Source organism: Ochrobactrum sp. P6BSIII, assembly GCF_014138065.1.
Taxonomy (GTDB): domain Bacteria; phylum Pseudomonadota; class Alphaproteobacteria; order Rhizobiales; family Rhizobiaceae; genus Brucella.
Window position 1 is genome coordinate 284,335 of the sequence record NZ_JACGXB010000004.1, and the last position, 57,671, is coordinate 342,005.

Consider the following 57,671-nt stretch of genomic DNA (forward strand, 5'->3'; position numbering starts at 1 on the left):
TCTCGCGGACAGATCGTCTATGCCAATCAGGCCTATGCCAATATGACCGGCGTTGCGAACGCCGATGGCATCCGCTCGCTCGACAATGTGCTGACGGCTGAACCAGCAGCTTCTGACGCAATCTACCGTCTCACAAATGCGGTGCGCGACGGTCTTTCAGGGCAGGAAGAAGTGCGGCTGTCTGGCGGTCTTTCACGCGAGGCGCATGGTTCTTTGGCGCCGGTCTGGTATCGGATCAAGGCTCGCCCTATCGAGGCAGGACAAGACTACAAAGGCCCGCTCGCCGCCTGGCAGATTGCCGATATTTCCGAGGAACGCGCCGAACAGGAACGTTTCTTTCAGGAGCTTCAGGAAGCGATCAATCATCTTGATCACGCACCGGCGGGCTTCTTCTCTGCCGATCCATCGGGTCGTATCATCTATCTCAACGCCACTTTGGCGGAATGGCTGGGCGTCGATCTGACAGCCTTCACACCGGGTTCGCTGACACTCAACGAAATCGTTGCGGGCAGCGGCATGGCGCTCATCAAGGCCGTCAAGGCAGAACCTGGCACCAGCCGCAACACGGTGATCGATCTCGATCTTATCAAGCGCAATGGTCAGAGCTTGGCCGTGCGCTTTTATCATCGTGTGCAGGCGGCCCGTGACGGCACGCGCGGAACGAGCCGTACTATTGTTCTGGATCGCGCAGAGGGTGATGATTCCTCGGCTGCGCTGCGTTCGGCGGAAGTGCGGTTCACGCGCTTCTTCAATTCTGCGCCGATGGCCATTGCCGCCGTCGATGCACAGGGACACACGCTGCGCACCAATGCGCGCTTCCTCGATATTTTCTCATCCGTTGTGGATCGCGATTCCGTTGATCGCCGCGTGAAGCTCGAAAATGTCGTGCATGAGCGTGACCGTGAAGTGTTCACCAAGGCTCTTGCCGCGGCATTTGCCGGGCAGGCCAGCATTTCGCCGGTCGACACGGTGCTTCCGGGCAATGAGGAACGGCATATCCGTTTCTATATGAGCCCGGTCAGCGATATGGGCGGGGAATCGTCGGAAGAGGCGGCAATCATTTCCGCCGTTGAAACGACGGAGCAGAAAGCGCTCGAAAACCAAATGGCGCAGAGCCAGAAGATGCAGGCTGTTGGCCAGCTCGCCGGTGGCATTGCCCACGACTTCAACAACGTTCTGACGGCGATCATCATGTCGTCGGACCTGTTGTTGACCAATCATCGCGCATCCGATCCGTCTTTCCCCGACATTATGAACATCAAGCAGAACGCAAACCGCGCGGCTTCGCTTGTACGCCAGTTGCTCGCGTTCTCGCGCCGCCAGACACTGCGTCCGGAAGTGCTGGACCTGACCGATGTTCTGGCCGATCTGCGCATGCTGCTTGCACGCCTTGTCGGCAAGGATATCGAACTGAAAATCGATCATGGCCGCGATCTTTGGCCGGTCAAAGCTGATCTGGGCCAGTTCGAGCAGGTTGCCGTCAATCTGGCGGTGAATGCGCGCGATGCAATGCCCGAGGGCGGTGCAATCACGCTGCGGACCCGCAACGTGCCCGTCCATGAAGCGGCAAAGCTCAACTATCGCGATCTTCCGGAAGCCGATTATGTCGTCTTCGAGGTGGAAGATACCGGCACCGGTATTCCAGCCGATGTGCTTGAGAAGATTTTTGAGCCGTTCTTCACCACCAAGGAAGTGGGCAAGGGCACGGGTCTCGGCCTGTCGATGGTCTATGGCATTATCAAGCAGACCGGCGGCTTCATCTATTGCGATTCCGAAGTCGGCAAGGGAACGACCTTCAAGATCTTCCTGCCACGCCTCATCGTGGAAAAGAGCGCCGAGGACGTGCCCGTCGCGGTCAAGGAAAAGAAGGTCGAAAAGGCGACCGACCTTTCCGGTTCCGCTACGGTTCTGCTCGTTGAAGACGAGGATGCCGTGCGTATGGGCGGCGTGCGTGCGCTCCAGTCACGCGGCTATACGGTGCATGAAGCGGCTTCTGGTGTCGAAGCTCTCGAAATCATGGAAGAGCTTGGCGGCGAAGTGGATATCGTTGTGTCCGACGTGGTCATGCCAGAAATGGACGGTCCGACGCTGTTGCGTGAACTGCGCAAGACTTATCCGGATATCAAATTCGTGTTTGTATCCGGTTATGCGGAAGACGCCTTCGCGCGCAACCTGCCTGCCGATGCAAAGTTCGGTTTCCTGCCAAAGCCGTTCTCGCTCAAACAGTTGGCGACCACCGTTAAGGAAATGCTGGAGAAGCAGGACTGATGGATTTGACGTCCACTTCCCGGCAAGACAGTCATGCGTAGTGGTCGCATAGCGGTTTTCGGCGGCGGTCCATCCGGTCTGATCGCAGCCGAAAAACTGTCGGCGCTCGGATATAGCGTGACTGTTTACGAGCAGATGCCGACGGTCGGACGCAAATTTCTGCTGGCTGGAAAATCCGGTCTCAACATCACCCATGCGGAAGATTTCTCCGTCTTTACGACCCGGTTTGGCGCAGCCTATGCCAGGCTTCTGCCGATGCTGCAAAAGTTTGGGCCTCAAGATTTGCGGAATTGGGCTGACGCGCTTGGTGCTGAAACCTTCGTCGGATCGTCGGATCGCGTGTTTCCCAAGGTGATGAAAGCCTCGCCGCTTTTGCGCGCGTGGGGGCGTCGTCTGGAAACGCAGGGCGTGCGCGTGCTGACGCGTCATCGCTGGGTTGGCTTTGATGGCGATATGCCGATTGTGGAAACGGCCAATGGCCGTGAAACAGTCGAATGCGATGCCGCGCTGTTTGCCTTTGGCGGCGCGAGCTGGCCTAAACTCGGTTCGAACGGTGCCTGGGTGCCGCCTTTTACAGAGAAGGGCATCACGATTGCTCCGTTGCGCTCTGCAAATTGCGGCTTCGATGTTAACTGGAGCGAGTATTTGGCCAGCCGTTTTGCAGGTGAGCCGGTGAAATCGGTCACCATCACGAGCAGGGCGGGAACGACACAGGGCGAATTCGTTATCACCAAGACGGGTGTCGAAGGCAGCCTTGTCTACGCCCACGCAGCGGCGTTGCGCGACGCGCTGGCGGCAGACGGGCAGGCCGATCTGGTGCTTGACCTTGCGCCGGGTCGCAGCGTTGAACGTCTTAAAGCTGATCTGGCGCGACAAGACAGCAAGCTCAGCTTTGGCAATCTGTTGCGTAAGGGCGCTGGCCTGACCGGTGTGAAGGCAGCGCTTGTCGCGGAATATCTGCGGGATAAAAACCCTGACAAGCTGGCTCATGCCATCAAGGCGCTTCACATTCCACTGTTGCGTACCCGTCCGATAGAGGAAGTTATCTCTTCGGCAGGTGGTATCATCTGGGACGAGATCGACCAAAATCAGATGCTGCAGAAATTGCCCGGTGTCTTTGTTGCTGGTGAAATGGTCGATTGGGAAGCGCCTACCGGCGGTTATCTCCTGACGGCATGTTTCACAATGGGCATCGCCGCAGCCGAAGGCATTGACAGCTGGCTACAATCATCCTGAGCGGATTTGAAAGCTGATTGAGAAATGGCGCACCCGACAGGATTCGAACCTGTGACCTCTGCCTTCGGAGGGCAGCACTCTATCCAGCTGAGCTACGGGTGCACACTGGACGGCTGAAAGCCTGATCTGCCGCGTTTCTAGCTGAACCACGCAATCGCATCAATGACTTATTTTCATAAACCAGACTAAATCTGATGCGGGCTGCATGAATGAGTAACGCGGCGTGAAACTCCTGGCCGAAAGGTCAGCCAGGAGCCTGTTTGTTGAAGTGGTTATGCAGGGCGCTTTGCGAGTTCGTTACCGCCATTCCATGCACGCAGTCCGACCAGCACCACGATGGCGAGGGCGCAAAGAAGAGCCAGAACATAGAAACCGGCATCATGATTGCCGACGGCAACATCGGCCCAGTTCTTGATCTGAGGCGCGAAGAATGCGCCCAGATTGCCGATGGATACGATGAAGGCGATACCGCTTGCCGCGCCGACACCACCGAGATAGCGCGTCGGGAGGCTCCAGAAAACCGGCTGTGATGCCGTTAGCCCCGGCACCGCAATACATGCTGCAATCAGCATGATCCATGCGTTTCCAGTTAGGCCGATCATGCCCAAAGCGATGGTGCCCGCGGTAACCATCAGGGCGCAGATAAGCCGGTGTTTGCCGGTATTGTCCGCAAGCACGGTGAAATAGCGGGTTGCAATCACCGAACACAGCCACGGCAGGCTCAACAGCGTGCCGATGAAGAGGTTCATCTCGCCACCCGATGCCGCATCAGCGAATCGCGACGGGAAGTAGAATGTCAGCGGCGCGGTGCCGATCTGCAGGAAAAAGTAGATCGCGATAAACGCCCACACTCTGGCGTCTTTCAGAACAGAAAGCGCCGAATGTTTGTGGGTGTTTTCCTTGGCGGCTTCTTCTGCCTTCACGACAGTGGTCAGCGCGTCTCTTTCTTCTGGTGTGAGCCAGCTTGCCTTTTCAGGCCGGTCGGTCAGATAGAAGAGTGCGATGATGCCCATGAGCGAGGCGCCAAGACCCTCGACAAGGAACATCCATTGCCAGTTGGTCAGTCCGAAAACGCCGTGATGTGTGAGCAGCCAGCCGGACAGGGGGCTGCCCAGCACCAGAGCAAGCGGTACGCCCAGATAGAACAGGCCCGTCGCCTTTGCGCGTTCCTTCGCTGGAAACCAGTAGGTTAGATAGAGCAGCACACCGGGATAAAAACCGGCTTCGCAAACGCCCAGCAGAAAACGCAGCGTGTAGAACACGGTTTCCGTATGGGCGAACATCATCGCTGCGGATACGAGGCCCCAGCTGATCATGATGCGGCTAAGCCAGAGCCGTGCTCCGACTTTGTGCAGGATAATATTGCTCGGCACTTCAAACAGAGCGTAACCGATGAAGAATATACCCGCTCCGAAAGCATAGGCGGCGTCGCTCAAACCCGTATCGAGTTGGAATTCCTTCTTGGCAAAGCCGATATTCGCGCGATCCAGAAAGGCCATGATCAGCATCAGCGCCAGAAATGGCAGCAATCGCCGGGTGGCCTTTCGAACAGCAGTATCAATATGTGCAGCACTCATCCCGATGTGTCTCCTCCTCATCACCTCAAGAATGCGCGCAAGCTAATGTAAACCCGTATATGGATAAAGGCTGCAAATATGAATACGTAGAGACGTGGGTGAGGTTATAGCGCCGAAATCTTTGCTGTAGGGCTGCTGCCGAGGGTTCAGAATATGAAATATTTTATATGCAAATCTATGCCACCTCTAATGAATTAAATTGAAATATAAACAAATATTACAGTGCGTATTATTGCGTTGATTTTTCGAGTCGACGATTCGCGAAAATCACCTTGCTGGGCATCAAAATCGCCATTGAAAGTGTCAATCACATTAGATTTTTTTCGGCCGGATTGATCGGTTTTAAAGTTTTCAAAATTCAATTTTCTTGTCCAAAAAAGTACAAAACGCGCCGTTTTATAGAAAAATTGGACGTGGAGACAAGTTTCAGGATTCTACGCTAACGACAGAGCCAACCGGCGCGGTTATCGTCAATCATCCAATAAAGAACATCCAAAACCAATGATTATGGTGTCCACATCTCTGTGGCTGCTGGGGTGTCTCTTTGCGTTTGAAGAATTGACATAAACCGGATGAGTATCGCGGGAGGTTTTTGTGAGCATCATCTTCAAATCTTCGAGTATATCCGCTGAACGCATGTCAACGCGTCGTATTCTCGTTGCTGGCGGAGCAGGGTTCCTGGGCTCGCATCTTTGCGAACGGCTCCTGCGCGAAGGTAATTTCGTTATCTGTGTCGATAATTTTTCCACGGGTCGTATCGAAAACCTGCGCAATCTGCTGCGCTACGACACATTCAGCTTCGTTCGCCATGACATTGTGCATCCGCTCGATCTGCCGGTTGATGAAATCTACAATCTGGCATGCCCGGCTTCGCCGCCGCATTACCAGGCCGATCCGGTTCACACGATGAAGACGAGCGTTATCGGCTCGCTCAATCTGCTCGAACTTGCTGCTCATTATCAGGCCCGGATTTTTCAGGCTTCTACATCAGAAGTCTATGGCGATCCCCAGGTGCATCCGCAGCCGGAATCTTATTGGGGCAATGTCAATTCGTTCGGCCCGCGCTCTTGCTACGACGAAGGCAAGCGGTCGGCTGAAACGCTGTTTTATGATTTCCATAAGCAATACGGCGTCGATATTCGCATCGTGCGCATCTTCAACACCTATGGTCCGCGCATGCGCCCGGATGATGGCCGCGTCGTATCCAACTTCATCGTACAAGCCCTCAAGGGCGACGATATCACCATCTATGGCGATGGTTCCCAGACGCGCTCCTTCTGCTATGTCGATGATCTTATTGAAGGTTTCTGCCGCCTGATGGGCAGCCAACCTGCCATCCACACGCCGGTCAATCTCGGCAATCCCGGTGAGTTCACAGTGCGTGAACTGGCTGAACAGATCATCGCTCTGACCGGTTCGTCATCGCGAATTGTGCAACGCCCGTTGCCAACGGATGACCCGCGCCAGCGTCGCCCGGACATCACGGTTGCCAAGCGCGAGCTTGGCTGGGAACCGGCGATTGCCCTGACAGAAGGTCTGAAGTCGACGATCTCCTACTTTGAGCGCCAGCTGGTCCGACCTTCGGGAGAGCTTGTTGAGGTGGCATGATGACCCAGCAAAACGTACTCGTTGCCGGCGGTGCTGGCTTTATCGGTAGCCATACGGCCAAGCTTTTGGCCGGGCACGGTTTTTCACCGGTCGTCTATGACAATCTGTCGACTGGTCATAAGGCTTCGGTACGTTGGGGTGAATTCGTCGAAGGCGATATTCTCTCGCAGGACAAGCTCATCGCGGCGATTGAGACCTACGATCCTGTTGCAGTCATTCACTTTGCGGCTTCGGCTTATGTCGGAGAATCCGTCACGGACCCGGCTAAGTATTACCGGAACAATGTCTGCGGCACGCAATCGCTTCTGGAAGCGTGCCGTTTGACGGGCGGTCGTCCGGTCATCTTCTCGTCCAGCTGCGCTACCTATGGTGTTCCCGATCGCTTGCCGATCCGGGAAGGCGAGGTGCAGCGTCCAATCAATCCTTATGGGCGGACCAAGCTGATCGCTGAGCATATGCTTGCCGATTATTCGGCAGCCTACGGAATGCGTTATGCGGCGCTGCGTTATTTCAACGCTTGCGGCGCCGATATCGACGGGGAACTGGGCGAAAAGCACGATCCTGAAACCCATCTTATTCCGCGCGCCATGCTGGCTGCAGCTGGAAGCGCCGATGTGCTTGAAGTTTTCGGTGATGATTACGACACGCCGGACGGCACCTGCATTCGCGACTATATCCATGTTGTCGATCTGGCGCGGGCTCACGTGCTGGCGGTCGAACATCTGGTCAATGGCGGCGGTAATCTGGTTCTCAATCTTGGAACTGGACGCGGCACGTCGATCAAGGAAATCGTTGATGCCATCGGGCGCGTTACGGGACGTCAGGTGCCGGTCGAAATGCGCGCGCGTCGTGCAGGCGATCCGCCAGCACTTTACGCCGATCCGGCGGAAGCAGCAGCAAAGCTTGGCTTCACAACGCTCCATTCCGATCTCGACACGATTATTCGTACTGCTGCTCCATTCTTCGGTCTGGAGGCGCGATCATGAAGACGCCCCGGATTCCTCTGGTTGCGGACAACAAGGAACCATTGCTGACGCCCATTTTCACCGGCCGCAAGCGGGTTGAATATATTGTCGGCATCGTTCTCTGGGCCATGGCTATCGCCTATTTCTGGCAGTGGTGGCTGATCAGCGCCGAACACATCCATCCGGTTGGTTCTGTTCTGGTGACAGCGCTTTTGGCCTGGATAACCATCCTGCCGCTCTATTTTATCCTGATTTTCTTCCATGCTGCGCGCCCGTCCGGCCCGCTGCGGCTGCCGGAAGGAAGCCGCGTGGCCATGGTGGTCACCAAGGCACCGTCCGAACCGTTTGAAGTGGTGTCGGAAACACTGCTTGCGATGCTGGCTCAGAAAGTGCCGCATGACACCTGGCTTGCCGATGAAGATCCATCGCCATCAACGTTGGCCTGGTGCCGTGAGCATGGTGTGTTTGTTTCGACGCGCAAGGGACGTGCGGATTATCACCGGCAAACCTGGCCACGCCGTACGCGGTGCAAGGAAGGCAATCTGGCGTTCTTCTATGATCATTACGGCTATGAACGCTATGACTTCGTATCGCAGCTCGATGCGGACCATGTGCCAGAACCGGATTATCTCTACAACATTCTGCGTCCGTTCGCGGACCCGGCAATCGGCTATGTTTCAGCGCCAAGCATCTGTGATCGCAATGCACATGAAAGCTGGTCGGCACGCGGACGTCTCTATGTTGAGGCGAGCATGCATGGCTCGTTGCAGGCGGGTTACAATGGCGGCTTTGCGCCTGTGTGTATCGGTTCACATTATGCAGTGCGTACAGCGGCTCTGAAGGAAATCGGCGGCCTTGGTCCCGAACTTGCCGAAGATCATTCGACGACCCTGTTCATGAATGCGCATGGCTGGCGTGGCGTCCACGCATTGGATGCGATTGCCCATGGCGATGGTCCGCGCACGTTTGGTGACCTTGTAACGCAGGAGTTTCAGTGGTCGCGCAGTCTGGTCATGATCCTTTTGCAGTACACACCGAAGCTGATCAGCCGTTTGCCACTGCGTCTAAAGTTCCAGTTTCTGTTTTCACAGGTCTGGTATCCGCTCTATGCGTTCTTCCTGGCTATGACCTTCTTGCTGCCGATCATTATCCTTGCCTACGGCGATAATTTTGTCAGCGTCACATATCCGGATTTTCTGCTTCACTTTATGCCGCAGTCGCTGATGATTTTGTTCCTCGCGTTCTGGTGGCGGTCGAGCAAGACATTTCGTCCGGTCGACGGCAAGATTTTCAGCTGGGAAGCGATGCTGTTTCTGCTGGCGCGTTGGCCCTGGGTGTTGGCTGGAACCTTCGCAGCATTTCGTGACTGGGCAACGGGTTCATTCGTCGACTTCCGCGTTACGCCGAAGGGCTCATCAGAAGTCGATCCAGTGCCATTCCGAGTGCTGGCACCCTATGCCTTCATCTCCATGCTGTCGCTGGTTCCGGTTCTGTTGGTCGACGACGCTGATCAAACACGCGGCTTCTACGTCTTCGCCATCATCAATGCGTGCTTCTACCTGTTTCTGATCGGTATGATCATTGTGCAGCATGCGCGTGAAAACAAGGTGCGGATGCAAAGCCGGTTCTATCAGCCGGTCCTCGCAAGCAGCTTTATGGCGCTCGTCATGGTCACAGGTTTTACGACCGCTGAACGGGGCCGCGACGGCATTGAAGCTCTGACCTGGGGCACGTTGAGCTTTTCAGTATTCGACGACCAATTCTCGGTAGCTGGAGCAGGCGTCGGCGGACGCGACACTCACAAGACAATATTCAACCCTCGTTGGCGCAAGAACCCGTTCAACGGGTCGAGCAACGATAACAATTAGCGGAGAGGCGGGACTTGTTATGAAGATCGCTGTCATTGGAACGGGTTATGTCGGTTTGGTCAGCGGCACCTGCTTCGCCGCCTGGGGACATGAGGTTGTCTGCGTGGACAAGGATGCGCAGAAGATTTCCGGACTGGAACGCGGCGTTGTGCCCATTTACGAACCGGGGCTTGATGAACTGGTCGAGCGCAACTTCGCCTTTGGCCGTCTCAGCTTCACCTGCAATCTTGCGGAAGCCGTCAAGGGCGCGCAGCTCGTGCTGATCGCTGTCGGCACGCCAGCACGTGCCGGACATGGCGATGCCGACCTGTCGTTTGTCTATATGGCCGCCCGTGAACTCGCACCGTTGATTGATGACAATGTGGTTGTTGTCGTGAAGTCAACCGTTCCGGTGGGCACCGGCGATGTGGTGCAGAAGATCATTGGTTCAGTGCGCAAGCCGGGAACCTTCTCGGTTGCCTCCAATCCCGAATTCCTGCGGGAAGGCGTTGCCATTCGCGACTTTCTGGAACCGGACCGCGTGGTAATCGGCGTCGAGGACGAGCGGGCGCGCAAGCTTCTCGTCGAGCTTTACAGCGCGCCGCTTGAAGCAAACCAGACGCCCATCGTGGTGACGCAGCGCCGTACATCCGAACTGATCAAATATGCGGCCAATGCGTTCCTCGCCACCAAGATCACCTTCATCAACGAACTCGCCGATCTCTGCGAGGAAGTGGGCAGCGACGTTACCGATCTGGCTTTGGGCATGGGGCTGGACAAGCGGATCGGCACCAGTTTTCTGAATGCGGGTCCGGGCTATGGCGGCTCTTGCTTCCCCAAGGACACGATTGCTCTGCTGCGGACCGCACAGGACCACGGCGTGGCCCTGCGTCTGGTCGAGGAAACCGTGACCGCAAATGAAGCGCGCAAGCGCCGCATGGCGCTGAAGGTCATGGATGCACTCGGCGGCGATATCGAAGGCCGAACCATTGCTGTTCTCGGTCTGACCTTCAAGCCGGATACGGACGATATGCGCGATGCGCCGTCCATTCCGCTGATCGAAACCTTGCAGCGTTTCGGTGCGCGCATTCAGGCACACGATCCGGTTGGCATCGAGAATGCGCGCCGCATCCTGACCGATGTGGAGTTTTTCGAGAACGCCTATGACTGCGTTGCCGATGCGGATGCTGCGGTCGTCGTGACCGAATGGGACAGCATTCGCAAGCTTGATCTCGCTCGCATGAAGCGCCTGATGCATCAGGCAGTTCTCGTTGACCTTAGAAACGTCTTTTCCCGAACTGCGGCCGAAAGACTTGGATTTCGTGTTTCGACCATCGGTCGCCCCGTTCATCTGCGGCAGGAAATAAAACCAACAACGTTGCTGCCGCAGGCGCGCGTCCGCCCACCACAAGAACCCCAGGCGGGCGCGCGCAATCTCAAAATTGTGGGAGGATCAAATGAAACTATCGATATTTGATACCGGCCGCTATTTCAGCCGCCGGAGCAAGCTGGCCCTGACACCTCTTGCCCTGATGGCTGGCCTTATGGGGCTTGCCGCTGGTGCTGCCGAGGCTGCGACCATGCCCGGTGACAACACACCTGCCGGTACGCGTGTGATGACGCCGTTTGAAATCTACACGCTTTACCGTGACAAGAACTGGCAATGGGCCGATGGGTCGGGTCAGATGCAGATCACGGATCGTCGCTTCACCGCGCGCGTTGATGGCGAAAAGGGCAAAGCCTGGGCCGAAGGTCGCTGGATGATCACCAAGACCGGGCTGATGTGCCTGAAGGCTGACTGGCATACCGATCAGGGCAAGTTTCCAGTCAAGACATGCTTCTCGCACCGTATCGGTGATGGCGTGGTCTATCAGAAGCGCGAGCCGGATGGCGTTTGGTACGTCTTCCGTCATGCCGACGGACGCGCCGAGGATGAAGCACGCAAACTCGTATCCATCAGCCTTTCAACGGAACAAAAGAATGGCGCGCTGAAAGCGGAAGCAACAACTCCGCAATCGCCAAAACAATAGAAGGGAGGGGGCCATGAAAACCCCTTATAAAATAGCCTCTATTTTACTCTGCGGAGCGCTTGTCTCCACTGCCGTTTACGCCGCGAGCGGCGTTTCCGGTGCGACGGTGGATACGCGTAATCTGTTCCACGACAAGCGCCCGGTCATCACGCCGAACTCGATCAAGCCCGGCGCTTACGATCCACACGGGGATTATACAAACGATCCCAATTCGAAGATCGAACATCTGTTCTTGCCGTGGGAAGATGTGGATCTGACGAGCCTCGCCCAGGCGGATTCCTATGCGCGTGAACGCGGTCGCGAGTTGCTGATCACGATCGAACCCTGGTCATGGGCGCGTGACTGGCGTGTTGCGCCGGATGCGCTGTTGAGCGGCATCGAGAATGGTCGCTACGATTCCAACATGGGTGCTGTCTGTTCGGCAGCGTCGAAACTGAAAAGCCCGGTGACCATTCGTTGGGCACAGGAAATGGACGACAAGTCTGGACAGTTCACCTGGTCCTACTGGTCGCCGCAGGGATACATTTCCGCTTACCAGCATGTGGTCAAGGTTTGTAAAAAGACTTTGCCAAACGCCAAATATATGTGGTCGCCAAAGGGAGAAGAGGGTCTTCAGGCCTATTATCCCGGTGATGCCTTCGTGGATGTGATTGGCCTCTCGGTGTTTGGCTACGAGCCTTACGACAAGCTGGAGGTTGGACGCCCCACGAGTTTCGTCGAACGCGCGAAGCCCGGATACGATCGGGTCGTGGCATTCAACAAGCCGATCGTTATCGCCGAACTTGGTTACGAAGGCAGCGACGATTATGTCCGGGCCTGGGCCGCAGAGGCCAACAAGCCTCAGCCCGAATTCCCGGCACTGACTGCTGTCGTCTATTTCAACGACCGCGAAGTCTATCCTTGGCCAAGGGGTGTCGGACGGCCTGACTGGCGCGTTGCGAACCATCCTTTGGATTAAACTAAACGTCTAACCCCGACCGTTAAACGATTGGACAGGAAAGCAAAATGTTTTCGATCCGTTTCACAGCCGTGAGTGCGGCGCTGTCCGTACTCCTCGTAGCAGGTGCCGCCGAAGCAGCACCGAAGCCAAAAGCAGATGACGCAACGGCCAAGATGGCTGCTGCGGCATCACCAATGTCCGCACAGGCGCTTGAGGCGATCTATGCGGGCAAGACATGGAAATGGAAGGATGGCGGTGGCTTTTTCTCAGCCGACCGGCACAAACTGGCAGCCTGGTCCAAGAAGGGCAAGGCCTGGTCTTATGGCGAGGGACGCTGGTACGCGACCGACGGCGGTAAGCTCTGCATGCAGGCTTACTGGCGCAATAAATCCGGTGGCGGCGGCGGAGATACAAGCTGCTTTCTGCACCGCGAGAAGGCAGGCGTAATCTACCAGAAGCGTTCCATTGGTGGCGACTGGTACATATTCCGGAACAACCCGCCGAAGCCGACGGATGAAGCGCAAAAGCTCGTGCGGGGCGATCTGGTCAGCAAAGGACTGATGCGAATTAAAGCGTCAGCCAAATAAATCCCGGGCGGGGAAACCGGCTCGCCGACTTCGTGCTTTAGGAGTGCATGAGCGGAGTTGGCGGGCTGGTGGTCTTTAGAAGCCGACATTTACATCCTTGAATATCAACGGATGTAAATGTCGGCCCCAGATCACGGACATTATCAGTCCCGCATGAAGCAGCGCGACTTTTGACCAAAGCCGCTCGGCGTGCAGACATAGGGAGTGGCGCCGAAATATTGCGAAGCCGAGACTTTAACGACCTTGCCCATCGGGTTCTTATTGTAACGGACTTCGTTATTGACGCGATACTTGACGAGATAGACCGATCGCGTGTCATTCTTCGGCTTATGGCTGTCCTTTGCCTGCGCGTTTGCTGACAGGCACAAAGAAGCTGCGAGACCGATTGCCGCCGTTGCTACCCATTTTACGCTTTCACGGCGTACAGCATTGAAAAATACATTGTTCATGCGACTGCCTCCTGTTGGTTATTTTGGAGGTGTTGTAGCAAGCGCGATTTAACATTCCTGCCGGAAATTCCGGACAATTTTCACTAAATGGGATGCAGTCGCATATATCCCATGAAAGGCGCGCGGCTGTCTACTGTTAGAATCTTCTAATATAATAAGGGTTTATAACAGGTAGCACCTAAAGATGCTTAGTGATTGGAATTACTCGCAATTTTGAATTCTAGAGTTTTGCTGAACGAACTTTTTAAAAGGGAGCTTTAAGCGAAAGTTTTCGTAGCGTTTATACATGAAACTAATTTAATCTCTCGCCAGCGAATTCGATTTATTTAATTTTTACCAATGATATTATCTAGGCATAAAGTCTAATATCGAAATGCGTCGCTTGGGTGAGGCGATGAAATCAGGGAACTGCCGTGACGTCAGACAATGACAAGACCGGGCTAGATCTTAAATTGGAATTTGTCGAGCGTCGGCAATCAGTGCGCACGCCGGTTTCTCCGTTGGGGGAGGTTACTGGTAGCGCCAACCTATTGGAGCCACTCGTTTTTTCAACGGAAGGCTGCGAGCCGTCTGAGCAGTTTTCCGCTTGGCAACAACATATGGCACCCTTGCTCGACTTGCGTCTACCCGATGGCATTCGTCCCGGCGAAGGCTTTTTAGCCACTCAAGCCGTGTGGAATCTGGGGGGGATGCTTCTCATCCAGCAGACCGCACCGGCATTCAGCTATGAGCGTCCAAAGGAAAAGGTGCGTTTCAGCTCGATTGATCATTGGCAGATCAGTTTTTTGCGCAGCGGTCATAGCTGGACAGGCGTTGACGGTCGTGTTGCAGAAAATGAGCCGGGAATGATTGATGTGCGCTCGTTGGGCTATCCATTTCGGGGGCGGGCCATTGCGTCGGAATCTGTGTCCCTTATCATTCCTGTCGACCAGTTTGCCGGTCGCGGCGGCATGCCGGAAGCCAGCAATAATGTCACTCTGGGCGGTTATCGCGCCAAACTGTTGATCGATTTCGTTACAAGCCTTGAGGATGGCCTCAGTCGAGCGACCAATGAAGACTTACCCGGTTTGCGGGACAGTCTGCGACAGATCATATTCGATACGATTGCGCCACTCGTAAAGAAGATCGATGTCAGCGAGCAGATTTCCCAACTGGGATTGATGACCAAGGCGAGACGTTTCATCCAAAAAAATCTGATGTCGCGCGATCTGACACCGGAAGCTCTGAGTCGCGAACTGGCTGTTTCACGCACACATCTTTATCAGCTCTTTGAAGGATCGGGCGGCGTTCTGAATTACATTCGGCAAAGGCGTCTGTTCGGGGCTCATGCCATGCTGGCAGATGCAAGCGAAAATCGAAGGGTGGCGGATGTTGCTCTGGCTTTCGGCTTTGATTCTGCTGCCAATTTTACACGCGCATTCACGCAGCAATTTGGCTACAGCCCAAGCAGCGTGCGCAAAGCTTCGTCAAGAACTGATACGGTCGCGGATACGCAGCAGGATCAGAGCCAGCCAGCGACGTTCGAAACGTTGTTGCGTACACTTGCCATGTTCGATGTCTGAAGGGGGTATCTGGCAAGTAAGACCGGCTCGTAAGCACAAAGAAGGCGCCATTGGCGCCTTGTTTTATGAGCTGATCATTCGTCCAATCCACAGGAGTATACAGGCGCCGACAAAGCCGGAAATCAGATAGCCAAGCCAGCCGCCGAAAGAGACACCCAGAAAACCGAATATGAAGCTCGCCACTGCGGCACCGATGATGCCCAGAATGATATTCATGAATATGCCGGTATTGCTGTTCATGAAATTGGAAGCAATCCAGCCAGCAAGGCCACCTATGATGATGGCTGCAATCCAGCCCACGCCTGCACCGCTCATTTGATCCACTCCTTTAATCCAGGCTCAGCAAGTACCAATTGGTTATGCCAAGCCTTGAAACATGTCTTCCAAAGTTGGGACCGAGAAGCGGACCCGCAAAAGAAACGAACATGTGTGACAACAGGTTCCCGAAACGTCAGCGCTTTACGCAACACCTCAAGAAATCGGATCGATCGTTCGAACAGTCGACAAACGCTTGGAACAATTGCTTATCCATGGGATAAACTTCTCATTCCAAGCATCTGTTTATAAACGTATTATGCGATCATAAGTTCCCTTATGACCGCAAAATATTAAAGGCCGGCAGGCACAATGCCGCCATTGTCCTTGAGCTTCTGAATGACCTGTTTGTGCAGCCACACATTCATCGTCGCGGAATCGCTCGTGTCACCGGTATAGCCAAGTTCCTTGGCGAGTTCCTTGCGGTGTTCCAGGCTGCTGTCGAGGCCAAGCGCCTTCATCAGATCGACGATAGACGTTTTCCAGTTGAGCTTCTGACCGCTTTTTGCCACCGCTGCATCGAGAACAGCGCTGACATCAACAGCGCCCGTAGCAGCAGGTGCTGACGAAGAAGGAGCTGCCGCTGTCGTCTGGCTCGGTTCGGCGGTTGCGGTCGTTTCCGTTGCAGGTGTCGCTGCTTGTGCCTGACCCCAGATGGCGCCCTTGATCTTGTCGAAAATGCCCATGTCGAACTCCAGTTGTAAAACAGGTGGCCCGACCGGGGAATTGTCTGAAGAGACATGGTCGGACACGTCAATCAGCCAAAGAACCTGTATGACTGTGCCGAACAGAATGCATTATTTTGCAATTGGTTCCAGACAATATTGCATGTCAGCAATCGATTACTGAATTTATGTCTGTATATCTCTTTTTAGATGAATGGTCTTCAGCTGGAAATATAGGGTGTTCGTTCCGTCTGATGAATATAATAATGTTCGATAGCAACATCAGGAAGCTCAGAGAGATAAAACGATTGTCCATCTGTCGCTTTTGATGTGCCTTCACCTGCCAGACTTGCCCCGAGATCGCTCTTTAATGGCACCGCAAGGGACAGGCCATAAAGAATGACGCCCCAGATGACGAAGGGCGAGGCGGCAATAAGTACGAATATGTACTGAGCTGTTTCCATGCAGTGAATTTTGAATTCATCGTCCGGAAACGTCAAAGAATAGACGACCTCTTCTGCGATCGCAGCGCGCTTTGATTTCCCAATCATCGCAGGAAACAGGGGAATAAAAGTTCTGCCTGCCCGGTGTGCCGCGTTTCACGAGCTAACGCTCGTCATGCGTGTGCTGTTGATTTTCAGCAATCTCCGAAAACAAACGTTGCATTTTCGCCACAATGCGTTGCATAGATGCAACGCTATTGGGTATCATGGTTAATATGGACGCAGCGAATCTGACCACGAATCTGGATAAGACGGAACAATCGTCGCGCAAGGGCGAGGGGCGCAGGCTTCTGGCATTGCCCGGCATAATCACCGTCGTTTCGGCGCTGATTACGGCGTCCATTTCTTTTGCGATTCTGATTGGCATTACTCCGATCACACCTGATCGCACTGTTACGCTGGCTTTGGTCATCATCAATGTCGCGTTGATTTTGTTCCTGATTTTGCTGATTTGCCGCGAGGTCTATCGCATCGTCACAGCGCGCCGCTCGGGTAAGGCAGCGTCGCGGCTACATGTCCGTATCGTGGCGTTGTTCTCTTTGATAGCAGCAGTTCCGGCGATTGTGGTGGCCATTGTCGCGTCGGTAACGCTCAATCTCGGTCTGGACCGGTGGTTCGACACCAATACGCGCGATATTGTGAATTCGTCGCAAAGCCTGACCACGGCCTATATTCGCGAGACGGCACTCAATCTGCAAAGCACGTCTTACTCGATGCTGCAGGATCTGGATGCGCAGCGCACACTTTATAGTCTGGACCGGGGCGGCTTTATTGAATTGCTGACGTTGCAGACGCGCGGACGCGGGTTGCTCGGTGCATTCCTGGTGCGCGCAGACGGCTCCGTCGTGGTCAAAAGCAATACGGGTATGGAAAGCAGCTTGCCTAATCCGCCACATGCAGCCTTGCAAACGGCTGCTGATGGAAAGCCCGTTATCATCCCGCCCGGCGATCTCAATTACGTCGGTGCACTTATCAAGATGCGCGAGATACCGGATGTTTATCTTTACACTGTCCGTCGAGTCGATGCTCAGATTCTCGATGCAATGCGTTTGATGGAAGCCAATACGCAGCGTTATCAGGAGATGGATGCAAACCGCATTCCGACCCAGATTGCCTTTGCACTCCTGTATTTCGGTTTGACGCTGATCGTTCTTCTGTCTGCAATCTGGACCGGTATCGCGGTTGCGGATCGTCTGGTGCGCCCAATCCGCCTGCTGATCGGTGCAGCCGATGATGTGACGGCCGGTGATCTCGATGTTTCCGTTCCCGTTCGTTCGTCCGATGGTGACGTCGGTGCACTGTCCGGCACTTTTAACAACATGGTTGCGGAGCTGAAGAGCCAGCGCAACGAACTGATTGCGGCCAAGGATCAGATCGACGAGCGCCGTCGCTTCTCGGAAGCTGTGCTTTCGGGCGTTACGGCGGGTGTTATCGGCATCGAAACTGATGGTTCCATCTCGATTCTCAACCGCTCGGCGGAACACATGTTTGGCGTTATATCGCAGGATGCGGTGGGCAAGAGCCTCAGCAGCATTGCGCCGGAAATCGGTCAGGCCTTTGAAGTTGCGCGTACTGCGGACAAGACGATGCATCGCGAACAGGTGAGCATGACGCGCAACGGCGTGGCGCGCACCTTCAACGTACAGGTCACGGTCGAAGATATTGAATCCGAGGATCATTCTTATGTCGTGACGGTGGATGACATCACTGATCTCGTGCAGGCGCAACGCACCTCGGCATGGGCTGATGTCGCGCGCCGCATCGCGCATGAAATCAAAAATCCGCTGACCCCGATCCAACTTTCGGCTGAACGCATTCGCCGTCGTTATGGCAAGGTCATCACCGAAGATCGGGAAGTCTTCGATCAGTGCACCGACACCATTATCCGCCAGGTTGGCGATATTGGCCGCATGGTCGATGAATTTTCCGCTTTTGCCCGTATGCCGAAGCCGGAAATGCGACAGATGGATATGCGCGAAGCCTTGCGCGAAGCGTCCTTCCTGATCGAAGTCAGCCGCAGCGACATTAAGTTCGAAAACAATTTCGGACCGGAAAAGCTGACTGGTTCTTTTGACAGCCGTCTGATCGGTCAGGCTTTCGGTAATGTCATCAAGAATGCGAGCGAAGCGATTGATGCCGTTGCCAAGGAAGACCGCGGCGAAGGGCATATTCTTATTCATTCATACAAGGCTGACGGGAATTTGATTGTCGATGTGATCGACAACGGCAAGGGCTTGCCGGGTGACGACCGTCAGAAGCTGCTTGAGCCTTATATGACCACGCGTGAAAAGGGTACGGGGCTCGGCCTCGCCATCGTCCGCAAGATCGTTGAGGATCACGGCGGACATCTCGAATTGCATGACGCGCCAGCGGATTTCCACGGAGGTCGTGGCGCAATGATACGGATGGTCTTTCCAGATATGCAGGCCGGTGTAACCGAGGCTGCCAACGGAAATGACGACACAAAGATAGCTGGACAGGTGAATTGATATGGCAGCCGATATTCTTGTAGTTGATGACGAAGCGGATATCCGGGAGCTCGTAGCTGGTATTCTCAGCGATGAGGGTCATGAAACCCGTACCGCATTCGATGCGGATAGCGCACTGGCGGCTATTGGCGATCGCGTGCCGCGACTGGTGTTTCTGGACATTTGGCTCCAGGGCAGCCGTCTTGACGGGCTGGCTCTGCTGGATGAAATCAAGAAGTTGCATCCCGATCTGCCGGTGGTCATGATTTCCGGTCACGGCAACATCGAGACGGCGGTTTCCGCCATCCGGCGCGGTGCTTACGATTTCATCGAAAAGCCGTTCAAGGCGGATCGTCTGATCCTCGTTGCCGAGCGTGCTCTGGAAACCTCCAAGCTGAAGCGCGAAGTGTCCAATCTGCGCAAGCGGTCTGGCGAAAGCATGGAGCTTATTGGTGCATCGCTGGCCATGAGCCAGTTGCGGCAGACCATCGAGCGTGTTGCGCCCACCAACAGCCGCATCATGATCACTGGCCCCTCGGGTGCCGGCAAGGAACTCGCGGCCCGCGCCATTCACGCACAATCGACCCGCGCCAACGGACCGTTTGTGACCGTGAATGCTGCGACCATTACACCGGAGCGCATGGAGATCGAACTTTTCGGCACGGAAATGGATGGTGGCGAACGCAAGGTCGGAGCTTTGGAAGAAGCGCATGGCGGCATTCTCTATCTCGATGAAGTTGCCGACATGCCGCGCGAAACGCAGAACAAGATTCTGCGCGTGCTGGTCGATCAACAGTTCGAGCGTGTCGGCGGCACGAAACGCGTCAAGGTCGATGTGCGTATCATTTCGTCGACAGCGCAGAACCTTGAAGGCATGATTGCCGAAGGCACATTCCGTGAAGATCTGTTCCACCGCCTGTCGGTTGTTCCGGTTCAGGTTCCGCCGCTCGCAGCACGCCGCGAGGATATTCCGTCGCTTGTCGAATATTTCATGACACAGATCGCCGGGCAGGCGGGTATCAAGCCGCGCAAGATCGGCGCGGATGCGATGGCAGTGCTTCAGGCTCATAGCTGGCCGGGCAATATTCGCCAGCTGCGCAACAATGTTGAGCGCCTGATGATTCTGGCGCGTGGCGACGATGCGGATGCGCCGGTAACGGCTGATCTTCTGCCTGCCGAAATTGGTGACACGCTGCCGCGTGCGCCGACGGAATCGGACCAGCACATCATGGCTCTGCCACTGCGCGAAGCGCGCGAGCGTTTTGAGAAGGAATATCTGATCGCGCAGATCAACCGCTTTGGCGGCAATATTTCGCGCACTGCGGAATTTGTCGGCATGGAACGCTCGGCCTTGCATCGTAAATTGAAATCACTCGGCGTATAAGCGTTTAGTAATTCTACAAGCGGAGCAGCCATGCGGGTGATCGTATGCGGAGCGGGGCAGGTCGGCTATGGCATAGCCGAACGACTGGCCGCCGAGGAAAACGACGTTTCTGTCATTGATACGTCGGCGCGCCACATCGAAATCGTGCGTGATACGCTGGATGTGCGTGGATTCGTTGGTCATGGCTCGCAGCCGGATGTGCTGGCTGCGGCTGGTGCCGATGAAGCGGATATGATCATCGCCGTTACGCTGTCCGACGAAGTGAACATGGTCGCCTGTCAGGTCGCGCATTCGGTGTTCAATGTGCCGACGAAGATTGCGCGAATTCGCGCCCAATCCTATCTCAAGGCGGAATATCAGGACCTGTTTCTCCGCGAAAACCTGCCGATTGATGTGATCATTTCGCCTGAACTGGAAGTGGGCGAGGTGGTGCTGCGCCGTATCGCTCTGCAGGGCGCGACGGATGTTTTGCGCTTTGCCGATGATCGCGTCATTGGCCTTGCCATTGAATGCCTTGAAGAATGCCCGGTCATCAACACGCCGCTCAAGCAATTGACCGATCTGTTTCCCGATCTGGCGGCAACGGTTGTCGGGGTCGTGCGCAATGAAAACCTGTTCATTCCACGCTCGTCCGATGAGCTGAATGCGGGCGACCTCGCTTATGTTGTCACCACGCGCGAGCAGGTCCGCCGCACACTTTCGCTGTTCGGGCATGAAAAGCCGGAAGCGCGCCGCATCGTTATCGCGGGCGGCGGCAATATCGGGCTTTATGTTGCCAAGGCCATCGAAGACCGGAAATGGCAGACCCGTGTGAAGATGATCGAAAGCGACCATGAGCGCGCTTTCACGATTGCCGATCAGCTGAAGCGGACCATGGTGCTGCATGGCAGCGCGCTGGATCAGGCCTTGCTGCAAGAAGCCGATATTCAGGACGCCGATCTGATGGTGGCGCTCACCAATCAGGATCAGGTCAATATTCTCTCCAGCATCATGGCGAAACGCCTTGGCTGCAAAAGCAATATGGCCTTGCTGAATACGGTTGCCTATCAGGATTTCACCCACATGGTGGGGATCGACGCCTATATCAATCCGAAGGCGGTCACGGTTTCAAAAATCCTCCAGCATGTGCGCCGAGGCCGTATTCGTGCGGTTTACAGTGTCTATCGCGATATGGCCGAAATCATCGAAGCCGAAGCACTGGAAACGTCGTCGCTCGTCGGCGCGCCGTTGCGGGATCTGGATTTGCCCGTGGGTTTGCGAATCGGCGCGATCTACAGGGACGGGCAGGTTATCCGCCCCAATGGCGATGTTCGCATCAAGCCGAAGGATCGGGTGGTGATTTTTGCCACGGCAGAGGCCGTCAAACATGTGGAACAGATGTTCCGCGTCAGCCTCGAATTCTTTTAATCGAAGAAATCTGATATAGTTAATTAAGTATGAGTGATATAAGCCTCCAAGCTTTATTTCTTGGGGGCTTTTTATGGACATTTGTACCTTTTGGTACGGACCTCGCTTGCGCGAAGTCGATCAGATTTGTCTGGCGTCGATGGTCATGACGGGTCAGCGCGTAAAGCTGTTTGCCTATGCGCCGATAGAAAATGTTCCCGCTGGCGTGGAATTGCACGACGCCAATACGATATTGCCGGAACGCGCGTTCAAGCGGCTTGATCCCGGCTATCCGACTTTCCGTTCGTCGCGAACCATTGTCCAGTTCAGTGATATTTTCCGCATCATGCTGATGAAACATCAGCAGGGTGTGTGGCTTGATACGGATGTGTTTCTTCTGAAGCAGTTCCATCCAGACCCGGAAAAGCCCTATCTCGCACGTGAAAACCAATATCGGGTGGGCGTATCAGCACTCTATTTCCCGCATGATCATCCGATCATTGGCGAGTTCGAAGCCTATATGTCTGCGACCTATCCTTTGCCGCGATGGCTCGGATTTAGGCGCGGAAAGTTGCGGCCGCTCTATTACCGGGCGATCGGCAAGGAAGTCACGCCGGCCTCCATCGGTATTACGGTCTTTGGCAATGATGGTATTTCGCGGCTCGCCCGCAAATACGGGGTTTTCAAGAACGCCGCGCCACGTGAGAACTTCTACTATTGGGTTGGTAAGGATGCGACACGCATCTATGATCCGGCCTATGGTCTGGAGCCGCTCGACCATCCGGATTTTATTGGCTTCCATGTCCATAAAAAACACAAGGCAGTTGTTTCATTACAACCCGGCAGTTTTTACATGTGGATGAGGGATCGGGTGAGGCCATTGCTTGAACGCAATGATAATATTGAGCTTTCCAAGGCGAGCTGATCACGCAACACTAACCTTGCTACCAATAATTGACACGTGTTCAACAAAATTGTCGGTTGCGCAAAGATTCCCATCCTGTTAACCGAAAGCTGAGGGCGAAGCAGTTGTCTTTCCACAGCAATTGCAGTTCTGTACCGGCACCTCGCGTTCCGGTGCTTGATTTATGCAAATGCGCATGCTCGTCTACAGCATTCCCCGCAAACGTCTCAAACGGTTTTGCGTTCGGAAATGCGACAAGGAATAACGGCATTTCCAGCAAAAGTGTTTAACGGTTTTGCTGGTCGAGAAATGCATGAAAACAAAGAGATAGAGCGGGTTCACCGCTTTCACGTATCGCGAACAGGCTGCTGATCGATTAAAGGAATAAAAACAATGGCTGAACGATCGCAAAATCTTCAAGACCTTTTTCTGAACTCCGTACGCAAACAGAAGATCTCCCTGACGATTTTTCTGATCAATGGCGTAAAACTGACCGGTATTGTGACGTCTTTCGACAATTTCTGTGTGCTGCTGCGCCGCGATGGTCATTCGCAGCTTGTCTATAAGCACGCAATTTCGACGATCATGCCGAGCCAGCCGGTTCAGATGTTCGAAGGTGAGGAAGCCTGACGCTTTCCGAATTCCATTCGGGTGCAGCGGTTTCGTCCATCGAGGTCGCGTCGCCCTGATGTTTTGTTAGGCGATTATTCCGGGTTCCAGCCATGGGACTCGGATATACTTGCTTTAACGCCCGGGGCGTCTTCTATTTGAAACACGCATAGCGGCGACCTATTTGTGCTTGATGATGGAGCGCAATGTCTCTGCACTCCCCGGAGAATATTTATTTGTCCAAATTCAAGGATAAAAACACGTCGTCCTTCGACGCGCATAAAGACGATGCAAACAAAGGCTACGGCCTTTCCGAACAAGAACCGACCAGAGCTGCCGTCGTCGTTCCCATTTTGCCGGAGCGCTATAATGCCAACGGTTCGGGCGAAGATGGTGCACGCACGCAGTTTCAGCGTTCCAGTGAGGCGCGTCTTGAAGAAGCTGTCGGTCTGGCGCGCGCCATTGATCTTGAAATCATTCACGCCGAAGTCGCGGTTATTGCCAATCCGCGGCCCGCAACTTTGCTTGGCGCAGGCAAGGTTGAAGCCATTGCCGATACGGTCAAGGAAAACGACATCGGGCTGGTCATTGTCGATCATGCTCTGACGCCGGTACAGCAGCGCAATCTCGAAAAGGAATGGAACGTCAAGGTCATCGACCGCACGGGCCTGATTCTTGAGATTTTTGGTGAGCGCGCGCGTACCAAGGAAGGTGCGTTGCAGGTCGAACTGGCGCATCTGAATTATCAGAAGGGCCGTCTGGTTCGCAGCTGGACCCACTTGGAACGTCAGCGCGGTGGCGGCGGCTTCCTTGGCGGCCCGGGTGAAACCCAGATCGAAGCCGACCGTCGTCTGCTGCAGGACAAGATTCTGAAGATCAAGCGCGAGCTTGAAACAGTTGTTCGCACACGCACGCTGCATCGCCAGAAGCGACGCAAGGTGCCGCATCCGATTGTTGCGCTTGTCGGTTATACCAATGCTGGCAAATCAACGCTGTTCAACCGTATGACGGGTGCCGAGGTGCTGGCTGAGGATATGCTCTTCGCCACGCTTGATCCGACGCTCCGTCGCATTCGGCTGCCCCATGGCGAGACGGTCATCCTGTCCGACACGGTGGGCTTCATTTCCAATCTGCCGCACCATCTGGTGGCCGCCTTCCGCGCCACGCTGGAAGAAGTGGTGGAAGCCGATCTCATTTTGCACGTGCGCGATATTTCCGATCCGGATAACGCCGCGCAGGCTGAAGATGTCGAGAACATTCTTGCCGGTCTTGGTATCGAGCCGCAGGATCGCAAGCGCGTCGTGGAAATCTGGAACAAGATCGACAATCTAGACGAGAGCGGCCGCGAGGCAGCATTGCGTCTGGCCGCTGCCGGTGGCGATGAAGGCCGCCCGATACCCCTGTCAGCCATCACAGGCGAGGGCGTTGACCGCTTGCTTAGTCTGATCGAAACACGGATAGCGGGCGTGCTTGGCGCTATAGATATCGTTCTTTCGCCTTTCGAGCTGCACATACTGAACTGGATCTACGAGCACGGCAGTGAAGTGCAGCGCGAAGACCTGGAAGACGGTTCGGTTCGGGTCAACGCACGTCTCACGGAAGTGGCGCGCCGGACGCTCGACGACAAGCGCGGCATCAAGCCGGAGAAGCCGGAAAACGACTGGGATTAGTCATGATTCCGTGAGGAACCGAGCACCACTTGCGGAACAGGGGCGCAACGCCCTATGTATGGTAGTCCGACGATTCAAATCCACTCAATTCGCATCATTACATCCAGAGGCCCATAATGAGAGATCCGATTGAAACCGTCATGAACCTCGTGCCGATGGTGGTCGAGCAGACCAACCGTGGCGAGCGGGCCTATGATATTTTCTCGCGCCTTCTGAAAGAGCGCATCATCTTCGTCAACGGACCGGTCGAAGACGGCATGTCAATGCTGGTTTGCGCGCAGCTTCTGTTCCTCGAAGCCGAGAATCCGAAAAAAGAGATCAACATGTACATCAACTCGCCGGGTGGCGTGGTGACGTCCGGCATGGCGATCTACGATACGATGCAGTTCATCCGTCCGCCGGTATCCACGCTCTGCATGGGGCAGGCCGCATCGATGGGTTCGCTGCTTCTGACGGCAGGTGCAACCGGCCAGCGTTATGCGCTGCCAAATGCCCGCATCATGGTTCACCAGCCTTCGGGCGGCTTCCAGGGTCAGGCGTCCGATATCGAACGCCATGCGCAGGACATCATCAAGATGAAGCGCCGTCTGAACGAAGTTTACGTGAAGCACACGGGCCGCGACTACGAAACCATCGAACGCACGCTCGACCGCGATCATTTCATGACCGCTCAGGAAGCGCTCGAATTTGGTCTCATCGACAAGGTCGTTGAAGCACGCGATGTGAGTGCCGACGAATCGAAGTGAGCCTGAATCCGGCTCGCTTCCAATTTTTGGCCCCTTTTGCCACAAAAGGGGCTCAATTCTTGGACCAACGTGAAGGTTAACGCGCCGCGTTAAGCATCTGTTGGGCATCAAGGCGCTAAAGTTGGTCAGATCAGGCCGAATCTTTGCCGGGAACTTATTTTTTGTTTGTTCGAAGGTTCAGGTTCTGCAAAAGTCACTGAAAGACTCCTTCGGTCGGGGAGTCTACGGTGAACGGAAACCTAGAGACTACAGGGACAGTGCGTATCAACTGTCATTGTGACCGGTAGAAGGCGTGTTTTTCCTTCATTACTGGGTCCGAACCGGAAGAAACGATCGGAATGAACAGCCCAAGGTTCGTTTCGGTTTATTGAAAGGAAACTGCAATGAGCAAAGTCAGCAACAGCGGCGGCGATTCCAAGAATACGCTTTATTGCTCGTTCTGCGGCAAAAGCCAGCATGAAGTGCGCAAGCTGATTGCAGGCCCGACCGTTTTCATCTGCGACGAATGCGTCGAACTCTGCATGGATATCATCCGCGAGGAAAACAAATCCTCGATGGTGAAGTCCCGCGAGGGCGTGCCTACGCCGCAGGAAATCATGGCCGTTCTTGACGACTACGTCATCGGCCAGAAGGATGCCAAGCGCGTTCTGTCGGTCGCGGTGCACAATCACTACAAGCGTCTCGCGCATCAGTCGAAGAGCAACGATATCGAACTGGCGAAGTCGAATATTCTTCTCGTTGGTCCGACCGGCTGCGGCAAGACCTATCTTGCCCAGACGCTCGCTCGCATCATTGATGTGCCATTCACCATGGCCGACGCGACGACACTCACGGAAGCCGGTTATGTCGGTGAAGACGTTGAAAACATCATCCTGAAACTGCTTCAGGCTGCTGATTACAACGTCGAACGCGCACAGCGCGGCATCGTCTATATCGACGAAGTGGACAAGATCAGCCGCAAGTCCGACAACCCGTCCATCACGCGCGATGTATCGGGCGAAGGCGTGCAGCAGGCGCTTCTCAAGATCATGGAAGGCACCGTTGCTTCGGTTCCTCCGCAGGGCGGTCGCAAGCATCCGCAGCAGGAATTCCTGCAGGTGGATACGACGAACATCCTGTTTATCTGTGGCGGTGCCTTTGCCGGTCTCGACAAGATCATCTCGGCACGTGGCGAGAAAACCTCCATCGGCTTCGGCGCAACGGTCCGCTCGGTTGACGAGCGTCGTATCGGTGCGGTGTTCCGTGAGCTGGAACCGGAAGATTTGCTGAAGTTCGGTCTCATTCCGGAATTCGTCGGTCGTCTGCCGGTTATCGCAACGCTCGAAGACCTCGACGTTGATGCACTGGTTCAGATCCTGACCGAGCCGAAGAACGCGCTCGTGAAGCAGTATCAGCGCCTGTTCGATATGGAAAATGTCGAGCTGGTGTTCCACGACGACGCCTTGCGCGCCATTGCCAACAAGGCAGTCGAACGCAAGACGGGTGCTCGTGGTCTGCGCTCGATCATGGAAAAGATCCTGCTCGATACGATGTTCGAATTGCCGACACTGGAAGGTGTTCGCGAAGTCGTGATCTCCGGTGATGTGGTGGATGGCAGCGCCCGTCCTCTGTACATCTATGCGGAGCGTCAGGACGAGAAGGGCAACGTTTCGGCTTAAGAGATTGAAAATATCCTCAAAAGGCCGCGAAAGCGGCCTTTTTTGTTGCCAGTCTGGCAATTCAATTTAGTGTTGAGAGTTCAACGCTCTTGTATCGGGGCATATCCGAAGCGGCATATTGTGCAAATTGCCAGGACGGCGCAGGATAGTTAACGATTCTATGAAAGCCGCCCCGATACTGGCTATTGAATTGCTGGGCGTGGCTCTCCAAGTATGAACCGAAGCACGCTGTGCGACCTGCCTCATGATGAAAGGGGGCGCCGGCGCGGCAGTCGGGTCGAAAGGCCTGAGAAAGGACTTGAGTTATGACGGGTATTGAAGACAAGACCCCGATGGGTGGATCGGAAGCGGGCGGTGCAGACGGGCTTTATGCCGTTCTTCCGTTGCGCGATATTGTGGTCTTCCCGCACATGATCGTTCCGCTTTTTGTCGGACGCGAAAAGTCTATTCGCGCTCTGGAAGAAGTGATGGGCGTCGACAAGCAGATACTGCTTGCGACCCAGAAGAACGCCGCCGATGACGATCCGGCGCCAGACGCGATTTATGAAATTGGCACGATTGCCAATGTGCTTCAGCTTTTGAAGCTGCCGGACGGCACCGTAAAAGTGCTGGTCGAGGGCACAGCGCGCGCCAAGATTTCCAAGTTTACGGATCGCGAAGACTATCACGAAGCTTATGCTGCGGCTCTGCCGGAGCCTGAAGAAGATGCCGTCGAGATTGAGGCGCTTGCCCGTTCGGTGGTTTCCGACTTCGAAAACTACGTCAAGCTGAACAAGAAGATTTCGCCGGAAGTGGTTGGCGCTGCCAGCCAGATCGACGATTATTCCAAGCTTGCCGATACGGTTGCTTCGCATCTCGCGATCAAGATTCCTGAAAAGCAGGAAATGCTGTCCATTCTCTCGGTGCGTGAGCGTCTTGAGAAGGCTCTTTCCTTCATGGAAGCCGAAATTTCGGTTCTGCAGGTTGAGAAGCGCATCCGCTCGCGCGTCAAGCGCCAGATGGAGAAGACTCAGCGCGAATATTATCTCAATGAGCAGATGAAGGCGATCCAGAAGGAGCTTGGTGACGGCGAGGACGGTCGCGATGAAGCGGCTGAACTGGAAGAACGCATCAACAAGACCAAGCTTTCCAAGGAAGCACGCGAAAAGGCCCAGGCTGAGCTGAAGAAGCTGCGCACCATGAGCCCGATGTCTGCCGAAGCAACGGTTGTGCGCAACTATCTCGACTGGCTGCTGTCCATTCCATGGGGCAAGAAGTCGAAGGTCAAGCAGGACCTGAACTTTGCGGAAGAAGTGCTCAACAATGATCACTTCGGTCTCGACAAGGTCAAGGAACGCATTGTCGAATATCTCGCGGTGCAGGCTCGTTCGACCAAGATCAAGGGCCCGATCATCTGCCTCGTTGGACCTCCCGGCGTGGGTAAGACTTCGCTTGCGCGCTCCATCGCCAAGGCCACCGGTCGTGAATATGTGCGTATGTCGCTTGGCGGCGTGCGTGACGAAGCTGAAATCCGCGGTCACCGCCGCACTTATATCGGCTCGATGCCCGGCAAGGTCATCCAGTCGATGAAGAAAGCGAAGAAGTCCAACCCGCTCTTCCTGCTCGATGAAATCGACAAGATGGGCCAGGATTTCCGCGGCGATCCGTCGTCGGCAATGCTCGAGGTGCTGGATCCGGAACAGAACGCAACCTTCATGGATCATTACCTTGAGGTTGAGTATGACCTGTCCAACGTCATGTTCGTGACGACCGCCAATACGCTGAACATCCCTGGTCCGTTGCTGGATCGTATGGAGATCATCCGTATCGCCGGTTACACCGAGGACGAAAAGCTGGAGATCGCCAAGCGGCACCTGCTGCCGAAGGCCATCAAGGACCATGCTTTGCAGCCGAAGGAGTTCTCGCTCACTGACGATGCACTGCGCAATGTGATCCGCCTTTATACCCGGGAAGCCGGTGTACGTAGCCTTGAGCGCGAGATGATGACTCTCGCCCGTAAGGCAGTCACCGAAATCCTGAAGTCGAAGAAGAAGTCGGTGAAGATCACCGACAAGAATCTCTCCGACTATCTGGGTGTCGAGCGTTTCCGCTTCGGTCAGATCGACGGCGAAGATCAGGTCGGTGTTGTTACCGGCTTGGCATGGACGGAAGTTGGCGGCGAATTGCTGACCATCGAAGGTGTCATGATGCCCGGTAAGGGCCGCATGACCGTCACGGGTAACCTGCGTGACGTGATGAAGGAATCGATTTCCGCTGCGGCATCCTATGTCCGCTCGCGGGCCGTTGATTTCGGCATCGAACCTCCGCTGTTCGACAAGCGCGACATCCACGTTCACGTGCCGGAAGGTGCGACGCCGAAGGACGGTCCGTCCGCCGGTATCGCCATGGTCACGACCATCGTTTCCGTGCTGACCGGTATTCCGGTTCGCAAGGATATTGCGATGACCGGTGAAGTGACGCTGCGCGGTCGGGTTCTGCCGATTGGCGGCCTGAAGGAAAAGCTTCTCGCGGCTCTGCGCGGTGGCATCAAGAAGGTTCTGATCCCGGAAGAAAACGCCAAGGATTTGGCGGAGATTCCGGACAATGTGAAGAACAATCTTGAGATCGTTCCGGTGTCTCGCGTTGGTGAAGTGCTGAAGCACGCGCTCGTGCGTCAGCCCGAACCAATCGAGTGGACTGAGCCCGAAGCACCTGCAAACGTGCCTGCGGTTGACGATGAAGCAGGCGCTACAACAGCGCATTGACAGTCGATAAGACGACCAACAAACGAAATGCCGGGCCAAAAGCCCGGCATTTCTGTGTTTAACCCCAGAAAACCGGGCTTTTTTGACATTGACAGGCTTGGTTTGGCGAGCGTTTCGAATAAACTCCGCCCAATCCGGTCACGTTATCCGTTCCGGTAGGTAAAGAAAGGAAATGCCAATGAACAAGAACGAATTGGTTGCCGCAGTCGCGGAAAAGGGCGGTTTGACGAAGGCTGATGCCGGTACGGCTGTTGACGCCGTGCTCGCTGCTGTCACCGGCGCACTGAAGGCTGGTGAAGAAGTCCGCCTGCCAGGCTTCGGCGTTTTCTCCGTTTCGCACCGTGCAGCTTCGACCGGCCGCAATCCGTCGACCGGCAAGGAAGTTGCTATTCCGGCTCGCAACGTGCCGAAGTTCTCGGCCGGCAAGGGCCTGAAGGATGCCGTTAACGGCTAATGCATAATCTCGGAAAGCCGGAAGGCTTTTCGAAGCATTTGTGTGTGAAGGTAAGATTTCGGTCGCTGCGTGATGAACGTGAGCGGCTGTCGAGAAGGCCCGGCTCGTCCGGGCTTTTTTCTTTTCTGCGGTGATATCCCGTTCGTTTGAACATGACGGCTTACCAATCAGAATAAGCTCTGAGGTTTAGGGTATCCGTGCCTTGTATTTTGGAGTCTCGGATTTCGGTGTCGTGTTGGATGATCTGCCGGACAGGATTGAGTGCAGTTGGCAGGAAGCAGATCGGAAGGCCCGTAATTTGGAAACTTCTGCGTCGGAGTACCTATGAAAAAAGCCGGGCGCTAGACCCGGCTTTTTTCGTATCTTCACTATTGAGCTGCGCTTACTCCGCAGCCTCTGAGTTCCGCTTGGGGCGTCGCTCCAGCAGTTCTTTGAGGAAATGGCCGGTATAAGAGCGCTTTTCCTTCACGATATCTTCCGGACGCCCCACAGCAACGATCTCACCGCCGCCGTCACCGCCTTCAGGGCCAAGATCGATCACCCAGTCGGCTGTCTTGATGACTTCGAGATTGTGCTCGATCACCACCACCGTATTGCCCTGTTCGACCAGCTCATGCAGCACTTCCAGCAGCTTTGCTACGTCATGGAAATGCAGGCCAGTGGTTGGCTCGTCTAGGATATAGAGCGTGCGTCCGGTTGCGCGGCGCGACAGTTCCTTCGCGAGCTTCACACGCTGAGCTTCACCGCCCGAAAGCGTCGTCGCCTGTTGCCCGACCTTGATATAGCCGAGGCCGACCTTGACCAGTGTTTCCAGCTTGTCGCGCACGGCGGGCACGGCGGAGAAGAACTCTGCGCCTTCTTCAACGGTCATATCTAGCACATCGGCGATGGACTTACCCTTGAACAGCACTTCCAGCGTTTCACGATTGTAGCGCTTGCCGTGGCAGACATCGCAGGTCACATACACATCCGGCAGGAAGTGCATTTCGATCTTGATAACACCGTCGCCCTGACAGGCCTCGCAGCGTCCACCCTTCACGTTGAAGGAGAAGCGACCTGGCTGATAGCCGCGCGCCTTGGCTTCCGGCAGGCCAGCGAACCAATCGCGGATCGGCGTGAAAGCGCCGGTATAGGTTGCCGGATTGGAGCGCGGCGTGCGTCCAATCGGCGACTGGTCGATATCGATCACCTTGTCGAGGAACTCCAGCCCTTCGATGCGATCATGTTCTGCCGGATGCTCGCGGGAGCCCATGATGCGGCGCGAAGCAGCCTTGAACAGCGTTTCGATCAGGAAGGTGGACTTGCCGCCGCCCGAAACGCCTGTCACGGCTGTGAAAGTGCCCAGCGGAATATCCGCCGAAACATTTTTCAGATTGTTGCCGCGTGCACCGACAACACGGATGCGCTTGGTCTTGGAAATCTTGCGGCGCTCCGATGGAACGGCAACTTCCATGACGCCCGACAGATATTTGCCGGTCAGCGAGTTGGTATTGGACATCACGTCTTTTGGCGTGCCTTGTGCGATCACCTTGCCGCCATGGACACCGGCAGCCGGACCGATATCCACCACATAGTCCGCCGTCAGGATGGCGTCTTCGTCATGCTCCACCACGATGACCGTATTGCCGAGATCGCGCAGATGACGAAGCGTGTCCAGCAGGCGGGCATTATCGCGCTGATGCAGGCCGATGGACGGCTCGTCCAGCACATAGAGAACGCCCGTCAGACCAGAGCCGATCTGGGAGGCGAGGCGGATACGCTGGCTTTCACCACCCGATAGCGTGCCTGAATTACGCGCCAATGTCAGATAATCGAGGCCGACATCATTGAGGAACTGCAGGCGCTCGCGGATTTCCTTGAGGATGCGCGCTGCAATTTCCCGCTGCTTGTCGTTGAAGCTGCCATCGACATCGCGGAACCAGGCATCAGCCTTGCGGATCGACATTTCGGTAATTTCGCCGATATGCTTCATACCGATTTTCACGGCCAGCGCTTCCGGCTTCAGGCGATAGCCGTTGCAAGCCGGGCAGGGCGTCGAAGACATGAAGCGTTCAATCTCTTCACGCGACCAGGCAGAATCAGTTTCCTTCCAGCGGCGCTCGAGATTGGGAATGACGCCTTCAAAAGGCTTCGTGGTCTGATAAGAACGCAGGCCGTCGTCATACTGGAAGGTGATTTCCTTGCCGTCTGTGCCGTAAAGAATGGCGTGCTGCGATTCCTTGGACAGATCAGACCAGCGAGTACCAACCTTGAAGCCATAGGCCTTGCCCAGCGCTTCCAGCGTCTGATTGTAATAAGGCGAGGACGACCGCGCCCAAGGCGCAATCGCTCCGTCTTTCAACGCAGCGCTTTCATCGGGAACAATCAGATTCGGATCGATGGCTTGCTGTGTACCGAGACCGTCGCAGGTCGGGCAGGCGCCAAAGGGATTGTTGAACGAGAAAAGACGCGGCTCGATTTCCGGAATGGTGAAGCCGGAAACAGGGCAGGCGAATTTTTCAGAGAACAGAATGCGTTCGTGGGTCTCGTTGGCCGACTTGTTGGCTGCACCACCTTCCGCCGTTTCTTCGGGTGGCAACGGCTTGTCGGCGAATTCTGCGATAGCCAGACCTTCGGCGAGCTTCAGACAGGTTTCGAGACTGTCCGCAAGGCGCGAGGTGAGGTCAGGACGCACGACAACGCGGTCGACCACCACATCGATATCGTGCTTGTATTTCTTGTCGAGTGCCGGAGCATCGGCAATCTCATAGAACGTGCCGTCAACCTTGACGCGCTGAAAACCCTTCTTGAGAAGCTCCGCCAGTTCCTTCTTGTACTCGCCTTTACGCCCGCGCACGATTGGCGCCAGAATGTACAGACGCGTACCTTCTTCCAGCGCGATGATGCGATCGACCATCTGGCTGACGGTCTGGCTTTCGATGGGGAGACCGGTCGCTGGCGAATAGGGCACGCCCACACGCGCGAAAAGAAGGCGCATATAGTCGTAGATTTCCGTAACGGTGCCGACAGTCGAGCGCGGATTGCGGCTCGTCGTCTTCTGTTCGATGGAAATGGCAGGCGACAGACCGTCGATCTGGTCCACATCCGGCTTCTGCATCATTTCCAGAAACTGGCGCGCATAGGCCGAGAGGCTTTCCACGTAGCGGCGCTGGCCTTCTGCATAAATGGTGTCGAAGGCAAGCGACGACTTGCCCGAGCCGGAAAGGCCCGTCATGACGATCAGCTTGTCGCGTGGCAAATCCAGATCGACATTTTTAAGATTGTGCTCGCGCGCGCCACGTATGGAAATGAATTTCTGATCGCTCATTCCGCGTCCTGCCTGCTTCGTGATGCCATGGATAGACTGGCTTCGGCTCTGATGCTGCCGCGCCAATCCCGTAATATGGGGCGACGCCCTCCAAAGAAGAAGGGGGTAGGTCATCCTAATTTGCGCTCTTGTAGCACCGGAACAAATATCGAACAACCAGCCTTCTGATAGGCGATACGAAATGTGAACGCAAGAGCGTTGACTGTCACTCCTGACAGGAGCACACTTTGGTTACTCGCTGCTAGCGGAGAGGTATTGCGGAGGGATGACGCGATATCGGCAAGAGGTTCGCAGGAAGCGGGAAAATCCGGTAGGGAGGTAAAGGAGCATGAGTCCACCTGACTACACTGCCTAGCTTTCACACAGATGAAAGCACAGTCGATCTTGGTCGCGGATGCATTTTTTCGCAAGGAACCATGCATCGTTGATAAGAAGTTCGATTGCCGACAATTTATATATGCGCGGAAAACGAATGGCCGCGCGCCTTCGAGTTCCGAAAGATTTTGTCGACGAATTAATGCCGACATACGAGCTTTGCTCAAACCCCAAGCCCCGCGCGCCAAAGAAACAGTGAGCGGCGGGGCTTTTTCTTGTCGAGATGACCGGTGCAAGGTTGTTGGAGTTCGGCTGGACCAACGAGTGGTTTTTAAAGCTCAGAAAGCCGCATAAATTTACCCACACAGTTTTCTGAAAATTGGGAGAGGAGCAGTTTTTGATGATGCAAAATGCTTGCATTTTGAACAAAACAAGAACATAAACTCTGTGGACATTGACATTTCGCTGTACTGGAATTGAGCGCTCCACGCGTCAGTCCTGTAAGGTAAATGAATGAGTTTCAGGTGATGGCGCAATTCATGCGCCTGATCCTTCTTTTGGTAAGCGCTCTTGTCGGGGTAGAAATATCCGAAGAGACGCGAATGAGACCCGGAGTGGATTTTCGATGGCTGGTAGCGTCAATAAGGTCATTCTGGTCGGCAATCTTGGTGCCGATCCGGAAATTCGTCGTCTGAACTCAGGCGATGTGGTTGCCAATCTGCGTATTGCGACATCGGAAAGCTGGCGTGATCGTCAGTCTGGCGAACGCAAGGACCGCACCGAATGGCACAGCGTTGTCATTTTCAACGAAAACCTTGCCAAGGTCGCAGAACAGTATCTGAAAAAAGGCGCCAAGGTTTATATCGAAGGCGCGCTCCAGACCCGCAAGTGGCAGGACCAGAACGGCAACGAGCGTTATTCGACGGAAGTTGTGTTGCAGAAGTTCCGTGGCGAGCTTCAGATGCTCGACAGCCGTGGCGAAGGCGGCGATCAGGGCCGTTCGTTTGACCGTGGCAGCAGCGGCGGTGGACGCAACCAGATGTCGGATTATTCCGGCGGCGGTGATTTCGGTTCGTCCGGCCCGTCTTCTTCGGGCGGCGGCGGTGGCGGCGGTTTCTCCCGCGATCTCGACGACGAAATTCCATTTTGATGAATTTGACGGGCGCTTTAAGCGCCCGTTTCATTTTGGCTTGATTGTCTTTTAAATCAGAACATTATGTATTCGTGTTATCTCTCTGATTAGTAATATTATTTATGATTTCATTCGCTTGGTAAGTCTCGATTGAAAACTCCATACGGTCAGCAGAAAAGCGGGTCAGCGAATACTGGATCGGGTGACCATCTGTGTCGACATTGATGGCACGTGCCATCAGTACAATGGCCCCAGGTGAAAGCTTTAGATGTTTCAGATCATCTGAATCAGCATGTTGGGCCGATATGGTTGTCGATTTACGGAAATAATCCTCGATACCTGCCTTCCGGAGCGCCCAGGTAATGGATCCATTTTCAGCATAGTCGGCGGCAAAATCGGGAAAACGCGCCGTATCCACCCAATGCGTTGCACGCGATACCGGCCGCCCATCCGCACTATGCGCGGTTTCAAGTTTTGTGATTTCGCTGCCGACAGCGATGCCCAAGGCGTCCGCTATGTCAGCACTCGCAACTTCGGTGCCGCTGCTGAGTAATATGCCTTTGACTTCGCTGGCCTGCGTGCCCAGCGATTGAGAAATACGGGTGCGCTGCCCGATCTGGTAGGTCAGGCGCTTGGCATTGGCGACAAATGTGCCGCGGCCCTGTTCAGCGCGGAGAACACCTTCCTGTGTCAGTGCCGCGATGGCGCTACGTACCGTATGACGGTTGACACCGAAACGATCCGCCAGTTCCATCTCGGCAGGCATGCGTGCACCGGACTGAAGTTTTCCGGCCATGATGTCGCCGCGTATTTCGTCGGCAATCTGCCGCCAGATCGCCACGCCGCTGTTTCGTTCAATTCGTTTGGTCTTTGTCATCAACCGTCATCGTCCTGTCATTGGCAGGGGGTAATAATTCTGTTATTGTATGGTTGTCTAGATAAATAGACAAATATACGAAGCAAGTCAACAGGATTGAAACAGGGCGGAAAAGCTCATGCAAACGACAGAGCCCAAGGCAGGCAAAGGCACTGCCGCCGGTGGGATCCACGCCTCGGCCAGCAATGACAAGTCCGGAAACGGTATGGCGCTTGATGTGATGCAGGCTGCACGTCAGGCCAGCATGGCAACGCTTGCGCAGGCGAGCGGCGAAGAGCTGAAAGCTTTCTGGCTGGAATGGTCGGACAAGCCCGATTTCGAAATTCTCCGTGGTCCGGAAACCGGACTGGTAATGCTGCGCGGCCGTATCGGCGGCGGCGGCGCGCCGTTCAATGTTGGTGAGGCGACGGTGACCCGCGCCACAGTGCGTCTGGCCGATGGTTCGGTCGGGCATTCCTATGCGCTCGGTCGCGATCAGGAAAAGGCGCGGCTGGCCGCTCTGTTCGATGCACTCTGGATCGACGAAGAGCGCCGCGACGCGGTGGAACGTCAGGTCCTCGATGTCTTGCGCAACCGGCTGGAGCAGGCCGACGCAAAGCTGCGCAGCGAAGCCGCTGCTACCAAAGTTGACTTCTTCACCATGGTTCGGGGAGACAATTGATGCTTCATTCTTCACCCCATTCATCTCCGGCCTTTGAAGGCGGTCTCGCCAATCCGGTCACGGACGCCCAATCGGCCTTTCATGCGGTCATGCATGCGATGGCTAATCCGGGCCGCGTTTATGCTCTGGCGCGTGCAGCCATGCCGCCGCTGCCGCTGACACCGGAACTGGGCGTCATCGCGGCCACCTTGCTCGACCACGACGCCACCGTCTGGTGCGACAGCGCTATTGCAGCCAATGCAGACATCACAGCCTGGCTGACCTTTCAAACCGGCGCGCCGCAGGTGGACCACTCGGCTTCCGCACAATTCGCACTGGTTACCGATGCTTCGCTGTTGCCAGCATTGGCAGAATTCTCGCAAGGGCTGCCGGAGTTTCCTGATCGTTCGACGACGGTGGTTCTGGCGGTCAAGTCCTGTGAAAGCGGGCAGGGCCTTGTTCTGAAAGGACCCGGCATTGACGGTGATCGGGAAGTTCACATCAATGGTCTTCCGCAGGACTTCGTTGCGCAATGGCGTGACAACGGCGCGCAATTTCCGCTGGGCATTGATCTGGTTCTGGTGAGTGACGTTGCTGTCATCGCATTTCCGCGCACCACGCGCATAACCAAACTGGAGGGCTGAACATGTATGTTGCCGTAAAGGGTGGCGAAACAGCCATCCGTAACGCCCACCGGCTTCTCGATGATCGCCGCCGTGGTGATCGTGCGGTGCCTGCACTGCGTCTGGAACAGATTGTCGAACAGCTTGCGTTGGCCGTTGATCGCGTAATGGCAGAAGGTTCGCTCTATGATCGTGAGCTGGCCGCACTTGCCGTGCGCCAATCGCGAGGCGATCTGATCGAGGCCATTTTCCTCGTGCGTGCTTATCGCACCACATTGCCGCGCTTTGGCTATTCCCGCCCGATGGAAACCGGACAGATGCTGATCGAGCGACGCATCTCCGCGACCTATAAGGATCTTCCGGGCGGCCAGTTGCTTGGTCCAACTTTCGACTACACCCACCGTCTTCTCGATCCGGATCTGGCTGGCGACGTTGCAGTACCGGAGCCTGAAGCGCGCGAAACCGAGAAGGAAGAGACGCCTCGCGTCACTGATATTCTCGGCGTGAACGGCATGATCGAAGACGATGGCTCTCTGCCGGAAGGCCATGAGCCGGGCGATCTGACGCGCGAGCCGTGGACATTCCCGATGGAACGCGATCTGCGCTTGCAGGCGTTGGCGCGCGGCGATGAAGGCTTCCTTCTCGCACTCGGCTATTCCACCCAGCGCGGCTATGGCAACACCCATCCTTTCGTCGGCGAAATTCGCATTGGCGAAGTGGAGGTCGAATTCGACGTGCCTGAGCTGGGCTTTGCCGTCTCGCTTGGCCGGGTGCAATTGACCGAATGCCAGATGATCAACCAGTTCAAGGGTTCGGCAAAGCAGCCGCCGCAATTCACACGCGGCTATGGTCTGGTGTTCGGCCAGAGTGAGCGCAAGGCCATGTCCATGTCGCTCTGTGACCGCGCCTTGCGGGTTCGGGAATTCGATACAGACGTGACCGCGCCGGCACAGGATGAGGAATTTGTCATTTCCCACTCCGACAATGTGCAGTCGACCGGCTTCGTCGAGCACCTGAAACTGCCGCATTACGTCGACTTCCAGGCTGAACTCGAACTCATCCGCAGCATGCGTGCGGAATATGAGAAAACGCAGAGCGAGGCTGAAGGCACAATGGAAGGTCAAGCGAAGGAGGCCGCAGAATGAGCGATCTGGCCAATTACAATTTCGCCTATCTGGACGAACAGACGAAGCGAATGATCCGCCGCGCCATATTGAAGGCCATTGCGGTGCCCGGTTATCAGGTGCCTTTTGCCAGCCGCGAAATGCCGATGCCTTATGGCTGGGGCACGGGCGGCGTGCAGGTGACGGCTTCCATTCTTGGGCCGGACGATGTGCTGAAAGTCATCGATCAGGGCGCAGACGACACCACCAATGCCGTTTCGATCCGGGCGTTTTTCCAGAAGACCGCTGATGTAGCCGTGACGACCAGCACCGGCGAGGCGACGATCATCCAGACGCGCCACCGTATTCCGGAATATCCGCTGACCGAAGGGCAGGTGATCGTCTATCAGGTGCCGATCCCGGAACCACTGCGCTTTTTGGAACCGCGCGAAACTGAAACGCGCAAGATGCATGCGCTCGCCGAATATGGCCTCATGCATGTGAAGCTTTATGAAGACATTGCGCGTCACGGCCAGATTGCCAAGACCTATGATTATCCGGTGATGATCGAAGGTCGCTATGTGATGGCGCCATCGCCGACGCCGAAGTTCGACAATCCGAAAATGCATATGTCGCCTGCCTTGCAGCTGTTCGGCGCAGGTCGCGAAAAGCGCATCTATGCGGTTCCGCCATACACGCAGGTCGTGAGCCTCGATTTCGAGGATCATCCGTTTGAAGTGCAGAAGTTCAAGGAACCTTGCGCGCTCTGCGGCGCAAGGGGCGTTTATCTGGATGAAGTTGTGCTGGATGATCGCGGCGGCTCGATGTTCGTGTGCTCGGACACCGACTATTGCGAAGACCGTCAGGCAAAAGGCCATTTCGGTCATCTGGCCGCCAATAACGAGGCTGCAGCCAAGGAAACGGTAAGATGAGTGACGAACCTCTGCTGAGAGTGAACAGCCTTTCGAAGTTCTATGGCAGCCGTCGTGGTTGCGAGGATATCTCCTTCAATCTTTGGCCCGGCGAAGTTCTGGCAATCGTTGGTGAATCCGGCTCGGGCAAGACGACGCTGCTCAACAGCCTTGCAACCCGGCTAGAACCGACATCCGGAACCGTTGAATACCGGATGCGCGATGGCGAATTCCGCGATCTCTACAAGATCGGCGAGGCCGAGCGCCGTTTCCTGATGCGCACCGATTGGGGCTTTGTCCATCAGAACCCCGCTGACGGGTTGCGCATGACGGTTTCGGCTGGCGCCAATGTCGGCGAGCGCCTCATGGCTGTGGGGGAACGCCACTATGGCAACATCCGCTCCACGGCGACTGAGTGGCTTGGCCGCGTGGAAATCGCATCTGACCGTATCGACGACCAGCCGCGCGCTTTTTCCGGCGGTATGCGCCAGCGTTTGCAGATTGCTCGCAATCTCGTCACCGCACCGCGACTGGTGTTCATGGACGAGCCAACCGGTGGCCTCGATGTTTCGGTGCAGGCGCGTCTGCTCGATCTGTTGCGCGGGCTTGTCAACGATCTGGGGCTTTCAGTCATCATCGTGACACATGATCTGGCCGTAGCGCGGCTTCTGTCGCACCGCATCATGGTCATGAAAGACGGTCATATTGTCGAGCAAGGGCTGACGGATCGCGTGCTGGATGACCCGCAAGCGCCTTATACGCAGTTACTCGTATCATCGATCTTGCAGGTATAGATCAATTAAAACAGATATTTATCGCATGTTTTTCGCAAATTAGCGGAACTTCATGCGTGAGGTGAAAAATGTCTATGTTGCAAACATCCGCTTCGCAATCCATGCCGCCACTGGTCGTATCCGGCGTAACCAAGACCTTCACCATGCATTTGCAGGGCGGTATCGAACTGCCGGTCGTGCATGGCGTGAATTTTGAGCTTAATGCCGGTGAATGTGCCGTGCTGGGCGGTCCATCAGGTGCAGGCAAAAGCTCGATCCTGAAAATGGTCTACGGCAATTATGCGGTGAATGGCGGCTCCATCCTGATCCGCCATGCGGATCGCGCCGTCGATCTGGCCAAGGCTGATCCACGGGAAGTGCTTGCCGTGCGCCGTGACACGATTGGCTATGTCAGCCAGTTTCTGCGCACATTGCCGCGTGTAGCTGCGATTGATGTCGTGGCTGAGCCGTTGATTGCTCGCGGTGCAGACCACGACATGGCGCTGGACCGCGCCCGGGAACTGCTGGCCAAGCTCAACCTGCCGGAACGGCTCTGGGCACTGCCGCCTGCAACCTTTTCCGGTGGTGAGCAACAGCGCGTCAACATCGCTCGCGGTTTCATCACCGATCATCCGGTGTTGCTACTGGACGAACCAACGGCTTCGCTCGATGCGAAGAACCGTGCGGTTGTGGTCGATCTGATCAAGGCCAAGAAGGCCGAAGCCGTTGCCATGCTCGGCATTTTCCACGACGAGGATGTGCGTGAGGAAGTGGCCGACCGCATCATCGACGTCACCGCCTTTTCGCCGAGGGCAGCGGCATGACCAAGCTCTCGGTTGAACCACTGGTTCACGAAACGGCGGATGTCAGCGGCAGCAAGCTTGGCCGCTACACGGAAGTCGGCGCGCGTAGCCGACTTTCCGAAACCGTGCTGGACGATTACTCCTATCTCGGCATCAATTGCGAAATCTGGTGCGCGGAGATCGGCAAATTCTCCAACATTGCCAGCCATGTGCGCATCAATGCCACCAATCATCCGACCTGGCGTCCGACCCTGCATCACTTCACCTATCGCGCAGGCGATTATTGGCCGGATGCGGAGAATGAGACCGAGTTCTTCGATTGGCGTCGTGGCAATGCGGTGAAGATCGGCCACGACACCTGGCTTGGTCACGGCTCGACCATTCTGCCGGGCGTTACCGTGGGCAATGGTGCGGTGATCGGCGCTGGCGCTGTCGTCAGCAAGGATGTTGCGCCTTACACGATTGTCGGCGGTGTACCGGCTCGTCTCATCCGCGAACGCTTTGACGCTGCAACGGGCAATCGTCTCGATCGACTGGCCTGGTGGGACTGGAGCCATGAACGTCTGCGCGGCGCGCTTGATGACTTCCGCGCGCTCGATATCGAAACTTTCCTCTCGAAATATGAAACTGCCGCCAATGCTGAGGCGGTCATGAAAGAGCTTTCTCATGGCGAATGAAATCGTTCTCAAAAATGCGCGCATCGTGCTTGCCGATGAGGTCGTTTCCGGTTCCATCCTGATCCGCGACGGCAAGATCGCCGCCATCGATCAGGGCAACGTGAATGGTGGCGAAGATATGGATGGCGATTATGTCATTCCCGGCCTGATCGAACTCCATACCGACCAGCTGGAATCGCATTATGCGCCGCGCCCCAAGGTGCGCTGGAACGTGGATGCCGCCGTTCAGGCCCACGACGCGCAGGTTGCCGCATCGGGCATCACCACGGTCTTCGATGCGATGCGGGTCGGTTCCGATTATGATCGCGACTTCGTCGGCAAGGATATGCGTCTGCTTGCGGATGCGATTGAAAGCGGCGTGCGCGAAAACCGTCTGCGCGCCGACCATTTCCTGCATCTGCGTTGCGAAGTTTCCGCAGCCGATTGTCTGGAAGGCTTTGCGCTGTTCGAAAATGATGATCGGGTGAAGCTCGCATCACTGATGGATCACGCGCCGGGGCAGCGCCAGTTCGCGGAAGTCGAAACCTACCGGACCTATTACATGCGCAAACTGAAACTCAATGATGAAGAGTTTCGTTTGCATTGCGAAAAGCGCATGGCAGACTCAGACGCCTATTCGGCCAAGCATCGCCGGGCGATTGCCGATCTGTCGGGTGCGCGCGGCATCGTGCTGGCAAGCCATGACGACGCCACAAGCGCCCATGTTGATGAATCGCTCGATCACGGCGTCCGCATTGCGGAGTTTCCCACCACGCTGGAAGCGGCTTCGGCTTCGAAGGGCGCTGGCCTGTCGATCTTGATGGGCGCGCCGAATATTGTTCGCGGCGGCTCGCATTCCGGCAATATCGCCGCCCGAGATCTGGTGGATAATGGCAGCCTCGATATTCTGTCGTCGGATTATATCCCGTTCAGCCTGATCCAGTCGGCTTTCGGGCTTGCTTCTGGCGAACGTCCGATTGGGCTGCCTGAAGCCATCCGTCTCGTCAGCAAAAACCCGGCCGATGCAATGCGTATGGATGATCGCGGCGAAATTGCTGTCGGCAAGCGCGCCGATCTGGTACGAGCACGCACCAGAAGTGCAATTCCGGTGGTACGCACTGTCTGGCGTGAAGGCGAGCGGGTGCTCTGATGCGTATGGAGAATATCCAGCCGAAAGGCTGTTTCGTTGCCGTTGTCGGCCCCAGCGGAGCCGGCAAGGATACGATCATGGATGGCGCGCGCATGGCCCTTGCCGGCGATGCGCGTTTTCACTTTGTGCGCCGCATCGTCACGCGCCCGCAAATGCCCGGAACCGAAGATCACGACAGTCTGGATGAGGTGGCTTTTGCGAAGGCCGCAGGCGAGGGCGCCTTTGCGCTGCATTGGCGTGCTCATGGCCTCGATTATGGTCTGCCAAAGTCGCTCGATACGCTCATTGATGGCGGAACCGTGGTGATTGCCAATCTCTCGCGCCGCGTTCTGGACGACATGCGCAAGCTCTATCCTTCGCGTTCGGTGGTCGTTATCAGCGCTCGTCCAGAGGTGCTGGCCGAGCGGCTGGCAAGCCGTGGACGCGAGAGCAGAGACGAAATTGCCTTGCGACTTTCACGTGAAGTGAGCTTCGATGACGGGGCAGGCGATGTTGTCATAATAGACAATTCCGGCGATGTCTTTGAATCCACTAATGCGTTCATTCGCCACCTGATAAAAATCCAAGAGAGAACAATACTTAAACCATAGACTTCGAGTGGCGTCTAAATTTACAAAAACGTCACGATGCTTTCATTGCAGTGTCATGGGAGCAATTCAGAGTGAGCATGAATGGAGATGAATTCATGCTTCAACTGAAAAACGTAACGCGCCGCTATAATGACAAGGTGGCGGTTTCGGGGGTTGACCTCGAGATCGAGCCCGGCACGTTTGTGGGTATTATCGGGCGTTCTGGCGCGGGCAAATCAACGCTTCTGCGTATGATCAACCGCCTTGTCGAACCATCCGAGGGTACTATTCATTGGGATGGGCGCGATGTAACCGGGCTGAAAGGCTCCGGGCTTCGCGACTGGCGCGCGCAATGCGCGATGATTTTTCAGCATTTCAATCTGGTTGACCGTCTCGACGTTCTGACCAATGTGCTGATGGGGCGTCTCAATTATGTTTCGACGCCAAAGTCGCTCTTACGCATCTGGAGCGATGAAGAACGCCTGATTGCGCTATCTGCCCTGCAGCAGTTCGATATCGCCCATCTGGCCGCTCACCGTGCCGATGAGCTGTCTGGTGGTCAGCAGCAGCGCGTGGCGATTGCCCGCGCGCTTGTTCAGCAACCACGCATTATCCTCGCCGATGAACCGATTGCATCGCTTGATCCGCGCAATACGCGCAGCGTCATGGATGCCCTGCGCCGTATCAACCGCGAATACGGCATCACGGTTCTCTGCAATCTGCATTCACTTGATATCGCGCGCAACTATTGCGACCGCCTCGTCGGCATGTCTGCTGGCAAGGTTGTGTTCCGTGGCACGCCATCGATGCTCACCGATATGGCATCGCGCGATCTTTACGGCATGGAAGCCGCCGACGTTATCGATAGTGACGACACGGTCGATGCAATGCCTGCACCGGTTCCGCAGTCGGCAGAAGCCGCATTGCGCCAGATTTCCGCCTGAGCATCGAAAGCTCCGGAAAAAAACTCGCTCCAAACTCAGGATTAACAGGAGAGACTTATGCTTAACCGTAGAACTTTTCTGGCGGCTGTTGCGCTCACCGCTACCATGACCTTTCATGCCCAGGCTGCTGACTGGAGCAAGGATTATCCGGAAATCGTTCTGGGTGTTATCCCGGCTGAAAACGCCTCGACCACCAGCGACCGTTATGCACCGCTCGCCGCTTATCTCGGCAAGGAACTCGGCACCAAGGTTACGCTGCGCGTTGCAAACGACTACGCCGCCGTTATCGAAGGCCAGCGCGCTGGCAATATCCAGATCGCTTTCTACGGCCCGGCTTCCTACGCCCGCGCTGTCATGACTGGCGTTGAAACCACGCCGCTCGTCAACCAGCGTCACGATACCGGCGTCAACGGCTATTATTCGGTCGTTTATGTTCGCGCCAACAGCCCGTACCAGAAAATGGACGACCTGAAGGGCAAGAGCATTGCGCTCGTCGACCCGAACTCCACCTCGGGCAACAATGCGCCGCGCTACTTCCTGAACCGCGATGGCTATAGCGTCGATACGTTCTTCGGTAAGAACTTCTTTGCTGGCAGCCACGAAAATGCTGTTCTGGCGCTCGCTCAGGGAACTGCTGACGCTGCCGCCAATTCCTGGAATTCGGAAGACGATTCCAATCTAACCCGCATGATCAGCCGCGGCGTTCTCAAGGATGCAGACGGCAAGGCGCTGACCAAGGATGATTTCCGCGTCATCTTCAAGTCGGACTTCCTTCCGGAAGGCCCATTTGCCGTGCTCAGCACGCTGCCTGACCAGCTGAAGGCTGACATCAAGCAGGCTTTCCTTGAAATGCCGAAGAAGGACAAGGCTGGCTTTGACGCCCTTTCCGATGGCAAGGATCTGGAATTCGTGGCGACCGGAGCCAAGGATTATGAACCAATCATCGAGATGCTGAAGTTCAACGACAAGGCACGCAAGTCCTAATCCGTAGAACAATCGAAATGCCCGAAGCCGCAAACGCTTCGGGCATTTTTGCTAGGGAATCTCGCATGACGATATCCTCTCTCGACGGCAGCGGCTCCAAGAGCCTGCTCGCCGAGTATCGCAGGGAAGTCGGGAAACGACGCCTTTACGGTATCGGTTTCCTCCTCGCTCTGGTTGTTATCGCCATAGCTGCCTCTGTTGTTGCCGATGTTCGGCTGGGCACACTGGTTGAAAATCTCTTTCGTTTTACGAGTTATCTCGGCCGCATTCTGCCGGACCTGACCATCGCCAATTTCTGGGGCGACATGGCCGCGTGGTACTGGAACATCGGCGGCTGGCTCAAAATGCTCTTTGAGACGCTGCTGATCGCCTATCTCGCGACGCTGATCGGCGCGACGATTGCTTTTGCCGCTTCATTCGCGGCTTCCTCCAATATGGCGCCCAATTCGACAGTGCGCTTCATCGTCCGGCGCGGACTGGAACTGTTACGCACCGTACCTGAAATCGTGTTCGCCTTGCTGTTCGTGATTGCATTCGGTCTCGGACCTATGGCCGGTGTGCTGGCTCTGATGCTTCATACAACCGGGGCGCTCGGCAAGCTGTTTTCGGAAGTGGTCGAAAATATCGATATGCGACCGGTCGAAGGCATTCGGGCGTCGGGCGGCTCTGGCCTTCAGGTCATTCGCTTTGCGGTGCTGCCGCAGGTCGCTGCCAATTTCGCCTCCTACGGTCTACTTCGCTTTGAAATCAATGTGCGCGGCGCATCCGTCATGGGCTTTGTCGGGGCAGGCGGTATTGGTCAGGAACTGCTCACCTCGATCCGGCAATTCTACTACAGCGACGTCAGCGCCATTCTGCTGCTGATCATTGTGACGATCGTCGCGATCGATCTCATCACCCAGCGTGTCCGTCACGCGCTTTTGGGCCGCATCGGCTGAAGGGGAGGATATTATGACTGATATTGCACAAAGCCTCTCTCGCGAGGCCCATGCGCATGAAAAGGAATTGCGCGCGGAATATGCCTCGCTCTTCGGCAACGGACGTGTCTGGCGCAATCTGGCGATATTTAGCCTGTTGCTGGTCGCTTCAGTGTGGTTTGCCTTCTACTGGCTTGATTTCTCGTTCCTGCGAATCGTGAACGGGCTTGGCCGGTTGGGCGACTTCGCGCTGATGATGCTGCCCCCGGCGTCCAATGGCCGTTTCAGCCTGTACCTCTGGTCAATGCTGGAAACGCTCGCCATTGCCTATCTGGGCACGCTGCTGGCAGCAATTCTTGCCTTTCCGTTCGGCTTTCTCGCGGCAAAGAACATCATCCCGAACGTGTTCCTGCATTTCGGCATCCGCCGCTTTCTCGATACTATTCGTGGTGTCGATACGCTGATCTGGGCATTGATCTGGGTATCGGTGGTGGGGCTTGGACCTTTCGCCGGCATTCTGGCTATTGCCTGTTCCGACTTTGGCGCTTTCGGCAAGTTGTTTTCGGAAGCCATCGAGGGCGCGGACAAGAAGCCAGTCGAAGGCGTGCTCTCGTCCGGCGGTAACCGCCTGCACGGCTATCGTTTCGGCGTGCTGCCACAGGTTCTGCCACTGATTGGCAGTCAGGTGCTCTACTTCTTCGAGTCGAACACGCGCTCGGCGACCATCATCGGTATCGTCGGGGCAGGTGGCATCGGCGCGCATCTGGCAGAACAGATCAAGGTTCTGAACCTTCAGGACGTTTCGTTCCTGATCATCATGATCCTGATTGCTGTCGCGGTTATCGACTGGTTCTCGTCCAAGCTGCGCCACGCCATGATCGGCAAGAAGGCGCAGAAGTCGGCCTAACCACTAATAAGCGTCTTGATGCCGTCGGCGACGAACTGCACGGCCAGTGCGGCCAGAATGACGCCCAGCAAGCGGGTAAGAATGGATCGACCGGTTTCGCCAAGGAACCGGTCGACGCGTTCTGCAAGCAGAAGCACGACATAGGTAATGAGCAGGCAGATGAAGATCACGCCGACGAGGGCCGCACGCGGGCCGATGCCGTGAAATGAGTTCGACGTCAGCACGATAGCCGAAATCGCGCCAGGACCCGCAATAAGCGGAATTGCGAGCGGGAAGGCAGCAATGTTGCGGATATGATCCTTGGTGATGGCGACTTCAGCGCTCTTTTCCTTACGCTCCGTCCGCTTTTCGAAAATCATTTCAAATGCGATCCAGAACAGAAGCAAACCACCGGCAACGCGGAACGCGCCGATGGAAATGCCGAACATGCCGAGAATCTGCACACCCGCCACGGCAAACAGCGCCATGACGATGAAACCGATGATGGAAGCCCGAAGCGCGACCTGTCCGCGATGACTTCGATCCATGCCCGGCGTGAGCGCCAGAAACAGCGGCGCCAGACCGGGTGGGTCGATTGTGACGAGAAGGGTAACGAAAGCGCTGAAAACGGTATCGTAGAACCCCATGCTACTGTCGCCCTCTCATTGGTCTGTCATGATTGAATTCTAGACGATCAAGGCGCGTTGGTCGATGCAAAGCGCCGGATCGGGCAACAAGCTTGCGCCATGTTTATGTGAATATCTTATAAGCCATTGATTTGCAAAAGTGATTTAGCCCGCCGAAACGGTCTCGAAATTGGCGTTTTGCGCTGCTTTCCTTTATAAAGAGACTTTATCGATTCTGTTGAGAAAGATATCTGAATAGTGTCAGATCAAACCCCTCCACCCGGTTCCGACGATATGAATGGCGGCCCGAGCGGTATTGAGCCGATTTCCATTATTGAGGAAATGCAGCGCTCATATCTCGATTACGCAATGAGCGTTATCGTGAGCCGTGCTCTGCCTGATGTGCGTGACGGCCTGAAGCCTGTGCATCGTCGTATCCTTCATGCCATGAACGAGATGAATCTCGCCTATAATCGCCCCTACCGTAAATCGGCGGGTGTGATCGGTGAGGTCATGGGTAAATATCACCCGCATGGCGACTCCTCGATTTACGACGCCCTCGTGCGTATGGCGCAGGATTTTTCCATGCGCGATCCGCTCGTCGACGGGCAGGGCAATTTCGGCTCCATCGACGGCGATCCACCGGCGGCGATGCGTTATACCGAATGCCGTCTGGAAAAGCTCACCGAAGCGCTCCTGTCTGACATCGACAAGGATACGGTCAATTTCCAGGACAATTACGACGGTCGCGAACGTGAGCCGGTGGTTATGCCGGCGCGCTTCCCGAATCTGCTCGTCAATGGGTCTGGTGGTATCGCGGTCGGTATGGCGACCAATATTCCGCCGCACAACCTTGGCGAAGTCATCGATGGCTGCATAGCGTTGATTAAAAATCCGGCCATTGAGCTGGAAGAAATCATGGAAATTATCCCCGGTCCGGATTTTCCGACCGGCGGCATTATTCTTGGACGCGCTGGCATCAATTCGGCCTATACGACGGGTCGCGGCTCGGTGATCATGCGCGGACGTGCAGCAATCGAACCGATGCGCGGCGACCGCGAAGCCATTATCATCACCGAGATTCCGTATCAGGTGAACAAGGCCTCGATGATCGAGAAAATGGCCGAGCTGGTGCGCGACAAGCGTATCGAAGGCATTTCCGATCTGCGCGACGAATCTGATCGCGAAGGCTATCGCGTTGTGGTCGAGCTGAAGCGTGACGCCGTAGCCGACGTCGTGCTGAACCAGCTCTATCGTTATACGCCGCTGCAGACCTCTTTCGGTTGCAACATGGTGGCGTTGAACGGTGGCAAGCCCGAACAGCTGACGCTGCTCGACATGCTGCGCGCTTTCGTGGCCTTCCGTGAGGAAGTTGTCACGCGTCGCACCAAGTTCCTGCTCAACAAGGCGCGTGACCGCGCGCATGTGTTGGTCGGTCTGGCAATTGCCGTTGCCAATATCGATGAAGTGATCGCACTGATCCGTCGCGCGCCAGATCCCACAACGGCGCGTGAGCAGTTGATGGAACGTCGCTGGCCTGCCGCCGATGTTGCACCACTGATCCGTCTGATCGACGATCCACGTCACCGCATCAATGACGACAACACCTACAACCTCTCCGAAGAACAGGCTCGTGCTATTCTTGATCTGCGTCTGCAGCGCCTGACCGCGCTTGGTCGCGATGAAGTGGCTGACGAACTGAACAAGATCGGCGAGGAAATTCGCGATTATCTCGACATTCTCAGCTCGCGCGTGCGCGTGATGACGATTGTCACAGACGAAATGATTGCCGTTCGTGACGAGTTCGCCACGCCACGCCGGACCGAATTCGGTCTTGGTGGCGCGGAAATGGACGATGAAGACCTCATCGCCCGCGAAGACATGGTCGTCACTGTCAGCCATGCTGGTTACATCAAGCGTGTGCCACTGGCGACCTATCGTGCACAGCGTCGCGGCGGCAAGGGCCGTTCCGGCATGGCGACGAAGGACGAAGATTTCGTCACGCGCCTGTTTGTCGCCAATACGCATACGCCGGTGCTGTTCTTCTCCTCGCGTGGCATTGTCTACAAGGAGAAGGTCTGGCGTCTGCCTGTCGGTAATCCCCAGTCACGGGGCAAGGCGCTCATCAACATGCTGCCATTGCAGCAGGGTGAGCGTATCACGACCATCATGCCGTTGCCGGAGGATGAAGATTCCTGGGCAAATCTGGACGTTATGTTCTCGACGACGCGTGGTACGGTTCGCCGTAACAAGCTGTCGGACTTCGTTCAGGTCAACCGCAACGGCAAGATCGCAATGAAGCTCGAGGATGAGGGCGATGAAATCCTCTCCGTCGATACCTGTACGGAATTCGACGATGTGCTTCTGACCTGTGCAGGCGGCCAGTGTATCCGCTTCCCGGTGACCGATGTGCGCGTCTTCGCAGGCCGCAACTCGATCGGCGTGCGCGGCATCAATCTGGCGGATGGCGACAAGGTCATCTCCATGGCGATCCTGCACCATGTCGATGCTGATGCTTCGCAGCGTTCCGCCTATCTCAAGCGTTCGATTGCCGAACGCCGGGCTCAAGGTGCGGACGATGCCGATGATATCGTCGTTGTCGGTGAAGAAGTCGGTACGGACGCGGAGCTTTCCGAAGAGCGGTATCAGGAACTGAAGGCACGCGAACAGACCGTGCTGACGGTTAGCGAATATGGCTACGGCAAACGTTCGTCGTCTTACGAGTTCCGTGTTTCGGGCCGTGGCGGCAAGGGTATCCGTGCAACCGATACGTCGAAGACCGACGAAATCGGCAAGCTGGTCTCGCTGTTCCCGGTTGAAGCAAGCGACCAGATCCTGCTCGTCTCCGATGGCGGTCAGCTTATTCGTGTGCCGGTCGACGGTATTCGTCTAGCAGGCCGTTCAACGAAGGGCGTCACGATCTTCAATACGGCTGACGGCGAAAAGGTCGTTTCGGTCGAGCGCATTTCCGAAACGGAAAGTGACGAAGAAGGTGGCAATGGCGACGTCGAGGGTGGCGAATCCGCTCCCGAGGGCGAAGCCCCAACTGCTACCGAAGAATAAGGCAAACTGGCCGGGCGCATTCGTCCGGTTAGAGCATTTCCAGCAAAAGTGCGTAGCGGTTTTGCGTAGGATAATGCGTAAACACAAATGGATAGAGCGGTTCCACGATTCCGATTTAACCGAAACTGCTCTAGAGCAAGCACAACGAAAAAGGCCGATGGTTTTACCATCGGCCTTTTTCAGATGCCAAGACTGGAGGAATTGGCGGTCTTCTAACCAGATCACGTCGATGAGACGGCGATAAGACGCTGATATTTAAGTTATTCAGTGTGAGATATTTAGAAGATTAGCGTGACGGCGATGTGTTCTTCTGGCGCTTCATCTCAAGCCGATAAGGCGAGACTAAAAGCCATGAAGACGCAGATTATCGCGAACGCATGTTGCGGATACTGTTGAGGTCGAATGCCACCTGACGCACGCGCTGGCGTTTGGCTTCGTTCTCCTCAAGGAGCAGTATGATTGCCGATGCGGCCATTGCGACCATCATGGATAATGCCAGAAGAAAGATCATCATCGTCATATCCTTTCAGCATACATACGCTTCAGAAACGAAAAGGTTGCACCAAACTTGCGCCTATTCTGGTAAATCGGTTGTGAACTTGCTGTGAAATCCGCGTTCACGTCACGTTCAATTGGTTTCTTGGTTTCTATTTTCTTATCGCTGTGGTTCTTGTTGAAAATCCTGTCAGAAAAGGCTAGCTGGAAGAAATGACAATCGCGATCTATGCGGGCTCCTTCGACCCGGTGACAAACGGCCATATGGATGTCCTGAAAGGCGCACTGCGCCTTGCCGATGAGGTTATTGTCGCTATTGGCGTTCATCCCGGCAAGAAACCACTATTCAGTTTCGAAGAGCGCGTGGAGCTGATCGGCCAGAGTGCGAAAGCTGTTCTTGGCCGTGATGCGGCGCGCATTTCCGTTATTTCCTTCGATGGCTTGGTGATCGACTCAGCGCGCAAGCATAAGGCGCAGTTGATGGTGCGCGGCCTGCGCGATGGCACCGATCTTGATTACGAAATGCAGATGGCTGGGATGAACGGCACTATGGCGCCCGAATTGCAGACTGTTTTCCTGCCAGCCGATCCTGCCGTGCGCACGATTACCGCCACATTGGTTCGCCAGATTGCGTCGATGGGCGGCGATATCAAGCCTTTCGTACCGGCTGTTGTTGCCGCTGCCCTTGAAGCAAAATTCAAATCCTGAGGTTTGGGAGTTTTTCGATCATGAAATTTATTCGTTCGGCGCTCGCCGCTGCCGCGATCCTTACACTGTCTCAAGGCGTGCTGGCCTCCGTCGCCAATGCGGCGGACACGCTCGTTCTGAAGCTCAAGGACGGTGATGTTGCGATCCAGCTGCGTCCTGACCTCGCGCCGAAGCATGTGGCCCAGATCGAAAAGCTGGTCAGCGACGGCGCTTATGACGGCGTTGCTTTCCACCGCGTCATTCCGGGCTTCATGGCCCAAACTGGCGACGTCCAGTATGGCAATATGGACAAGGGCTTCAACGCTCAGAGCGTTGGCACCGGCGGCTCCAAATATCCCGACATCAAGGCTGAGTTCTCGAAAGAGCCTTTCGTGCGCGGCACGGTTGGCATGGCGCGCAGCCAGAGCCCGAATTCCGCTAACTCGCAGTTCTTCATCATGTTCGATGACGGCGCATTCCTGAACGGCCAGTACACTGTGGTCGGCAAGGTTGTCAGCGGCATGGAAGCCGTGGACAAGATAAAGAAGGGCAGCGAATCCGATAACGGATCCGTGGAAAACCCGGACAAGATCGTCAAGGCGACCATTCAGAAATAACTATCCAATACAACGCGTCTTATTGAACGCATTGAAACAGGAGAGGCCAAATGGCTTACAAAGACCCCGAAAACACGCTCGTTCTGGAAACCACCAAGGGCAATGTTGTGCTCGAACTCTATCCGGATCTGGCACCGGGCCACGTTGAGCGCATCAAGGAACTGGCACGCGAAGGCGCGTATGACGGCGTTGTGTTCCACCGCGTGATCGACGGCTTCATGGCGCAGACTGGCGACGTGAAGTTCGGCAAGTCGGGCGGCGCACATTTCAACGGCTCGCGCGCTGGCATGGGCGGTTCGGACAAGCCGGACCTGAAGGCTGAGTTCTCCAACACCCAGCACAAGCGCGGCACGGCTTCGATGGCACGCAGCCAGAACCCGAATTCGGCCAACTCGCAGTTCTTCATCTGCTTCACCGACGCTCCTTGGCTCGACCGCCAGTACACCGTCTGGGGTCAGGTCATCGAAGGCATGGACAATGTCGACACGATCAAGCGCGGCGAGCCGGTTACCGATCCGGACAAGATCGTAACTGCACGTATCGCAGCCGACATCTGATCGATTATTTCCAATGAAAATTGCGGCTCCGGTTCAAACCGGGGCCGTCATTCGTTTACCGCATTATCCTACGCAAAACCGCTTCGCACTTTTGCTGGAAATGCTTTAGAGGCCCATCATGCGTGTTGATCTTTTTGATTTCGATCTGCCGGAAGAGCGTATCGCTTTGCGCCCAGCAGAGCCCCGCGACCATGCAAAGCTTTTGCGTGTTGTTCCGGGCCAGCCTTTCGAGGATCGCCACGTCTATGATCTGCCCGATCTTCTCCAGCCGGGCGATGCACTTGTTTTCAATGATACCAAGGTGATACCGGCGCAACTTGAAGGCATGCGCGAACGCGATGGCAATATCAGCCAAGTCAGTGCAACCTTGCATATGCGCATGGGGCCTGACCGTTGGGCGGCATTTCTGCGTCCGGCCAAGCGCGTGAAGGAAGGCGACCGCATCCGCTTCGGTCATTCCGGGTCAAGCTGCTTCCTTGGCACTCTCGACGCAACTGTTGCGGAGAAGGGCGAAGCAGGCGAAGCGCTTCTGGTGTTCGACCTGTCCAGCGCGATGCTGGACGAGGCCATCGCCGCCGTCGGACATATTCCGCTTCCGCCCTATATCGCATCGAAGCGTGCGGAAGATGACCGCGACCGCAGCGACTATCAAACCGTTTATGCCCGTGAGGAAGGCGCTGTCGCAGCCCCGACCGCCGGACTTCATTTCACGTCTGACCTTCTGGAAAAGATCAAGGCCAAGGGCATTGAAGAGCATTTCGTGACATTGCATGTCGGGGCGGGGACTTTCCTGCCCGTCAAGGCCGATGACACGAACGATCACAAGATGCATTCCGAGATCGGCTATGTTTCGCAGAAGACTGCGGATGCGCTGAATGCCGTGCATGCGCGCGGCGGCCGCGTTGTCTGTGTCGGCACGACGTCACTGCGGCTCATTGAAAGTGCAGCGGGCGAGGATGGCATCATCCGTCCGTGGTCCGGCCCGACCGACATCTTCATCACGCCTGGTTATAAATTCCGCGCCGTCGACATGCTGATGACCAATTTCCACCTGCCACGTTCGACATTGTTCATGCTGGTTTCCGCATTCAGCGGCCTCGATACGATGCGCGCCGCCTATGAACGGGCGATTGAAACCGGCTATCGCTTCTATTCCTATGGCGACGGCAGCTTGCTTGAACGCGCTTGACATACTAGACAACGGCCATGACCAGCGAAAATTTTGAATTCAAAGTCCTCGCCCGCGACGGCGCGGCCCGTCAGGGTGAAATTTCCATGCCGCGCGGCGTGGTCCGCACGCCTGCCTTCATGCCTGTCGGCACAGCCGGAACCGTCAAAGCCATGTATATGGATCAGGTGAAGGAGCTCGGCGCGGATATCATTCTCGGCAATACCTATCATCTCATGCTGCGCCCCGGTGCGGAGCGCGTTGCCCGTCTTGGCGGATTACACGAATTTGGCGGCTGGAAAGGCCCGATCCTGACCGATTCCGGCGGCTTTCAGGTCATGTCTCTGGCGCAATTGCGCAAGCTGGATGAGAAGGGCGTAACCTTCCGCTCGCATATCGACGGCAAAGCCTATGAGATGACGCCGGAGCGTTCCATCGAAATTCAGGGCTTGCTGGATAGTGATATCCAGATGCAGCTCGATGAATGCGTGGCGCTGCCTTCGCCGGAAAAGAACACCGAGCGTGCAATGGAACTGTCGCTCCGCTGGGCTGAACGCTGCAAGGTGGCCTTTGGCGACCAGCCCGGCAAAGCCATGTTCGGCATTGTGCAGGGCGGCGATAATGCCCGCCTGCGCGAACGTTCAGCAGAAGCGCTGAAGGCGATGGACCTCAAGGGCTATTCGGTCGGTGGTCTGGCTGTCGGTGAACCGCAGGAAGTCATGCTGAATATGCTGGAAGTGGTCTGCCCGATCCTGCCAGCTGAAAAGCCTCGTTATCTGATGGGCGTCGGCACGCCGGACGACATTCTGAAATCAGTTGCGCGCGGCATCGACATGTTCGATTGCGTGATGCCAACCCGCGCAGGGCGTCATGGTCTGGCCTTCACGCGTTTCGGCAAGGTCAATCTGCGCAATGCACGCCATGCCGATGATCACCGTCCGCTGGATCCGGAATCCGATTGCCCGGCATCGCGCGACTACAGCCGCGCCTATCTGCACCATCTGGTGAAATCCGGCGAGGCACTGGGCGCCATGCTGCTGACCTGGAACAATCTGGCCTATTACCAGTATCTGATGAAGGGCATCCGCGCAGCGATTGCTGACGGTCGCTTCAACGACTTTGCCGCTGAAACCACCGCGGGGTGGGAGCGGGGAGACATTCCGGCTCTGTGATTCGCAAGTTGCTAAAATAAAGGGGCGCTGAGCGCCCTTTTTTCTTAAATACTGTCAGTTTTCTGTCAGCATGTTTTCCAGACGACACAGAACCGCACGCTGTTCTTCATCGCTTAAAATTTCGCATTCCATCAATTTAGAACACTCAAGGCCAGCGACGGCCAGATAGACGATCAGGGCCGTGTCGGGATCGGTTGTATCCTTGATCATGCGGTCAAGAAACGTCCGGTGATACTGGCGAACGGGCACCATGAAACCCGGATCTTCGGCAAGTGCAGCAAGAACGCCGCATGCGGGCGGTTCATCATCGGCCTGAACGCGATAAACATCGAGAAAAGCCCGCGCAACGCGGTTTTTATCGCCGGACTGGAGCGTTTCCTGAACCTCCATCGCCCGTTCGTGTTCTTTCATATATTCTTCGACAACGCCTTCGAGCAGCTTTGCCTTGGTCGGAAAAGAATAAAGCAATCCGCCTTTCGACAGCCCGGCACGGGCTGCAACGGCGTCGAGTGAAATATGAGCTGGCCCCACTTCCCGGGCAAGTTCCACGGCCGCGCGTAAAATACGCTCGCGCGAAGAGACCTTCTTTTTAGCTAACAACTTCGACGGGTCTCCTGACAGTTCCTGAGTTGACAATACCGTCCAGACGGTACAGTTATTCGCTCCGCTAATTCAAGTAAAATACGCGCGACCTTTGTGTGATTGCGAAAGGGTGCGCTCAACGTCCCCCCTCGACGCTTTTTTAAGAGTGTTCAGGGCGCCACCCCGGAGTACAACCGCAATGATAAAGCGCCTAATTCTGGCAATCGTGTTCCTGGTGATCGTCGTCGGGGGGCTTGTCGGCTTCAATCTGTTCAGATCGAAGGCCATCAAGGACTTTTTCGCCACTATGCAGCAGCCAGCGCAGACGGTTTCGACCACCACGGTCGAACCGGGCACATGGCAGCCGGGTGTTGAGGCTATCGGCACGGCCCACGCGCTCAACGGCGTGGACCTGACGGTTCAGCTCGACGGCATCGTGCAGAAGATCAACTTCACCTCCAATCAGGAAGTGAAGGAAGGCGACGTGCTGCTCCAGCTGGAAGACAGCATCCAGAAGGCTGACCTTGTTGCCGCCGAAGCGCAGGCTGTTCTTGCCCAGCAGAACCTGAAGCGCGCCGATACGCTGCGCACACGCGGCGTGGGTGCTGTTTCCAACGTCGATACGACGGCATCGGTCGCCAATGCCGCGGAAGCGGCCGTTGAAAAAATGCGCGCGACGCTGGCTCAGAAGACCGTGAAAGCGCCGTTCTCCGGCGTTATCGGTATCGCCAAGGTCGATATTGGTCAGTATCTGACACCCGGCACGGTGATTGCCACCTTGCAGGACACCAACATGATGCGCATCGACTTCACGGTGCCGGAACAGTCGCTGACCTCAATCAAGCTCGGCCAGACCGTCAAGGTCGGTTCCACAGCTGAGAAGCTCGATTTCACCGGCACGATCGTGGGTATCGATCCGAAGATCGACCCGACCACGCGCCTTGTTTCTGTGCGCGCCGAGGTCAAGAACCCGGATCACAAGCTGACGCCGGGTCAGTTCGTGCAGGTTCGCGTTGAACTGCCCGAAGAAAGCAACGTGTTTGCCATTGCGCAGACGTCCATCGTTTCGAGCCTTTACGGCGACTATGTCTATGCCGTTCGCCCGGAAAAGAAGGCTGAAGACGGCAAGGCGAATGCGGAAGCAGCAAAGCCAGCCGAAGAAACCAAGACGCCTGCCGCCGACGCAAAGCCCGCAGACGGTGAAAAGCTGGTTGCACAGCAGGTCTTCGTCAAGCTTGGCCGTCGCTATAACGGCGTGGTGGAAATCACCAGCGGCCTCAAGGCAGGCGACATCGTCATCACCGCAGGACAGAACAGGCTTTCGCCCGGCGTTCCGGTGAACATCGACAATGCGGTTAACCCGGCCAATCCGGCTGACAAGAAATAGGCGAACCGATGAGTTTTTCAGACATTTTCATCCGGCGACCCGTTCTTGCAACGGTGGTCGCCCTCATGATCATTCTCCTCGGCCTTCAGGGTATCGCGCAGCTTTCCGTGCGCGAATATCCGAAGGTTGACGAAACGGTCATCACCATCACC

52 protein-coding genes, 1 tRNA gene and 1 pseudogene (2 of these 54 only partly in view) are annotated in these 57,671 nt (G+C 55.9%); 42 read left to right on the forward strand and 12 right to left on the reverse strand.

Annotation, left to right across the window (positions count from 1 at the left end):
* Both cckA and FHW00_RS07765 read left to right on the forward strand, forming a co-directional pair.
* Positions 1–2,268, forward strand: partial view of a cell cycle histidine kinase CckA gene (gene cckA, locus FHW00_RS07760; RefSeq protein WP_078338656.1) — the 3' portion only. 306 nt of this gene lie to the left of the window's left edge; only the last 2,268 of its 2,574 coding nucleotides appear in the window; its start codon lies beyond the left edge, outside the window; its stop codon occupies positions 2,266–2,268.
* A 33-nt stretch (positions 2,269–2,301) separates the two neighbouring features.
* Positions 2,302–3,504: a TIGR03862 family flavoprotein gene (locus FHW00_RS07765; protein ID WP_078338580.1), complete on the forward strand. Its 1,203-nt coding sequence runs from the start codon at positions 2,302–2,304 to the stop codon at positions 3,502–3,504.
* 25 nt (positions 3,505–3,529) lie between these two features.
* On the opposite strand, the gene FHW00_RS07770 is transcribed toward FHW00_RS07765, so the two are convergent.
* Together FHW00_RS07770 and FHW00_RS07775 are read right to left on the reverse strand one after the other, a co-directional pair.
* Positions 3,530–3,606, reverse strand: a tRNA-Arg gene (locus FHW00_RS07770).
* A gap of 170 nt (positions 3,607–3,776) precedes the next feature.
* A complete protein-coding gene (locus FHW00_RS07775) occupies positions 3,777–5,081 on the reverse strand; it encodes an MFS transporter (protein WP_078338581.1) in 1,305 nt (434 codons plus the stop codon).
* Positions 5,082–5,675: 594 nt separating this feature from the next.
* On the opposite strand from FHW00_RS07775, the gene FHW00_RS07780 reads away from it, so the two are divergent.
* The 7 genes from FHW00_RS07780 to FHW00_RS07810 are packed head-to-tail and all read left to right on the forward strand — an operon-like array spanning position 5,676 to position 13,058.
* Positions 5,676–6,689, forward strand: coding sequence for a UDP-glucuronic acid decarboxylase family protein (locus FHW00_RS07780; RefSeq protein ID WP_078338582.1), 1,014 nt, complete (start codon positions 5,676–5,678; stop codon positions 6,687–6,689).
* Positions 6,689–7,675 carry a UDP-glucose 4-epimerase GalE gene (galE, locus tag FHW00_RS07785; RefSeq protein ID WP_078338657.1) on the forward strand — a complete coding sequence of 329 codons (987 nt, stop codon included), beginning with the start codon at positions 6,689–6,691 and terminating at the stop codon, positions 7,673–7,675. Before FHW00_RS07780 ends, galE begins: the two co-directional genes overlap by 1 nt.
* Positions 7,672–9,522: a glycosyltransferase family 2 protein gene (locus tag FHW00_RS07790; RefSeq protein ID WP_113533558.1), complete on the forward strand. Its 1,851-nt coding sequence runs from the start codon at positions 7,672–7,674 to the stop codon at positions 9,520–9,522. Before galE ends, FHW00_RS07790 begins: the two co-directional genes overlap by 4 nt.
* Positions 9,523–9,541: 19 nt before the next feature.
* Positions 9,542–10,978: a UDP-glucose dehydrogenase family protein gene (locus tag FHW00_RS07795; RefSeq protein ID WP_078338583.1), complete on the forward strand. Its 1,437-nt coding sequence runs from the start codon at positions 9,542–9,544 to the stop codon at positions 10,976–10,978.
* Positions 10,959–11,531 carry a DUF995 domain-containing protein gene (locus tag FHW00_RS07800; protein ID WP_078338584.1) on the forward strand — a complete coding sequence of 191 codons (573 nt, stop codon included), beginning with the start codon at positions 10,959–10,961 and terminating at the stop codon, positions 11,529–11,531. Before FHW00_RS07795 ends, FHW00_RS07800 begins: the two co-directional genes overlap by 20 nt.
* A 13-nt stretch (positions 11,532–11,544) precedes the next feature.
* A complete protein-coding gene (locus tag FHW00_RS07805) occupies positions 11,545–12,489 on the forward strand; it encodes a glycoside hydrolase family 26 protein (RefSeq protein ID WP_078338585.1) in 945 nt (314 codons plus the stop codon).
* 47 nt (positions 12,490–12,536) lie between these two features.
* The gene (locus tag FHW00_RS07810; protein ID WP_078338586.1) at positions 12,537–13,058 is read left to right on the forward strand and encodes a DUF995 domain-containing protein; all 522 of its coding nucleotides are present in this window, start codon (positions 12,537–12,539) and stop codon (positions 13,056–13,058) included.
* 143 nt (positions 13,059–13,201) lie between these two features.
* Here the strand turns inward: FHW00_RS07810 and FHW00_RS07815 are convergent, their stop codons facing one another.
* Positions 13,202–13,507, reverse strand: a complete 306-nt coding sequence (locus FHW00_RS07815; protein WP_078338587.1) for a hypothetical protein — start codon at positions 13,505–13,507, stop codon at positions 13,202–13,204.
* 413 nt (positions 13,508–13,920) lie between these two features.
* On the opposite strand from FHW00_RS07815, the gene FHW00_RS07820 reads away from it, so the two are divergent.
* On the forward strand, positions 13,921–15,069 hold the full coding sequence (locus tag FHW00_RS07820; protein ID WP_078338588.1) for a helix-turn-helix domain-containing protein: 1,149 nt from the start codon (positions 13,921–13,923) through the stop codon (positions 15,067–15,069).
* 63 nt (positions 15,070–15,132) lie between these two features.
* On the opposite strand, the gene FHW00_RS07825 is transcribed toward FHW00_RS07820, so the two are convergent.
* The 3 genes from FHW00_RS07825 to FHW00_RS07835 all read right to left on the reverse strand — a co-directional run bounded on the left by FHW00_RS07825 (position 15,133) and on the right by FHW00_RS07835 (position 16,600).
* Positions 15,133–15,384 (reverse strand): GlsB/YeaQ/YmgE family stress response membrane protein, encoded by a 252-nt coding sequence (locus tag FHW00_RS07825; protein ID WP_078338589.1) that lies wholly within the window; start codon positions 15,382–15,384, stop codon positions 15,133–15,135.
* 293 nt (positions 15,385–15,677) lie between these two features.
* Positions 15,678–16,070, reverse strand: a complete 393-nt coding sequence (locus FHW00_RS07830; protein WP_078338590.1) for a DUF3597 domain-containing protein — start codon at positions 16,068–16,070, stop codon at positions 15,678–15,680.
* A gap of 200 nt (positions 16,071–16,270) precedes the next feature.
* The gene (locus tag FHW00_RS07835; RefSeq protein WP_078338591.1) at positions 16,271–16,600 is read right to left on the reverse strand and encodes a hypothetical protein; all 330 of its coding nucleotides are present in this window, start codon (positions 16,598–16,600) and stop codon (positions 16,271–16,273) included.
* Between the two features lie 125 nt (positions 16,601–16,725).
* Here FHW00_RS07835 and FHW00_RS07840 point away from each other — a divergent pair, with 125 nt between their 5' ends.
* From FHW00_RS07840 to FHW00_RS07885, 10 genes are all read left to right on the forward strand, one after another.
* Positions 16,726–19,041 (forward strand): sensor histidine kinase NtrY-like, encoded by a 2,316-nt coding sequence (locus tag FHW00_RS07840; RefSeq protein WP_078338592.1) that lies wholly within the window; start codon positions 16,726–16,728, stop codon positions 19,039–19,041.
* Position 19,042: 1 nt separating this feature from the next.
* On the forward strand, positions 19,043–20,404 hold the full coding sequence (ntrX, locus tag FHW00_RS07845; RefSeq protein ID WP_078338593.1) for a nitrogen assimilation response regulator NtrX: 1,362 nt from the start codon (positions 19,043–19,045) through the stop codon (positions 20,402–20,404).
* A 30-nt stretch (positions 20,405–20,434) separates the two neighbouring features.
* Positions 20,435–21,811 (forward strand): Trk system potassium transporter TrkA, encoded by a 1,377-nt coding sequence (gene trkA, locus FHW00_RS07850; protein WP_078338594.1) that lies wholly within the window; start codon positions 20,435–20,437, stop codon positions 21,809–21,811.
* Between the two features lie 73 nt (positions 21,812–21,884).
* Entirely contained in the window at positions 21,885–22,715 is an 831-nt protein-coding gene (locus FHW00_RS07855) for a glycosyltransferase (RefSeq protein ID WP_078338595.1), read from the forward strand.
* 372 nt (positions 22,716–23,087) lie between these two features.
* Positions 23,088–23,324: an RNA chaperone Hfq gene (gene hfq / locus FHW00_RS07860; protein WP_002964239.1), complete on the forward strand. Its 237-nt coding sequence runs from the start codon at positions 23,088–23,090 to the stop codon at positions 23,322–23,324.
* A gap of 215 nt (positions 23,325–23,539) precedes the next feature.
* Positions 23,540–24,973 carry a GTPase HflX gene (gene hflX / locus FHW00_RS07865; RefSeq protein WP_078338596.1) on the forward strand — a complete coding sequence of 478 codons (1,434 nt, stop codon included), beginning with the start codon at positions 23,540–23,542 and terminating at the stop codon, positions 24,971–24,973.
* Positions 24,974–25,089: 116 nt separating this feature from the next.
* A complete protein-coding gene (gene clpP, locus FHW00_RS07870) occupies positions 25,090–25,719 on the forward strand; it encodes an ATP-dependent Clp endopeptidase proteolytic subunit ClpP (RefSeq protein ID WP_078338597.1) in 630 nt (209 codons plus the stop codon).
* Positions 25,720–26,102: 383 nt separating this feature from the next.
* Positions 26,103–27,377: an ATP-dependent Clp protease ATP-binding subunit ClpX gene (clpX, locus tag FHW00_RS07875; RefSeq protein WP_078338598.1), complete on the forward strand. Its 1,275-nt coding sequence runs from the start codon at positions 26,103–26,105 to the stop codon at positions 27,375–27,377.
* A gap of 305 nt (positions 27,378–27,682) precedes the next feature.
* Positions 27,683–30,121, forward strand: coding sequence for an endopeptidase La (gene lon, locus FHW00_RS07880; protein ID WP_078338599.1), 2,439 nt, complete (start codon positions 27,683–27,685; stop codon positions 30,119–30,121).
* Positions 30,122–30,299: 178 nt separating this feature from the next.
* Positions 30,300–30,575, forward strand: coding sequence for an HU family DNA-binding protein (locus FHW00_RS07885; RefSeq protein WP_006470422.1), 276 nt, complete (start codon positions 30,300–30,302; stop codon positions 30,573–30,575).
* A 382-nt stretch (positions 30,576–30,957) separates the two neighbouring features.
* Here the strand turns inward: FHW00_RS07885 and uvrA are convergent, their stop codons facing one another.
* Both uvrA and FHW00_RS24520 read right to left on the reverse strand, forming a co-directional pair.
* Positions 30,958–33,882, reverse strand: coding sequence for an excinuclease ABC subunit UvrA (gene uvrA / locus FHW00_RS07890; protein ID WP_078338600.1), 2,925 nt, complete (start codon positions 33,880–33,882; stop codon positions 30,958–30,960).
* Positions 33,883–33,992: 110 nt separating this feature from the next.
* A pseudogene (locus tag FHW00_RS24520) lies at positions 33,993–34,189 on the reverse strand (hypothetical protein).
* 633 nt (positions 34,190–34,822) lie between these two features.
* Here FHW00_RS24520 and ssb point away from each other — a divergent pair.
* Positions 34,823–35,347 carry a single-stranded DNA-binding protein gene (gene ssb, locus FHW00_RS07900; RefSeq protein WP_078338601.1) on the forward strand — a complete coding sequence of 175 codons (525 nt, stop codon included), beginning with the start codon at positions 34,823–34,825 and terminating at the stop codon, positions 35,345–35,347.
* A 64-nt stretch (positions 35,348–35,411) separates the two neighbouring features.
* Here the strand turns inward: ssb and phnF are convergent, their stop codons facing one another.
* The gene (gene phnF / locus FHW00_RS07905) at positions 35,412–36,209 is read right to left on the reverse strand and encodes a phosphonate metabolism transcriptional regulator PhnF (protein WP_176168313.1); all 798 of its coding nucleotides are present in this window, start codon (positions 36,207–36,209) and stop codon (positions 35,412–35,414) included.
* A gap of 202 nt (positions 36,210–36,411) precedes the next feature.
* On the opposite strand from phnF, the gene phnG reads away from it, so the two are divergent.
* The 13 genes from phnG to phnE (FHW00_RS07970) all read left to right on the forward strand — a co-directional run bounded on the left by phnG (position 36,412) and on the right by phnE (FHW00_RS07970) (position 47,186).
* Positions 36,412–36,867, forward strand: coding sequence for a phosphonate C-P lyase system protein PhnG (phnG, locus tag FHW00_RS07910; RefSeq protein WP_113533601.1), 456 nt, complete (start codon positions 36,412–36,414; stop codon positions 36,865–36,867).
* Complete coding sequence (phnH, locus tag FHW00_RS07915) at positions 36,867–37,490, forward strand: phosphonate C-P lyase system protein PhnH (RefSeq protein ID WP_078338604.1); 624 nt, start codon at positions 36,867–36,869, stop codon at positions 37,488–37,490. The genes phnG and phnH overlap by 1 nt, the downstream gene beginning before the upstream one ends.
* 2 nt (positions 37,491–37,492) lie before the next feature.
* On the forward strand, positions 37,493–38,614 hold the full coding sequence (locus tag FHW00_RS07920) for a carbon-phosphorus lyase complex subunit PhnI (protein WP_078338605.1): 1,122 nt from the start codon (positions 37,493–37,495) through the stop codon (positions 38,612–38,614).
* Positions 38,611–39,504 (forward strand): alpha-D-ribose 1-methylphosphonate 5-phosphate C-P-lyase PhnJ, encoded by an 894-nt coding sequence (locus FHW00_RS07925; protein WP_078338606.1) that lies wholly within the window; start codon positions 38,611–38,613, stop codon positions 39,502–39,504. Before FHW00_RS07920 ends, FHW00_RS07925 begins: the two co-directional genes overlap by 4 nt.
* Complete coding sequence (gene phnK / locus FHW00_RS07930) at positions 39,501–40,277, forward strand: phosphonate C-P lyase system protein PhnK (RefSeq protein WP_113533564.1); 777 nt, start codon at positions 39,501–39,503, stop codon at positions 40,275–40,277. The genes FHW00_RS07925 and phnK overlap by 4 nt, the downstream gene beginning before the upstream one ends.
* 68 nt (positions 40,278–40,345) lie before the next feature.
* Positions 40,346–41,080 (forward strand): phosphonate C-P lyase system protein PhnL, encoded by a 735-nt coding sequence (gene phnL / locus FHW00_RS07935; RefSeq protein WP_445557922.1) that lies wholly within the window; start codon positions 40,346–40,348, stop codon positions 41,078–41,080.
* Positions 41,077–41,736: a DapH/DapD/GlmU-related protein gene (locus tag FHW00_RS07940; protein ID WP_078338607.1), complete on the forward strand. Its 660-nt coding sequence runs from the start codon at positions 41,077–41,079 to the stop codon at positions 41,734–41,736. The genes phnL and FHW00_RS07940 overlap by 4 nt, the downstream gene beginning before the upstream one ends.
* Positions 41,726–42,865 carry an alpha-D-ribose 1-methylphosphonate 5-triphosphate diphosphatase gene (locus tag FHW00_RS07945; RefSeq protein WP_078338608.1) on the forward strand — a complete coding sequence of 380 codons (1,140 nt, stop codon included), beginning with the start codon at positions 41,726–41,728 and terminating at the stop codon, positions 42,863–42,865. The genes FHW00_RS07940 and FHW00_RS07945 overlap by 11 nt, the downstream gene beginning before the upstream one ends.
* A gap of 5 nt (positions 42,866–42,870) precedes the next feature.
* Entirely contained in the window at positions 42,871–43,455 is a 585-nt protein-coding gene (phnN, locus tag FHW00_RS07950) for a phosphonate metabolism protein/1,5-bisphosphokinase (PRPP-forming) PhnN (RefSeq protein ID WP_078338659.1), read from the forward strand.
* 95 nt (positions 43,456–43,550) lie between these two features.
* The gene (gene phnC, locus FHW00_RS07955; RefSeq protein WP_078338660.1) at positions 43,551–44,378 is read left to right on the forward strand and encodes a phosphonate ABC transporter ATP-binding protein; all 828 of its coding nucleotides are present in this window, start codon (positions 43,551–43,553) and stop codon (positions 44,376–44,378) included.
* Positions 44,379–44,435: 57 nt separating this feature from the next.
* The gene (phnD, locus tag FHW00_RS07960) at positions 44,436–45,362 is read left to right on the forward strand and encodes a phosphonate ABC transporter substrate-binding protein (protein ID WP_078338609.1); all 927 of its coding nucleotides are present in this window, start codon (positions 44,436–44,438) and stop codon (positions 45,360–45,362) included.
* A 65-nt stretch (positions 45,363–45,427) separates the two neighbouring features.
* Positions 45,428–46,300, forward strand: coding sequence for a phosphonate ABC transporter, permease protein PhnE (gene phnE / locus FHW00_RS07965; RefSeq protein WP_078338610.1), 873 nt, complete (start codon positions 45,428–45,430; stop codon positions 46,298–46,300).
* 13 nt (positions 46,301–46,313) lie between these two features.
* Positions 46,314–47,186 (forward strand): phosphonate ABC transporter, permease protein PhnE, encoded by an 873-nt coding sequence (gene phnE, locus FHW00_RS07970; protein ID WP_078338611.1) that lies wholly within the window; start codon positions 46,314–46,316, stop codon positions 47,184–47,186.
* Here the strand turns inward: phnE (FHW00_RS07970) and FHW00_RS07975 are convergent.
* Complete coding sequence (locus tag FHW00_RS07975) at positions 47,183–47,812, reverse strand: MarC family protein (protein WP_078338612.1); 630 nt, start codon at positions 47,810–47,812, stop codon at positions 47,183–47,185. The two genes, phnE (FHW00_RS07970) and FHW00_RS07975, sit on opposite strands and share 4 nt — an antisense overlap.
* Before the next feature lie 273 nt (positions 47,813–48,085).
* On the opposite strand from FHW00_RS07975, the gene gyrA reads away from it, so the two are divergent.
* Entirely contained in the window at positions 48,086–50,854 is a 2,769-nt protein-coding gene (gene gyrA, locus FHW00_RS07980; RefSeq protein WP_078338613.1) for a DNA gyrase subunit A, read from the forward strand.
* 364 nt (positions 50,855–51,218) lie between these two features.
* Here the strand turns inward: gyrA and FHW00_RS07985 are convergent, their stop codons facing one another.
* Positions 51,219–51,368 (reverse strand): hypothetical protein, encoded by a 150-nt coding sequence (locus FHW00_RS07985; protein ID WP_171058747.1) that lies wholly within the window; start codon positions 51,366–51,368, stop codon positions 51,219–51,221.
* Between the two features lie 194 nt (positions 51,369–51,562).
* On the opposite strand from FHW00_RS07985, the gene coaD reads away from it, so the two are divergent.
* The 5 genes from coaD (at position 51,563) to tgt (ending at position 55,550) form a co-directional block, all read left to right on the forward strand.
* Positions 51,563–52,057 (forward strand): pantetheine-phosphate adenylyltransferase, encoded by a 495-nt coding sequence (gene coaD, locus FHW00_RS07990; protein WP_078338614.1) that lies wholly within the window; start codon positions 51,563–51,565, stop codon positions 52,055–52,057.
* Positions 52,058–52,077: 20 nt separating this feature from the next.
* A complete protein-coding gene (locus FHW00_RS07995; RefSeq protein WP_078338615.1) occupies positions 52,078–52,653 on the forward strand; it encodes a peptidylprolyl isomerase in 576 nt (191 codons plus the stop codon).
* A 50-nt stretch (positions 52,654–52,703) separates the two neighbouring features.
* Positions 52,704–53,210 (forward strand): peptidylprolyl isomerase, encoded by a 507-nt coding sequence (locus FHW00_RS08000; RefSeq protein WP_078338616.1) that lies wholly within the window; start codon positions 52,704–52,706, stop codon positions 53,208–53,210.
* Between the two features lie 118 nt (positions 53,211–53,328).
* Complete coding sequence (gene queA / locus FHW00_RS08005; RefSeq protein ID WP_078338617.1) at positions 53,329–54,399, forward strand: tRNA preQ1(34) S-adenosylmethionine ribosyltransferase-isomerase QueA; 1,071 nt, start codon at positions 53,329–53,331, stop codon at positions 54,397–54,399.
* 17 nt (positions 54,400–54,416) lie between these two features.
* Positions 54,417–55,550, forward strand: a complete 1,134-nt coding sequence (gene tgt / locus FHW00_RS08010) for a tRNA guanosine(34) transglycosylase Tgt (RefSeq protein WP_078338618.1) — start codon at positions 54,417–54,419, stop codon at positions 55,548–55,550.
* Between the two features lie 54 nt (positions 55,551–55,604).
* Here the strand turns inward: tgt and FHW00_RS08015 are convergent, their stop codons facing one another.
* Entirely contained in the window at positions 55,605–56,150 is a 546-nt protein-coding gene (locus FHW00_RS08015) for a TetR/AcrR family transcriptional regulator (RefSeq protein WP_078338619.1), read from the reverse strand.
* Positions 56,151–56,331: 181 nt separating this feature from the next.
* On the opposite strand from FHW00_RS08015, the gene FHW00_RS08020 reads away from it, so the two are divergent.
* Positions 56,332–57,519, forward strand: coding sequence for an efflux RND transporter periplasmic adaptor subunit (locus FHW00_RS08020; protein ID WP_078338620.1), 1,188 nt, complete (start codon positions 56,332–56,334; stop codon positions 57,517–57,519).
* A gap of 8 nt (positions 57,520–57,527) precedes the next feature.
* Positions 57,528–57,671: the 5' portion of an efflux RND transporter permease subunit gene (locus FHW00_RS08025; protein ID WP_078338621.1), read on the forward strand. The gene runs 2,946 nt beyond the window's last position; 144 of the gene's 3,090 nt are visible here — the first part of the coding sequence; the start codon lies at positions 57,528–57,530; its stop codon lies beyond the right edge, outside the window.

Coding starts and splice junctions, on each gene's coding strand:
- FHW00_RS07765 (WP_078338580.1), top strand. CDS start 2,302: ATGCGTAGTGGTCGCATAGCGGTTTTCGGCGGCGGTCCATCCGGTCTG.
- FHW00_RS07775 (WP_078338581.1), bottom strand. CDS start 5,081: ATGAGTGCTGCACATATTGATACTGCTGTTCGAAAGGCCACCCGGCGA.
- galE (WP_078338657.1), top strand. CDS start 6,689: ATGACCCAGCAAAACGTACTCGTTGCCGGCGGTGCTGGCTTTATCGGT.
- FHW00_RS07790 (WP_113533558.1), top strand. CDS start 7,672: ATGAAGACGCCCCGGATTCCTCTGGTTGCGGACAACAAGGAACCATTG.
- FHW00_RS07795 (WP_078338583.1), top strand. CDS start 9,542: ATGAAGATCGCTGTCATTGGAACGGGTTATGTCGGTTTGGTCAGCGGC.
- FHW00_RS07800 (WP_078338584.1), top strand. CDS start 10,959: ATGAAACTATCGATATTTGATACCGGCCGCTATTTCAGCCGCCGGAGC.
- FHW00_RS07805 (WP_078338585.1), top strand. CDS start 11,545: ATGAAAACCCCTTATAAAATAGCCTCTATTTTACTCTGCGGAGCGCTT.
- FHW00_RS07810 (WP_078338586.1), top strand. CDS start 12,537: ATGTTTTCGATCCGTTTCACAGCCGTGAGTGCGGCGCTGTCCGTACTC.
- FHW00_RS07815 (WP_078338587.1), bottom strand. CDS start 13,507: ATGAACAATGTATTTTTCAATGCTGTACGCCGTGAAAGCGTAAAATGG.
- FHW00_RS07825 (WP_078338589.1), bottom strand. CDS start 15,384: ATGAGCGGTGCAGGCGTGGGCTGGATTGCAGCCATCATCATAGGTGGC.
- FHW00_RS07830 (WP_078338590.1), bottom strand. CDS start 16,070: ATGGGCATTTTCGACAAGATCAAGGGCGCCATCTGGGGTCAGGCACAA.
- FHW00_RS07835 (WP_078338591.1), bottom strand. CDS start 16,600: ATGATTGGGAAATCAAAGCGCGCTGCGATCGCAGAAGAGGTCGTCTAT.
- FHW00_RS07840 (WP_078338592.1), top strand. CDS start 16,726: ATGCGTTGCATAGATGCAACGCTATTGGGTATCATGGTTAATATGGAC.
- ntrX (WP_078338593.1), top strand. CDS start 19,043: ATGGCAGCCGATATTCTTGTAGTTGATGACGAAGCGGATATCCGGGAG.
- trkA (WP_078338594.1), top strand. CDS start 20,435: ATGCGGGTGATCGTATGCGGAGCGGGGCAGGTCGGCTATGGCATAGCC.
- FHW00_RS07855 (WP_078338595.1), top strand. CDS start 21,885: ATGGACATTTGTACCTTTTGGTACGGACCTCGCTTGCGCGAAGTCGAT.
- hfq (WP_002964239.1), top strand. CDS start 23,088: ATGGCTGAACGATCGCAAAATCTTCAAGACCTTTTTCTGAACTCCGTA.
- clpP (WP_078338597.1), top strand. CDS start 25,090: ATGAGAGATCCGATTGAAACCGTCATGAACCTCGTGCCGATGGTGGTC.
- clpX (WP_078338598.1), top strand. CDS start 26,103: ATGAGCAAAGTCAGCAACAGCGGCGGCGATTCCAAGAATACGCTTTAT.
- lon (WP_078338599.1), top strand. CDS start 27,683: ATGACGGGTATTGAAGACAAGACCCCGATGGGTGGATCGGAAGCGGGC.
- FHW00_RS07885 (WP_006470422.1), top strand. CDS start 30,300: ATGAACAAGAACGAATTGGTTGCCGCAGTCGCGGAAAAGGGCGGTTTG.
- uvrA (WP_078338600.1), bottom strand. CDS start 33,882: ATGAGCGATCAGAAATTCATTTCCATACGTGGCGCGCGCGAGCACAAT.
- ssb (WP_078338601.1), top strand. CDS start 34,823: ATGGCTGGTAGCGTCAATAAGGTCATTCTGGTCGGCAATCTTGGTGCC.
- phnG (WP_113533601.1), top strand. CDS start 36,412: ATGGCGCTTGATGTGATGCAGGCTGCACGTCAGGCCAGCATGGCAACG.
- phnH (WP_078338604.1), top strand. CDS start 36,867: ATGCTTCATTCTTCACCCCATTCATCTCCGGCCTTTGAAGGCGGTCTC.
- FHW00_RS07920 (WP_078338605.1), top strand. CDS start 37,493: ATGTATGTTGCCGTAAAGGGTGGCGAAACAGCCATCCGTAACGCCCAC.
- FHW00_RS07925 (WP_078338606.1), top strand. CDS start 38,611: ATGAGCGATCTGGCCAATTACAATTTCGCCTATCTGGACGAACAGACG.
- phnK (WP_113533564.1), top strand. CDS start 39,501: ATGAGTGACGAACCTCTGCTGAGAGTGAACAGCCTTTCGAAGTTCTAT.
- phnL (WP_445557922.1), top strand. CDS start 40,346: ATGTCTATGTTGCAAACATCCGCTTCGCAATCCATGCCGCCACTGGTC.
- FHW00_RS07940 (WP_078338607.1), top strand. CDS start 41,077: ATGACCAAGCTCTCGGTTGAACCACTGGTTCACGAAACGGCGGATGTC.
- FHW00_RS07945 (WP_078338608.1), top strand. CDS start 41,726: ATGGCGAATGAAATCGTTCTCAAAAATGCGCGCATCGTGCTTGCCGAT.
- phnN (WP_078338659.1), top strand. CDS start 42,871: ATGGAGAATATCCAGCCGAAAGGCTGTTTCGTTGCCGTTGTCGGCCCC.
- phnC (WP_078338660.1), top strand. CDS start 43,551: ATGCTTCAACTGAAAAACGTAACGCGCCGCTATAATGACAAGGTGGCG.
- phnD (WP_078338609.1), top strand. CDS start 44,436: ATGCTTAACCGTAGAACTTTTCTGGCGGCTGTTGCGCTCACCGCTACC.
- phnE (WP_078338610.1), top strand. CDS start 45,428: ATGACGATATCCTCTCTCGACGGCAGCGGCTCCAAGAGCCTGCTCGCC.
- phnE (WP_078338611.1), top strand. CDS start 46,314: ATGACTGATATTGCACAAAGCCTCTCTCGCGAGGCCCATGCGCATGAA.
- FHW00_RS07975 (WP_078338612.1), bottom strand. CDS start 47,812: ATGGGGTTCTACGATACCGTTTTCAGCGCTTTCGTTACCCTTCTCGTC.
- gyrA (WP_078338613.1), top strand. CDS start 48,086: ATGAATGGCGGCCCGAGCGGTATTGAGCCGATTTCCATTATTGAGGAA.
- FHW00_RS07985 (WP_171058747.1), bottom strand. CDS start 51,368: ATGATGATCTTTCTTCTGGCATTATCCATGATGGTCGCAATGGCCGCA.
- coaD (WP_078338614.1), top strand. CDS start 51,563: ATGACAATCGCGATCTATGCGGGCTCCTTCGACCCGGTGACAAACGGC.
- FHW00_RS07995 (WP_078338615.1), top strand. CDS start 52,078: ATGAAATTTATTCGTTCGGCGCTCGCCGCTGCCGCGATCCTTACACTG.
- FHW00_RS08000 (WP_078338616.1), top strand. CDS start 52,704: ATGGCTTACAAAGACCCCGAAAACACGCTCGTTCTGGAAACCACCAAG.
- queA (WP_078338617.1), top strand. CDS start 53,329: ATGCGTGTTGATCTTTTTGATTTCGATCTGCCGGAAGAGCGTATCGCT.
- tgt (WP_078338618.1), top strand. CDS start 54,417: ATGACCAGCGAAAATTTTGAATTCAAAGTCCTCGCCCGCGACGGCGCG.
- FHW00_RS08020 (WP_078338620.1), top strand. CDS start 56,332: ATGATAAAGCGCCTAATTCTGGCAATCGTGTTCCTGGTGATCGTCGTC.